Source organism: Mesorhizobium sp. P2_E10 (assembly GCF_056404235.1).
Genome location: NZ_JBFUEK010000007.1, coordinates 54,045 through 108,464, shown reverse-complemented (window position 1 = coordinate 108,464; position 54,420 = coordinate 54,045). Strand labels below are relative to the sequence as shown.

59 protein-coding genes and 1 pseudogene are annotated in these 54,420 nt (G+C 62.2%); 25 read left to right on the top strand and 35 right to left on the bottom strand.

Annotation, left to right across the window (positions count from 1 at the left end):
* Positions 1–51: 51 nt before the first annotated feature.
* A complete protein-coding gene (locus AC1D0N_RS19840; protein ID WP_477246817.1) occupies positions 52–504 on the bottom strand; it encodes a hypothetical protein in 453 nt (150 codons plus the stop codon).
* A gap of 117 nt (positions 505–621) precedes the next feature.
* Between AC1D0N_RS19840 and AC1D0N_RS19835 the strand changes: the two genes are divergently transcribed.
* Positions 622–1,242, top strand: a complete 621-nt coding sequence (locus AC1D0N_RS19835; RefSeq protein WP_477246815.1) for a hypothetical protein — start codon at positions 622–624, stop codon at positions 1,240–1,242.
* Complete coding sequence (locus tag AC1D0N_RS19830; RefSeq protein WP_477246813.1) at positions 1,239–1,496, top strand: hypothetical protein; 258 nt, start codon at positions 1,239–1,241, stop codon at positions 1,494–1,496. The genes AC1D0N_RS19835 and AC1D0N_RS19830 overlap by 4 nt, the downstream gene beginning before the upstream one ends.
* Before the next feature lie 58 nt (positions 1,497–1,554).
* Here AC1D0N_RS19830 and AC1D0N_RS19825 read toward each other — a convergent pair whose 3' ends face one another.
* Complete coding sequence (locus tag AC1D0N_RS19825) at positions 1,555–2,106, bottom strand: hypothetical protein (RefSeq protein ID WP_477246812.1); 552 nt, start codon at positions 2,104–2,106, stop codon at positions 1,555–1,557.
* Here AC1D0N_RS19825 and AC1D0N_RS19820 point away from each other — a divergent pair.
* On the top strand, positions 2,105–2,605 hold the full coding sequence (locus tag AC1D0N_RS19820; protein WP_477246810.1) for a DUF4238 domain-containing protein: 501 nt from the start codon (positions 2,105–2,107) through the stop codon (positions 2,603–2,605). The genes AC1D0N_RS19825 and AC1D0N_RS19820 overlap by 2 nt on opposite strands.
* On the top strand, positions 2,553–3,140 hold the full coding sequence (locus tag AC1D0N_RS19815) for a hypothetical protein (RefSeq protein ID WP_477246808.1): 588 nt from the start codon (positions 2,553–2,555) through the stop codon (positions 3,138–3,140). The genes AC1D0N_RS19820 and AC1D0N_RS19815 overlap by 53 nt, the downstream gene beginning before the upstream one ends.
* Positions 3,141–3,529: 389 nt before the next feature.
* Here AC1D0N_RS19815 and AC1D0N_RS19810 read toward each other — a convergent pair whose 3' ends face one another.
* On the bottom strand, positions 3,530–3,799 hold the full coding sequence (locus AC1D0N_RS19810; RefSeq protein ID WP_477246807.1) for a phage baseplate assembly protein V: 270 nt from the start codon (positions 3,797–3,799) through the stop codon (positions 3,530–3,532).
* A 249-nt stretch (positions 3,800–4,048) separates the two neighbouring features.
* Between AC1D0N_RS19810 and AC1D0N_RS19805 the strand changes: the two genes are divergently transcribed.
* The 7 genes from AC1D0N_RS19805 to AC1D0N_RS19775 all read left to right on the top strand — a co-directional run bounded on the left by AC1D0N_RS19805 (position 4,049) and on the right by AC1D0N_RS19775 (position 11,586).
* Positions 4,049–5,278 carry a septal ring lytic transglycosylase RlpA family protein gene (locus AC1D0N_RS19805; RefSeq protein WP_477246805.1) on the top strand — a complete coding sequence of 410 codons (1,230 nt, stop codon included), beginning with the start codon at positions 4,049–4,051 and terminating at the stop codon, positions 5,276–5,278.
* Positions 5,279–5,380: 102 nt separating this feature from the next.
* Positions 5,381–6,547: a D-alanyl-D-alanine carboxypeptidase family protein gene (locus AC1D0N_RS19800; protein ID WP_477246803.1), complete on the top strand. Its 1,167-nt coding sequence runs from the start codon at positions 5,381–5,383 to the stop codon at positions 6,545–6,547.
* Positions 6,548–6,618: 71 nt separating this feature from the next.
* Positions 6,619–7,293, top strand: a complete 675-nt coding sequence (tmk, locus tag AC1D0N_RS19795) for a dTMP kinase (protein ID WP_477247192.1) — start codon at positions 6,619–6,621, stop codon at positions 7,291–7,293.
* Entirely contained in the window at positions 7,290–8,345 is a 1,056-nt protein-coding gene (locus AC1D0N_RS19790; protein ID WP_477246801.1) for a DNA polymerase III subunit delta', read from the top strand. Before tmk ends, AC1D0N_RS19790 begins: the two co-directional genes overlap by 4 nt.
* Positions 8,346–8,425: 80 nt before the next feature.
* Entirely contained in the window at positions 8,426–9,976 is a 1,551-nt protein-coding gene (gene metG / locus AC1D0N_RS19785) for a methionine--tRNA ligase (protein ID WP_477246799.1), read from the top strand.
* Entirely contained in the window at positions 9,976–10,764 is a 789-nt protein-coding gene (locus AC1D0N_RS19780; protein ID WP_477246797.1) for a TatD family hydrolase, read from the top strand. The genes metG and AC1D0N_RS19780 overlap by 1 nt, the downstream gene beginning before the upstream one ends.
* Before the next feature lie 3 nt (positions 10,765–10,767).
* On the top strand, positions 10,768–11,586 hold the full coding sequence (locus AC1D0N_RS19775) for an MBL fold metallo-hydrolase (RefSeq protein WP_477246796.1): 819 nt from the start codon (positions 10,768–10,770) through the stop codon (positions 11,584–11,586).
* A 13-nt stretch (positions 11,587–11,599) separates the two neighbouring features.
* Here the strand turns inward: AC1D0N_RS19775 and AC1D0N_RS19770 are convergent, their stop codons facing one another.
* Positions 11,600–12,361 (bottom strand): GNAT family N-acetyltransferase, encoded by a 762-nt coding sequence (locus AC1D0N_RS19770; RefSeq protein WP_477246794.1) that lies wholly within the window; start codon positions 12,359–12,361, stop codon positions 11,600–11,602.
* 249 nt (positions 12,362–12,610) lie between these two features.
* Here AC1D0N_RS19770 and AC1D0N_RS19765 point away from each other — a divergent pair, with 249 nt between their 5' ends.
* Positions 12,611–13,522 carry an arginase family protein gene (locus tag AC1D0N_RS19765; protein ID WP_477246792.1) on the top strand — a complete coding sequence of 304 codons (912 nt, stop codon included), beginning with the start codon at positions 12,611–12,613 and terminating at the stop codon, positions 13,520–13,522.
* Positions 13,523–13,603: 81 nt separating this feature from the next.
* Positions 13,604–13,996: a GFA family protein gene (locus AC1D0N_RS19760; RefSeq protein ID WP_477246790.1), complete on the top strand. Its 393-nt coding sequence runs from the start codon at positions 13,604–13,606 to the stop codon at positions 13,994–13,996.
* Positions 13,997–14,029: 33 nt separating this feature from the next.
* On the opposite strand, the gene AC1D0N_RS19755 is transcribed toward AC1D0N_RS19760, so the two are convergent.
* Positions 14,030–15,544 (bottom strand): winged helix-turn-helix domain-containing tetratricopeptide repeat protein, encoded by a 1,515-nt coding sequence (locus tag AC1D0N_RS19755; protein ID WP_477246788.1) that lies wholly within the window; start codon positions 15,542–15,544, stop codon positions 14,030–14,032.
* Positions 15,545–15,686: 142 nt separating this feature from the next.
* On the opposite strand from AC1D0N_RS19755, the gene AC1D0N_RS19750 reads away from it, so the two are divergent.
* The gene (locus tag AC1D0N_RS19750; protein WP_477246786.1) at positions 15,687–15,941 is read left to right on the top strand and encodes a DUF1127 domain-containing protein; all 255 of its coding nucleotides are present in this window, start codon (positions 15,687–15,689) and stop codon (positions 15,939–15,941) included.
* Positions 15,942–15,992: 51 nt separating this feature from the next.
* Here the strand turns inward: AC1D0N_RS19750 and AC1D0N_RS19745 are convergent, their stop codons facing one another.
* Positions 15,993–16,865, bottom strand: coding sequence for an aldose 1-epimerase family protein (locus tag AC1D0N_RS19745; RefSeq protein WP_477247190.1), 873 nt, complete (start codon positions 16,863–16,865; stop codon positions 15,993–15,995).
* A gap of 192 nt (positions 16,866–17,057) precedes the next feature.
* Between AC1D0N_RS19745 and AC1D0N_RS19740 the strand changes: the two genes are divergently transcribed.
* On the top strand, positions 17,058–18,242 hold the full coding sequence (locus AC1D0N_RS19740) for an amino acid aminotransferase (RefSeq protein WP_477246784.1): 1,185 nt from the start codon (positions 17,058–17,060) through the stop codon (positions 18,240–18,242).
* Between the two features lie 89 nt (positions 18,243–18,331).
* Positions 18,332–19,156, top strand: a complete 825-nt coding sequence (gene mazG / locus AC1D0N_RS19735) for a nucleoside triphosphate pyrophosphohydrolase (RefSeq protein WP_477246782.1) — start codon at positions 18,332–18,334, stop codon at positions 19,154–19,156.
* A gap of 6 nt (positions 19,157–19,162) precedes the next feature.
* Here mazG and hflX read toward each other — a convergent pair whose 3' ends face one another.
* From hflX to dusB, 8 genes are all read right to left on the bottom strand, one after another.
* Complete coding sequence (gene hflX, locus AC1D0N_RS19730) at positions 19,163–20,551, bottom strand: GTPase HflX (protein WP_477246780.1); 1,389 nt, start codon at positions 20,549–20,551, stop codon at positions 19,163–19,165.
* Positions 20,552–20,797, bottom strand: a complete 246-nt coding sequence (gene hfq / locus AC1D0N_RS19725) for an RNA chaperone Hfq (RefSeq protein ID WP_006202172.1) — start codon at positions 20,795–20,797, stop codon at positions 20,552–20,554. It lies immediately after the preceding gene.
* 145 nt (positions 20,798–20,942) lie between these two features.
* Positions 20,943–21,806: a D-amino-acid transaminase gene (locus AC1D0N_RS19720; protein ID WP_477246778.1), complete on the bottom strand. Its 864-nt coding sequence runs from the start codon at positions 21,804–21,806 to the stop codon at positions 20,943–20,945.
* 92 nt (positions 21,807–21,898) lie between these two features.
* Entirely contained in the window at positions 21,899–23,260 is a 1,362-nt protein-coding gene (gene ntrX, locus AC1D0N_RS19715; protein WP_477246777.1) for a nitrogen assimilation response regulator NtrX, read from the bottom strand.
* A complete protein-coding gene (locus AC1D0N_RS19710; protein ID WP_477246775.1) occupies positions 23,250–25,547 on the bottom strand; it encodes a sensor histidine kinase NtrY-like in 2,298 nt (765 codons plus the stop codon). Before AC1D0N_RS19710 ends, ntrX begins: the two co-directional genes overlap by 11 nt.
* A gap of 145 nt (positions 25,548–25,692) precedes the next feature.
* A complete protein-coding gene (ntrC, locus tag AC1D0N_RS19705) occupies positions 25,693–27,150 on the bottom strand; it encodes a nitrogen regulation protein NR(I) (RefSeq protein WP_477246773.1) in 1,458 nt (485 codons plus the stop codon).
* The gene (locus tag AC1D0N_RS19700) at positions 27,147–28,292 is read right to left on the bottom strand and encodes a two-component system sensor histidine kinase NtrB (protein ID WP_477246771.1); all 1,146 of its coding nucleotides are present in this window, start codon (positions 28,290–28,292) and stop codon (positions 27,147–27,149) included. The genes ntrC and AC1D0N_RS19700 overlap by 4 nt, the downstream gene beginning before the upstream one ends.
* Complete coding sequence (gene dusB / locus AC1D0N_RS19695) at positions 28,289–29,317, bottom strand: tRNA dihydrouridine synthase DusB (protein WP_477246769.1); 1,029 nt, start codon at positions 29,315–29,317, stop codon at positions 28,289–28,291. Before dusB ends, AC1D0N_RS19700 begins: the two co-directional genes overlap by 4 nt.
* A 139-nt stretch (positions 29,318–29,456) precedes the next feature.
* Between dusB and AC1D0N_RS19690 the strand changes: the two genes are divergently transcribed.
* Positions 29,457–30,683 (top strand): bifunctional 2-C-methyl-D-erythritol 4-phosphate cytidylyltransferase/2-C-methyl-D-erythritol 2,4-cyclodiphosphate synthase, encoded by a 1,227-nt coding sequence (locus tag AC1D0N_RS19690; protein WP_477246767.1) that lies wholly within the window; start codon positions 29,457–29,459, stop codon positions 30,681–30,683.
* Positions 30,680–31,168 carry a CinA family protein gene (locus AC1D0N_RS19685; RefSeq protein WP_477246765.1) on the top strand — a complete coding sequence of 163 codons (489 nt, stop codon included), beginning with the start codon at positions 30,680–30,682 and terminating at the stop codon, positions 31,166–31,168. The genes AC1D0N_RS19690 and AC1D0N_RS19685 overlap by 4 nt, the downstream gene beginning before the upstream one ends.
* Here AC1D0N_RS19685 and AC1D0N_RS19680 read toward each other — a convergent pair.
* The 12 genes from AC1D0N_RS19680 to eno form a co-directional block, all read right to left on the bottom strand.
* On the bottom strand, positions 31,165–31,617 hold the full coding sequence (locus AC1D0N_RS19680; RefSeq protein ID WP_477246763.1) for a type II toxin-antitoxin system RatA family toxin: 453 nt from the start codon (positions 31,615–31,617) through the stop codon (positions 31,165–31,167). The two genes, AC1D0N_RS19685 and AC1D0N_RS19680, sit on opposite strands and share 4 nt — an antisense overlap.
* Positions 31,618–31,629: 12 nt before the next feature.
* Positions 31,630–32,595: a lipoyl synthase gene (gene lipA / locus AC1D0N_RS19675; RefSeq protein WP_477246761.1), complete on the bottom strand. Its 966-nt coding sequence runs from the start codon at positions 32,593–32,595 to the stop codon at positions 31,630–31,632.
* Between the two features lie 137 nt (positions 32,596–32,732).
* Entirely contained in the window at positions 32,733–32,990 is a 258-nt protein-coding gene (locus tag AC1D0N_RS19670) for a GlsB/YeaQ/YmgE family stress response membrane protein (RefSeq protein ID WP_477246759.1), read from the bottom strand.
* Between the two features lie 101 nt (positions 32,991–33,091).
* Complete coding sequence (lpdA, locus tag AC1D0N_RS19665) at positions 33,092–34,537, bottom strand: dihydrolipoyl dehydrogenase (RefSeq protein ID WP_477246757.1); 1,446 nt, start codon at positions 34,535–34,537, stop codon at positions 33,092–33,094.
* A 25-nt stretch (positions 34,538–34,562) separates the two neighbouring features.
* Entirely contained in the window at positions 34,563–35,201 is a 639-nt protein-coding gene (locus tag AC1D0N_RS19660; RefSeq protein WP_477246756.1) for an SGNH/GDSL hydrolase family protein, read from the bottom strand.
* On the bottom strand, positions 35,198–35,578 hold the full coding sequence (locus tag AC1D0N_RS19655) for a hypothetical protein (protein ID WP_477246754.1): 381 nt from the start codon (positions 35,576–35,578) through the stop codon (positions 35,198–35,200). The genes AC1D0N_RS19660 and AC1D0N_RS19655 overlap by 4 nt, the downstream gene beginning before the upstream one ends.
* A gap of 14 nt (positions 35,579–35,592) precedes the next feature.
* Complete coding sequence (locus tag AC1D0N_RS19650; RefSeq protein ID WP_477246752.1) at positions 35,593–36,963, bottom strand: pyruvate dehydrogenase complex dihydrolipoamide acetyltransferase; 1,371 nt, start codon at positions 36,961–36,963, stop codon at positions 35,593–35,595.
* 3 nt (positions 36,964–36,966) lie between these two features.
* Entirely contained in the window at positions 36,967–37,254 is a 288-nt protein-coding gene (locus AC1D0N_RS19645; protein ID WP_477246750.1) for a hypothetical protein, read from the bottom strand.
* A gap of 12 nt (positions 37,255–37,266) precedes the next feature.
* Positions 37,267–38,664, bottom strand: coding sequence for a pyruvate dehydrogenase complex E1 component subunit beta (locus tag AC1D0N_RS19640; protein WP_477246748.1), 1,398 nt, complete (start codon positions 38,662–38,664; stop codon positions 37,267–37,269).
* Positions 38,665–38,679: 15 nt separating this feature from the next.
* Entirely contained in the window at positions 38,680–39,711 is a 1,032-nt protein-coding gene (gene pdhA, locus AC1D0N_RS19635) for a pyruvate dehydrogenase (acetyl-transferring) E1 component subunit alpha (RefSeq protein ID WP_477246746.1), read from the bottom strand.
* Positions 39,712–39,906: 195 nt separating this feature from the next.
* Positions 39,907–40,230, bottom strand: coding sequence for an FtsB family cell division protein (locus tag AC1D0N_RS19630; protein WP_477246744.1), 324 nt, complete (start codon positions 40,228–40,230; stop codon positions 39,907–39,909).
* Positions 40,231–40,364: 134 nt separating this feature from the next.
* Positions 40,365–41,639, bottom strand: coding sequence for a phosphopyruvate hydratase (gene eno / locus AC1D0N_RS19625; RefSeq protein WP_477246741.1), 1,275 nt, complete (start codon positions 41,637–41,639; stop codon positions 40,365–40,367).
* Positions 41,640–41,847: 208 nt separating this feature from the next.
* Between eno and AC1D0N_RS19620 the strand changes: the two genes are divergently transcribed.
* Positions 41,848–41,970: a hypothetical protein gene (locus AC1D0N_RS19620; protein ID WP_477246739.1), complete on the top strand. Its 123-nt coding sequence runs from the start codon at positions 41,848–41,850 to the stop codon at positions 41,968–41,970.
* Between the two features lie 77 nt (positions 41,971–42,047).
* Here the strand turns inward: AC1D0N_RS19620 and AC1D0N_RS19615 are convergent, their stop codons facing one another.
* Positions 42,048–42,413: a PRC-barrel domain-containing protein gene (locus tag AC1D0N_RS19615; protein ID WP_477246737.1), complete on the bottom strand. Its 366-nt coding sequence runs from the start codon at positions 42,411–42,413 to the stop codon at positions 42,048–42,050.
* Between the two features lie 142 nt (positions 42,414–42,555).
* On the bottom strand, positions 42,556–42,759 hold the full coding sequence (locus AC1D0N_RS19610; protein WP_027045027.1) for a dodecin family protein: 204 nt from the start codon (positions 42,757–42,759) through the stop codon (positions 42,556–42,558).
* A 151-nt stretch (positions 42,760–42,910) separates the two neighbouring features.
* Between AC1D0N_RS19610 and AC1D0N_RS19605 the strand changes: the two genes are divergently transcribed.
* Positions 42,911–43,606, top strand: coding sequence for a hypothetical protein (locus AC1D0N_RS19605; protein WP_477246735.1), 696 nt, complete (start codon positions 42,911–42,913; stop codon positions 43,604–43,606).
* Positions 43,607–43,610: 4 nt separating this feature from the next.
* Here the strand turns inward: AC1D0N_RS19605 and kdsA are convergent, their stop codons facing one another.
* Both kdsA and AC1D0N_RS19595 read right to left on the bottom strand, forming a co-directional pair.
* On the bottom strand, positions 43,611–44,444 hold the full coding sequence (gene kdsA, locus AC1D0N_RS19600; protein WP_477246733.1) for a 3-deoxy-8-phosphooctulonate synthase: 834 nt from the start codon (positions 44,442–44,444) through the stop codon (positions 43,611–43,613).
* Positions 44,441–45,319, bottom strand: coding sequence for a VOC family protein (locus AC1D0N_RS19595; RefSeq protein ID WP_477246731.1), 879 nt, complete (start codon positions 45,317–45,319; stop codon positions 44,441–44,443). The genes kdsA and AC1D0N_RS19595 overlap by 4 nt, the downstream gene beginning before the upstream one ends.
* A gap of 148 nt (positions 45,320–45,467) precedes the next feature.
* Between AC1D0N_RS19595 and AC1D0N_RS19590 the strand changes: the two genes are divergently transcribed.
* Entirely contained in the window at positions 45,468–45,947 is a 480-nt protein-coding gene (locus tag AC1D0N_RS19590; RefSeq protein ID WP_477246729.1) for a glycosyltransferase, read from the top strand.
* Complete coding sequence (locus tag AC1D0N_RS19585; RefSeq protein ID WP_477246728.1) at positions 45,944–46,900, top strand: glycosyltransferase family 2 protein; 957 nt, start codon at positions 45,944–45,946, stop codon at positions 46,898–46,900. Before AC1D0N_RS19590 ends, AC1D0N_RS19585 begins: the two co-directional genes overlap by 4 nt.
* On the opposite strand, the gene AC1D0N_RS19580 is transcribed toward AC1D0N_RS19585, so the two are convergent.
* Positions 46,870–47,160 carry a Dabb family protein gene (locus AC1D0N_RS19580; RefSeq protein WP_477246726.1) on the bottom strand — a complete coding sequence of 97 codons (291 nt, stop codon included), beginning with the start codon at positions 47,158–47,160 and terminating at the stop codon, positions 46,870–46,872. The genes AC1D0N_RS19585 and AC1D0N_RS19580 overlap by 31 nt on opposite strands.
* Before the next feature lie 112 nt (positions 47,161–47,272).
* Positions 47,273–47,407 (bottom strand): hypothetical protein, encoded by a 135-nt coding sequence (locus AC1D0N_RS19575; protein WP_477246725.1) that lies wholly within the window; start codon positions 47,405–47,407, stop codon positions 47,273–47,275.
* A gap of 65 nt (positions 47,408–47,472) precedes the next feature.
* Between AC1D0N_RS19575 and AC1D0N_RS19570 the strand changes: the two are divergent.
* Positions 47,473–47,601 (top strand): annotated as a pseudogene (locus tag AC1D0N_RS19570) (DUF1365 domain-containing protein); the annotation flags it as partial.
* Positions 47,602–47,787: 186 nt separating this feature from the next.
* Complete coding sequence (locus tag AC1D0N_RS19565) at positions 47,788–49,059, top strand: class I SAM-dependent methyltransferase (RefSeq protein ID WP_477246724.1); 1,272 nt, start codon at positions 47,788–47,790, stop codon at positions 49,057–49,059.
* Between the two features lie 76 nt (positions 49,060–49,135).
* Here AC1D0N_RS19565 and AC1D0N_RS19560 read toward each other — a convergent pair whose 3' ends face one another.
* Positions 49,136–51,115 (bottom strand): bifunctional 2',3'-cyclic-nucleotide 2'-phosphodiesterase/3'-nucleotidase, encoded by a 1,980-nt coding sequence (locus AC1D0N_RS19560; protein WP_477246722.1) that lies wholly within the window; start codon positions 51,113–51,115, stop codon positions 49,136–49,138.
* 139 nt (positions 51,116–51,254) lie between these two features.
* The gene (locus tag AC1D0N_RS19555; RefSeq protein WP_477246720.1) at positions 51,255–52,520 is read right to left on the bottom strand and encodes an NAD(P)/FAD-dependent oxidoreductase; all 1,266 of its coding nucleotides are present in this window, start codon (positions 52,518–52,520) and stop codon (positions 51,255–51,257) included.
* Between the two features lie 175 nt (positions 52,521–52,695).
* Between AC1D0N_RS19555 and AC1D0N_RS19550 the strand changes: the two genes are divergently transcribed.
* The gene (locus AC1D0N_RS19550) at positions 52,696–53,346 is read left to right on the top strand and encodes a 5-formyltetrahydrofolate cyclo-ligase (protein WP_477246719.1); all 651 of its coding nucleotides are present in this window, start codon (positions 52,696–52,698) and stop codon (positions 53,344–53,346) included.
* Between the two features lie 560 nt (positions 53,347–53,906).
* On the opposite strand, the gene AC1D0N_RS19545 is transcribed toward AC1D0N_RS19550, so the two are convergent.
* Positions 53,907–54,380: an Lrp/AsnC family transcriptional regulator gene (locus AC1D0N_RS19545; RefSeq protein WP_010909317.1), complete on the bottom strand. Its 474-nt coding sequence runs from the start codon at positions 54,378–54,380 to the stop codon at positions 53,907–53,909.
* Positions 54,381–54,420 lie beyond the last annotated feature (40 nt).

Genomic DNA, 54,420 nt, shown 5'->3' with positions numbered 1-54,420 from the left:
CGCCTTTGCACCGACGCTTGGCCGACATGCGGGCTCGGGGCGTGTTGGTGGTCATTCTTCTTGCCAATCTGAGGCGCGATAATTCCAGGGCGCGGGTGCCCATTGGAAAACCTGGTTCTCCGGCACGACCATGCCGGTGCGCAAAAATGTCCACGTCCTGTTCGCTCGATCGAAGGTGGCACGGTGGGTCTGAACCTTTCCGATCATGTAGTTTGCGAGAACTTCTGTCCCCAAGGGTGGGAACTGGCCCTCGGTCGTTCGTCTCCATTGCACCAGACGCATCCGGACCCCCGGGGCACCGTGATTCAGAAAATCAACGCCGGCCTCTTCGAGCGCCCGCTGAACGTTCAGCACATTTTCCGACCGACCGGAGATTGCGCTATTTCCAGACGCCTCCATGTTACGGATTGTGTTGATGCTTATGCCCGTTATCTGGGCCACATCGCGTTGCTCTAAGTCCGCCAAGGCGCGGGCTGCTCGTAGTTGGTTTCCAGTCGTCAGCATTTTCAGACTCCATCGCTCAGTTATTGGTTACCGTAACCAACTATGTGTTGACAAGTGCTAAATGGCAATTATGGTTGCCGATGCAAGATATCTGGTGATCGTAACCAATTAGGAGATTTGGAAATGCCGAACACATCTGTTCGGGCTGCCGCCGAAGGCATGCCCAATGTCAACCGCCGTCGCCTGCTCAACCTGACCGGGGGCGGGCTCGCCTTCGCCGCAACCGCAATGGCCGCGAAGTCATCTGTCGCGGCACCTACCAGCCTGGTTGTCGAACTAGAAACCGCCTTCTATGCCGAATGGGCAGCGCTCCGCTCTTTGGAGCCGGTGCTGAATGCGGCCGAGCGACGCTATATGGAGATCAGAGCCAGGCGGCCTGTCATGGGTGAAATGACACCGGAGGAAGTCGAAAGGCTCCGCAATACGACTGTCGCCGACCTCGCAAAGCTGCCGCCAAGCCGTGCCAGTGTCGAACATGCCGAAGCCCTTCGTGCCTATAACAAGGCCGACGCTGCTGCTCGCCGCAAGACGGGCTTTGGCAAGCTCGATAAAGCATACGCGAAGGCCACGCACCGCACTTGCGACGCGGCCAACGCGCTTCTTCGCTATCCGGCCGCGACGCTTGACGACCTCGCCGCCAAGGTGCGGGTCCATCGCGTCTGGGAATATGACGGACAGGACTTCAACTTCATCATGGACGACATAGCGCGTGTCGCTGGGAAAGGGGGTGACGCATGAACGCCGCTGCGCCTGTCGCGTCGGACCGGGGCCTAATCACCGAAGCTGATATCGATCGTGGCTATGACGCATGCGCAATAGTCCGCGTTTGCGAACTGGCGATGGAGACAATCCCCGGGCTGGGCCAAGACGCTCTTGTCAACGAAGCCGTTGGCGACATCGTGAGGTTGTTGCGGATGGTGGGACAAATGACCGGGGCATCGCTCAATGCCCTGGAGCTGGCAAAAACGAGACAGGCAGATACCAAAGCCTGATCGATTGCTCTTCGGAGACTTGAAAGCCCGCTGCCTCACGGTGGCGGGCCTTTTTCATTTAGCTGCGGCTTACTGCGACTGTTTTGACTGGTCCCCACATGCCGCCTGTAAAGCTGTCAGAATCTGCGATCTGCAAGACGTTTGGCAGGTCTCTTTGATATTTTTCTCTGAACCAACCTTCGTATTCGATCTGAATCGGAAACTCAGCCTGCGCCCTCCAAAAGCTTTGGCGCGGATCTCTGTGGGTTAGACCAAAAGAGCATGACGTCCGAGCACCGTTCTGCAGGAGACGGATCACGCTGGAAGGCTCGAAACAAGCCAACCACCGGCCCTTGTTCTCGTCGTTGGCTCCGGCGCCAAGCGCCGCCTCCAGCGCTGTCTGATCGCTAATGAGGAGCTTGATGTTCTTTGCCGGGATCGATCCAGAGTTAAGGATGACTAGGTTGTACGCGATCCCCTCGTTGCCGCCGTGGTGCGTCTCAACCATTGCCGTCACGATCGGCCGAAACTGACGGTACCAAAAGAAGATGGAAAAACCTAAGGCCACCGCCGAGACGATCAGTGCGACAGTTGCGACTGCAAGGTTAAGCAAGTCTGGGTTTACGTCCATGGTCCGCCTCTCCCTCCATCATCCCCGGACTTTGGACAATCGCAGGAATGAACTGGCACCGCAATTGGCACCGGACCGGACGGCAAGGCGCTGCCTCACGGTGGCGGGCTTTTTGTTCGCCTGCTACTACCGTGATATGGCCAAGAACAATTTGCCAGCCGACCATCATTTCGTGCCGCAGTTTCTTCTTCGAAACTTCGTTGACGATGCTGGCACTTTGCACGTCTTTGATCGACGAACGCCTGCTCGAGGCGTGTTCAACAATCCCCCTGGTAAGGTTTTCTTTGAACGCCAGCTTTACACCTCGATTGAAAAAGACCTGTCTAAAAACGTCGACCTTGAGCTCGCTTTTGCCCATCTGGAGGGCATTGTCGCGCCGCTGATAACGCGCATCTTGGACATGGCGAAACAACCGAGGGGTCGCACTGCATTCAAACGAACGTCAGTTGCTTGCGATCTATACCTACTACCAGTGGAAGCGGGTGCCGGACAATTTTAGGCAGTTTTCCAGCCTCGCAACGTTCCGGATGGATGGCGAGAAGAGGCTTCGTGAGTACGAGGCTCTCTATCGCCCCTTGGATGACCACGAAAGAGAGTATTTCGGCAAGGATGAGACCTGGCGCCGGATGCTCCAAAACGTCCGTAGCGACGTGATCGCCAGAGGAAACTTGTCCATTGTCGCGACAATCGAGGCAATGAACCTCAACATCGTGACAATCTCGAATCCGAAGAAGGCGTTCATCATATCGAGCTTTCCCGTTTACAAACTCAATCATCCCGGCAAAGCCGCGCTTTCGGACCCGACTGTCGAGATGTGGTTTCCCATCTCCTCAGACGTTTCTCTCTTGTGGACAGGAAGAGGTGGGGGAACGATTTTTCGATCGGTTTCTGACGGGGCTGCGGTGCGATATCAAAATCAAGCAGCCGCAGCAAAGAGCAATTTGATCGCTTCCAGGTCTGCGGCGCTGACGCGGTCACTTGCCTCATATGCCGGCGTGAAAAAAGGCACAGAAGGCAGCCAGAACAGCCGGTGAACGTGTTGCTACGCTTTTTGCAACGCAACGCTACGGTATTGGACGGGAAGGGGAGGGACAAACGGTTCTCTGATGCCCGCAAACCGTTGACAGACAAGGCTTTGGCATCACGCTACGGGATAGAGAGGGACGGCAGCAACCGAATTTCAAGACCGGTGCCTTAAACCGCTCGGCCATCCCTCCAAGGCTTCGTTGGCTTTTCCGGTTTTGCAGCGACCTTTCTTTGATCTCTGTACCCGTTTGCTACTGAATGGCCTTTGGTGCCTTGGCCTTTACCGCGCGCCGGATTGCAGCGTCAACCTGTTCTGCATTCCTGGCATGAGATACGGAAGAGATCCAGCGCAATGCCGATCGAGGAACGGCCGTGATGTGCATGCCGCATGCTCGGTCTATCGCCGGTCGAGCGCCGAAAATCCACATCCGATCCAGACTGGTCGCATTGGGTCGCCGGCGGCGTACATTATCCAGACCTGCGATTGCTTGGGAGGAAGCGCGACTGCTTGGGTGGCAAGCTCGGCGACTGACAGGCAGGCGGCAGCCCAACTGCCCTGGTCTGCGCCTATGTCGGGCCTACGCACCTTTATGCGGAACAACGCGTCGGGATCCTGGTCGTCAACGACGATGGCTGGGTAGAGCCCGTACATTTTCTGCGGCGGCATTGGCGCGTCTCCGTCATGTCGCACATCAACACATCGCGAAATGGAAAGCCATCATCAACCGGCAGGCCGGGCAGGGTGCCACAATCTCGCCCGGTTTCGGACATAATCGGTTAATACGCTGATAAACAATTCCTGCGCACAAAGGGATTGGGGATCAGGGCGTTACGACATTTGTCGGATAAGTGCTCTGGCGTCTTTGGACGCGCAAATGCAGCGCCCGTGTCGAGACTGTAGGGGACGTCAGAAAAAATGCAGACCACGGCGCGCCCGCGTCTTCGTCGCGCTTCCACTTTCGTGCTGTTCGCGGCGTCGGCTGCCTTGCTGGCCGCTTGCGCATCGCCGCCGCAGCCGAAAGCCATGGTCGACAGGAAACCCCGCTCCAAGGAATATTTTGCCGAGACCGAGTATGGCGTGAAAGCCAGCCCGCGCGTCCAATACATGCGGCGCGGCGGAGGCCGCGACCAGTTGGGCAAGCCCTATCAGGTGCGCGGCAAGTGGTACTATCCCAGGGAAGACAAGCACTACGCCAAGATTGGTCTGGCCTCCTGGTATGGTGACGCATTCCATGGCCGGCTGACCGCCAATGGCGAAGTCTACGACATGACGCATCTGACGGCGGCGCATCCGACCATGCCGCTGCCGAGCTATGCCCGCGTCACCAACACCGAGACCGGAAGTTCGGTCATCGTGCGCGTCAACGACCGCGGCCCCTACCATGAGGGACGCATCATCGATGTCTCGGAACGCGCCGCCGAAATGCTCGACTATGCCAAGGTCGGCACGGCCAGGGTCAAAGTGGAATATATTGGCCGCGCGCCGCTCGACGGCGATGACGACCAGTATCTGATGGCTTCCTACCACCCCGGCAACCGGGCACCCGATCCGTCCGACGGTCTGCCGACCGGCGTCATGGTCGCCATGAACGGCCCGTCGCCGAGCCTGCCCGTAGGCGCGACGACCGTGGCGTTTCCTGGCGAATTGACGAACACCGGACAGGCGTTTGAGGCGCAGCCAGCCCTCTCGGCGCAGACGCCGGCGTTCAGTGAAGTGACGCTGCCTGATTTCGGGCCGATCGTGCCGGAGCGTCCGGACATCAACATGCCGCGCCAATCGCCATTTGCGGTGGCGTCACTGGGGTATGCGGACGAGCGCGTGCATCGCGCCTCCGACGTCTTTGCCGCGCTTGACGGCGACGGCATGTCGCCCGCCGACGTCCTGCAGTCGTGGAAGCGGCAAGCCTCGCCAGCCACTTCGGCGACGGACTATGTCGCGGCGGGTTCGTTCGAGGATGCCGCGGAGGCGAAGCGCGTGGCGGCTGAGCTTGCCGGCTTCGGCAAGACCGAAATCCAGCGCTCCGAGCTCGATGGCAAGGACTGGTATTCGGTCAATCTCTATCCCGACGGCCACCGCAGCCTGGACGAGATGCTGCAGGCGGCGTGGTCGCATGGCGCGCCTGACGCGCTCGTGGTGCGCAACTGATCCGAAAGGCCGCCGGTTTCCCGATCGGCGGTTGATCCGCCGGGAAAAAGCCTGATAGCCTTGCAAAGCTGGCGCCACGCCGGCTAACGGGTCGAATCTCTCATGCGATTTCGCTTATCTCAGCCTCTCGCCGGGCTCCTGGGTCTTGGTCTTCTGCTGCTTTCGCTGGTCCCTGCGGACGCGCAGCTTTTCGAGACCAAGGCGGCACAAGCCTTCATGATCGACGCCGAAACCGGCACGGTGCTGTTTGCCAAGGATGCCGACAAATTGATGCCGCCGGCGTCGATGGCCAAGCTGATGACCATGGAAGTGGTTTTCAACGCCATCAAGTCCGGGCGCATGGGGCTCGAGGATACATTCGTGGTCTCAGAGAATGCCTGGCGCAAGGGCGGCGCGCCGTCCGGAACATCGACGATGTTCGCAAAACTCAAATCCTCGATCCGGGTCGAGGACCTGATCCAGGGTATCACCGTCCAGGCCGCCAATGATGGCTGCATGGTGCTGGCTGAAGGCATGGCCGGATCGGAAGAGAATTTCGCGGCGCAGATGACCGAGCGCGCCCGCCAGATCGGCCTGCAGAAATCGACCTTCGTCAATTCGACCGGCCTGCCGGCCGATGGCCAGCAGACGACCGTGCGCGAGCTTGCGCAACTCGCTTTGCATCTCTGGCGCGATTATCCGGACCTCTACCGCTACTATGGCCAGGCGGATTTCACCTGGAACAAGATCGCGCAGAGGAACCGCAACCCGTTGCTGGCGATGGGTATCGGCGCCGACGGGCTGGCGGTCGGCATGAGCGAGGCGTCAGGCTTCGGCATCGTCGGCTCCGTCAGCCACGATGGCAAGCGGGTGATCGCGGCAATGAGCGGGCTGGCGAGCGACCGCGAGCGCTCCGAGGAAGCGCGAAAGCTGCTCGACTGGGGCATTCGCTCCTTCGAGAAGACCGAGATTTTCGCCAAGGACGAAGTGGTCGGCGAGGCCCAGGTTTTCGGCGGCGCCAAGTCCGGCGTGGCGCTGAAGGCCAAGGGGCCGGTCGACATCTTCCTGCCAATCACCAATCGCGACAAGCTGACGGCGAAGATCGTCTACAGCGGGCCGGTCGCTGCACCAATAGAGGAGGGGCAACCGGTTGGTGCGCTGCGCGTCTGGATCGGCGACACGCTGAGCCAGGAGACGCCGCTTTTTGCCGCCGAGTCGGTTGGCGTTGGCACGCTGCCGCAACGGGCGCTGGATGCCGCCAAGGAACTGGCCGTCGGCTGGCTGCGTTAGCAGCGTTCTGGTGGACCTTCCCTCCAACCGGGACTAATACGGTTGCCGCAAGCATGGACAAAGGTTTTCGATTGGCGCGCGGATTTTTCATTACCTTCGAAGGCGGCGAAGGAGCAGGCAAGTCGACGCAGATCGAGCGGCTGGCCAGGAAAATGCGCGCCAAGAAATACGACGTCCTCGTCACCCGCGAACCAGGGGGATCGCCGGGCGCCGAGGCGGTCAGGCATGTCCTGCTTTCCGGCGCTGCCGAACCTTTCGGGCCCAAGATGGAGGCGCTGCTTTTCGCTGCCGCCCGTTCCGACCATGTCGAGCAGGTCATCCGGCCGGCGGTCGAGCGCGGTTCGGTCGTGCTTTGCGATCGCTTCCTGGATTCCTCGCGCGTCTACCAGGGCGTCACCGGCAATCTCGATCCGGCATTTATGGATGCACTGGAACAGGTCGCCATCAACGGCATGGTGCCCGACATGACGCTGATCTTCGACATCGATCCGACCGAGGGCCTGCGGCGCGCCACCGCAAGGCGCGGCGCGGACGACGGTCCGGACCGTTTCGAGAAGGAAACGCTCGCCATCCACCAGCGCCGCCGCGAAGCCTTTCTGGCGATCGCCGCAGCGGAACCGGAACGCTGCATCGTCATCGATGCGTCCGCCGATCCCGACACGGTGGAAAATGTCGTCACATCAGCCGTGTTCGCAGCGCTCGAGACAATAACGCCGGCGCACAACAGACAGGCGGCGCCGGCATGATCTTCGAACGCATCGCCCCTGAACAGCATGACACGCTGGACGGCGTGCCGGAGCCGTCGGAAACGCCGCGTCTGGTCGGGCATCTGCAGGTTGCCAACATGCTCGCCGCCGCCTATCGCTCGGGCAAGCTGCCGCACGCGCTGATCTTTGCCGGGCCGGTCGGCATCGGAAAGGCGACGTTTGCCTTTCACCTGGCGCACCACCTTTTGAAGCATCCGGCCTTCGAATATGCGCCCGAGACCTTTGCCGTTCCCGATCCGGCCTCATCGCTGTTTCGCCAGATCGCCATCGGCGCGCATCCTTCCGTGCTGCATCTGACGCGTCCGGCGAACGACAAGACCAAGAGCTACAAGACGGTCGTCACCGTCGATGAGATCCGCAAGGTCAGCCGCTTCCTGTCGCTGACCTCGCATGACGGCAGCTACCGCGTCGTGATCGTCGACCCAGCCGACGACATGAATACCAATGCTGCCAATGCCTTGCTGAAGAATCTTGAGGAGCCGCCGGCACGCACTCTGTTCATCCTCATCGTCCATGCGCCGGGCAGTCTGCTGCCGACGATCCGGTCGCGGTGCCAGATGGTGCGCCTGACGCCGCTGGGCGCCGAGGATTTGATGACCGTGCTGGAAAGTGTCGAACCGCCACCGCCTAGGGATCCGGCGGCGCGCGCCGCACTGGCCGAGCGGGCAGGGGGCAGCGCCCGCAATGCCATCCTGCTGACGCAATATGGCGGGCTGGAGATCGCCGGCACCCTCGACGCCCTGGTGGCGGCGAGAAAGAGCGATGTCGCCGGCGCCTATCGGCTTGCGGAAGCAGTCGCGGGTCGCGACCAGGCGATCCAGTTCGACATCTTCAACCGCCGGGCGCTCGATCTGCTTTCGGCCAGCGCCAGCGAGGCTGCACTTGCCGGCGATCTGGCGCGGGCAAAAACGCTGTCGGATACTTGGCACGAGGCGCTCAACGCTATATCTGAAACCGATACCTACAATCTCGACAAGAAGCAGCACGCCTTGACCATGATCGACCGCCTGAATTCTGCGATGCGAATGTGACGGTTTCCCGGGATGGCAATCGCCGTCTCGATGCGATATCCACCGCCACACCTTCATTCAGACATTCATGACGGCCATTCATGTCACGCGAAAAATACTATCTGACGACACCGATTTTCTATCCCAACGGCAAGCCGCATATCGGCCACGCCTATACGGTCATTGCGACCGATGCGCTGGCCCGCTTCCAGCGCCTTGACGGCAAGGACGTGTTCTTCCTCACCGGCACCGACGAACACGGCCTCAAGATGCAGCAGACGGCTGAGAAGGAAGGCATCACGCCGCTGGCGTTGGCCGACCGCAATTCGGCGATCTTCCGTTCGATGACCGAGACCGTCGGCGGCTCGAATGATGAGTACATCCGCACGACTGAACCCCGCCACTACGCGTCCTGCCAGGCGATCTGGAAGGCGATGGCCGCCAATGGCGACATCTATCTCGACCGTTACAGCGGCTGGTATTCGGTGCGGCAGGAAGCCTATTTCGACGAGAGCGAAACCACGCTCGGCGATGACGGTGTGCGCCGCGAGCCGCTTGGCTCGCCGGTCGAGTGGAACGAGGAAGAAAGCTACTTCTTCCGGCTTTCCGCCTATCAGGATAAATTGCTGGCGCTTTATGAGAACCAGCCCGACTTCGTCGGCCCGTCCGAGCGCCGCAATGAGGTGCTCAGCTTCGTCAAGTCAGGGCTGAAGGATCTTTCGATCTCGCGCACGACCTTCAAATGGGGTGTGCCGGTGCCCGGCGACGACAAGCATGTGATGTATGTCTGGGTCGATGCCTTGACCAACTACATCACCGCCGCCGGCTACCCTGACACCAAGTCCGGGCAATGGCGCTACTGGCCGGCCACCCACATCATCGGCAAGGACATCGTCCGCTTCCACGCTGTCTACTGGCCGGCTTTTCTGATGTCAGCAGGCATCGAGCTGCCGAAGCGTGTCTTCGCCCACGGCTTCCTGTTCAACCGCGGCGAGAAGATGTCGAAATCGGTCGGCAACGTCGTCGATCCGTTTACCATGGTAGAGCACTACGGCCTCGACCAGGTGCGTTATTTCTTCCTGCGCGAGGTGCCGTTCGGCCAGGACGGCAGCTACAGCCATGATGCGATCGTCAACCGCACCAATGCCGACCTCGCCAATGGTCTCGGCAATCTGGCGCAACGCTCGCTGTCGATGATCGCCAAGAACTGCGGCGGCGTGGTGCCGCAGCGTGGCGAACTGACTGATGCCGACAGCGCCATCCTCGATCAGGCGGTGGACGCGCTCGGCACAGCGCGCAAGACGATGTCGGAGCAGGGCATCCATTTGGCGCTGGCGGCGATCTTCAACGTGGTGGCGGAAGCCGATCGCTACTTCGCCTCGCAGGCACCCTGGGCGCTGAAGAAGACCGACCCGGCGCGCATGGAAACGGTGCTGTGGACGACCGCCGAGCTCGTGCGGCGCGTGGCGCTGCTGTGCCAACCCTACATTCCGGGGTCGGCGGCGAAGCTGCTAGACCTGCTGGCGGTGCCGGCCGACACGCGCCAGTTCGCGCATGTCCATGCCGACTTTGCGCTGGTGCCAGGCACGGCATTGCCGGCGCCGGAAGGCGTCTTTCCGCGTTACGTCGAAAAGCCGGACGCGAACGCCTGATGCTGGTCGACAGTCACTGCCATCTCGACTTTCCTGACTTCGCCGAAGAGCGGGCGGCCATCGTCGCCCGCGCTTTGGCCGCCGGAATCGGCCGCATGGTGACGATCTCGACACGCGTGAAGCGGTTTCCACAAGTGCTTGAGATCGCTGAAACTTTCGACGAAGTCTATTGCTCTGTCGGCACTCATCCGCACAACGCCGCTGAAGAGCTGGATGTCACGGTCGAGGAGCTTGTGCGGCTGTCCACGCACCCGAAAGTGGTTGCGATCGGCGAGGCCGGGCTCGATTACTTCTACGACAAAGCGCCGCGCGATGCGCAGGCGCGGGGCTTTCGCAAGCACATCGCCGCCGCCCGCCAGACCGGCCTGCCGCTGGTCATCCATTCGCGCGATGCCGATGACGACATGGCCGCGATCCTCGAGGGCGAAACAGGGAAGGGCGCCTTCCCCTTCATTCTGCATTGTTTTTCCTCCGGCCGCCGCTTGGCGGAAGTCGGTGTGGCGCTGGGCGGCTATGTCTCCTTCTCCGGCATCCTGACCTTCAAGAACTCGGCCGAGCTGCGCGCCATCGCCGCCGATGTGCCGCATGACCGGCTGCTGGTCGAAACCGACGCGCCGTATCTGGCGCCGATGCCGTTTCGCGGCAAGCGCAACGAGCCTGCCTACGTCGCCAACACCGCCAAGGTGCTGGCCGAGGCGATCGGCGTCAGCGAGGCCGAGATTGCCACCATCACCACCGACAATGTCTTCCGCCTTTTCCGGAAAATGCCGGATATGCGGAGCGCCTGACGCATGAGCGACCGGCTGCGCCTTACCATTCTCGGCTGCGGCTCGTCGCCTGGCACGCCGCGCATCACCGGCGACTGGGGCAATTGCGATCCGGCCAATCCACGCAATCGCCGTATGCGCACCGCGGCACTGGTTGAGCGCATCGCGGCGAAAGGCGGCAGAACCACGGTCGTCATCGACACCGGACCGGATTTCCGCGAACAGATGCTCTTGGCGTCGGTCAAGCGCATCGACGCGGTCATCTACACGCATCCGCATGCCGACCACATCCATGGCATAGACGATCTGCGCGGCTACGTGCTCGAGCAGCGCCACCTGATCGACGTCCACGCCGACCAGCCGACGATGCAGCGCCTGCGGCAAGCGTTCGGCTATTGCTTCGAGACGCCGCCGGGCAGCTCCTATCCGCCGATCGTGCGGGCGCATCTCATCGACCACACCAGGCCGGTCGTGATCGAAGGCGAGGGCGGTGCCCTCACCCTCGAGCCGCTGCCACAGATCCACGGCGATATCATATCGCTGGGTTTTCGCATTGGCGGGCTGGCTTATTGCCCCGATATCAGCGACTTCCCGGATGCCACTGCCGAGCGTCTGCGTGGGCTGGACGTGCTGGTCATCGACGCGCTGCAGTACAACACGCATCCCAGCCATCTGTCGCTCGGCCAGGCGCTTGGCTGGATCGAAAAACTGGCGCCGAAGAGTGCCGTGCTGACGCATATGCACGTGCCGCTCGACTATGCCACGGTGATGGCCGAGACGCCTGACAATGTCGAGCCGGCCTATGACGGCATGACGATCGAAATACCTTATGAGTCAGTGTGATACGAATAGCGCTTCATGAGGACTTTCGGCTCGTTGGTCCGAATATCAGCAGCGTCCCAATCCGCTCATATCCCATGCGGGGATAGAGCAGCGCCCCAGCGTGCGTCGCCATCAGCACCGAGCACCGCGACCCACGGGCCTGGTCGTCGTGCAACATTTTGGACATCAGTGCCTGACCAATGCCGCGGCGCCGGTGCGAAGGTTCGACATACATGGCCTCGCACCAGGTGGCGCCGACGGCATCGACGCTGCGCACGCGCCCGACAATGGCGTCGCCATCAACCGCCACATATTGGCGGAACGGCGCACCGTCGCCGAGCAGATCGTCGGCTATCGGCCGTCTGCGTATGATCTTTCCCAGTTGCGCCGCGCGCTCGGCTGTGCGCACGCGTTCGATCGAAACCACAGCCGGCGGGCTCGGTATCCGGCGCAGCGACTGGACGAAAAAGCCTTCCGTCCGCAGCAGCCGGTAGCCGAGAGCCTTGTATGCGGTTCGCACCGGCTGATCCGGCTCATCGTTCGCGATCACCACGGAAATAGCGAAGCCCGACCGCGCATGCTGCCTCACAATTGTATCGGCTGCCTCGGCGGCGACGTCATGGACGACCCATTCTTCGCCACGGTAGTCGCGCGCATTCTTGCGTGGCGCATCGCGCATCAGCCACAATGGCCCGACGCGGCTGGCCTGGTAAGGAAAGGTGCGGCTTTTGCCGATGCTGTAGCCGTGCACGAACACCCCAATCGCCGCTTCGATCTCACGCTTTGCTGTCGTCATTCGTGCAGCGTAGCCTCGGCCATCCGCTCAAGGCAACACGCATCGATCGTGCCAAGCCTATGAAAATCCGCAGCAATTCCCATCCACCGGTCAATGCATCAGTTCCATAATCTATCTTATGCGACTTTCTGATGTGAGGACGGCTGGACGAGAAATTGCGATCAGACCCTTTAAATCCAACATCAGAGCGAACAAGGTTGCGGCTCTTTCGCCTTTCTCCTTCCGAACTCTGCAGCCAGGAACTCCGACATGCCTCCGCATCCCAGCTTCCTCGATTTCCCCGAACATCTGTCCGGCGGCGTGCAACCGCGCATCGTGCTGTTCGGCGCGCCGCATGGCAGCACTTATCCCGGCGCCGATCCCCAGGGTTTTGCCGGCGCTGCGGCCGCCATCCGCGCCGCCAGCCAGGCTGATGCACAGTTCCTCGACAGTTGGGACTTCGACCTTGGCGGCCCGCTCTTCGAGGGCCGTGAGCCCTGCTGCGTCGATGCCGGCGATCTGCCGACGTCGGTCCTAGACAATGCCGGAAACCGCAAGCTGATCGAGGAGAAGACGCGCGCCATCCTCGCCGCTGGCGCCGCACCGCTGATGATCGGGGGCGATGATTCCGTGCCCATCCCCTTCATCGCTGGCTTTGCCGATCATGGCCCAATCTGGATCTTGCAGATCGATGCCCATATCGACTGGCGCGACGAGCGTTTTGGCGAGCCCTTGGGCTATTCCAGTACCATGCGCCGGGCGAGCGAGATGCCCCATGTCGCCGGCATCGTGCAGGCGGGTATCCGCGGGGTTGGCAGTGCCCGGTCCCTGGAGGTCGAGACCGCCAGGCGTTGGGGCGCACACCTCGTCACCGCGCAGGAGATAAATACGAAGGGTATCGAAGCCGCCCTCAAGTACATACCTGAGGGCGCGCGCGTGGTCGTGACCCTCGATTGCGACGGGCTCGATCCCAGCGTGATGCCGGGCGTCGCCGGTCGCACGCCCGGCGGGCTGACCTATCAACAGGCGATCGGACTGATCGAGGGAGTGAGCCTGCGTGGGCGCCTTGCCGGCTTCGATCTCATCGAATTCCAAACGCTTGCTGAAATAGACGGCATTACGGCGCTCACCGCCGCGCGAATTCTCGTCAATGTGATCGGGCGCATCGTCAGGCAAGCTTGAACCCTGCCGGAGCGGTCGTTTGCAATGACAGTGCCGTTCGTCGTAGCCATCAGGCCGTTTGATTTCAGAGGAGACGGGAGCATGGAACGGTTCACCGGCGGTTGCCTGTGCGGCAACGTCCGACTTGTGGCGTCTGGCACCCCGTACCGGGTCGGCATTTGTCACTGTCTCGACTGCCGCAAGCATCATGGCGCCCTCTTCTACGCTGCGGCGGTGTTCCCTCAGGATGCGGTGACGATCGAGGGCGAAACCCGCGACTATCTCGGCCGGTTTTTCTGTCCCCGTTGCGGCTCGTCCGTTTTCGCACGCAGCGCCGACGAAATCGAAGTGCATCTGGGATCCCTGGATACCCCAAACCAATTGATGCCAACCTACGAAAGCTGGACCGTCCGTCGCGAGTCCTGGCTGCCGCCGTTTCCGCTTACGAGACGATACGAGCGCGGTCGTGACGCCACGGGCCGCTCTGAGGATTAGCCCGCCCGGACAGCGCCTTCGTACGCCGGCGCGTCAATCCGGCAGGCCAGCCTTGTGGAAGCCATCAACGAAATGCTCAAGCATAGCGTCGTCACGGAATGGCTCCGTCATAACCCAGTGGCGGGTTGTGAAATGCGGGTTGCTGACGAGGAACATCTCAACCTCTGCGCGCGCCTCGTCGAGCCGGCCGAGTTGCGCAAGGCTTGCCGCCAGGAAACGGCGTGAGCTGGTACGATAGGTCTCGTCCCTGCGCAGTGTCTCAACAGCGGCTTCGTAATCGCGCGCCGCATATTGCGCCGCGCCAAGCGTCAGATAGTACCAGCTTGCCGGAAACGGGTTCAGCCGGAACGCCTTGCGAATCTGCTCGAGCCCCTCCTCCACCCGCCCGCCCAGGATCGTGATGTCGGACAATGTCGCCCAGGCGTCGGCCTCGTTGGGGTCGAGCTCGAAGGCCTTGGCGAACTCCGCATCCGCCTCGGCGAAGCGGCGTTCATAGGCCAGCAGGTTGCCCAGCACCCAATGGCAGCCGGCATCGTTGGGGTCGATCGCCACGGCTTTGCGCGCCAGTTCCAGGGCAAGGCTGCGGTTGGGTTCAATGGGTTCGCCCCAATGCACCCATCCCATCCAGTGGTTCATGGCGAGCCAGCGATAGGCTTCGGCGTAATCAGGATCGAGCGAAACCGCGCGCGTCAGCATCAGATGCGCTTCCCGCGCCGTCTGCGGCGAATCATCGATCAGCTTGCGCGCCCGCACGCAGAGGTCGTAGGCCTCGAGATTGTTGGGCCGGTTGCGCGGCGGCGGTGCCCGCAGCCGGCCAAGCAACGCCTCCACGATCTTGGCCGTCACCTCGTCCTGAACGGCAAAGATATCTTCCAGGCTACGATCGAAGCGTTCCGCCCATAGGTGCTCGCCGCTCTTCGCGTCGACCAGCTGGGCGTTGATGCGCACGCGCCCCGCGGCGCGTCTTGCGCTCCCCTCCAGCAGATAGCGCACACCAAGATCCTCAGCGATCTCACGCACGTCCATCGCCTTTCCCTTGTAGGCAAAGGTCGAGTTGCGCGCGATGACGAACAGGCCGGTGATCCTCGACAGGTCGGTGATCAGGTCTTCGGTCAATCCATCCGCGAAGGCCCCCTGCTCCGGATCGTTGCTGAAATTGACGAAGGGCAGCACGGCTATCGATGGTTTGTCGGGCAGCGGCAAAGGTTTTGGCTTCACGCCAGCGAGCTGTTCGACGGCCCCGGTAAAGCGATAGCCGACGCGCGGAACCGTGGAGATCCATTCGCCTTCGGCGGGCGGACCCAGCAGCTTGCGCAGCTGCGCGATCTGGACGGTGAGGTTGCCTTCCTCGACGGCCGTGCCCGGCCACGCCGCATCCATCAACTCGGCCTTGCCAAGGATTTCACCCGGCCGTCCGACGAGCGCCGCAAGCAGCCTCAGCCCGCGGTAGCCAACGGCAACGGGAACATTGTCCCGAAGCAGCGTTCCCGCAACCGGATCAAGCACGAACGGACCAAAGGCAAAGCGCGATCCCTGCATAAGGCGCATCTATAGCCGGTTTGGAACTTTTGAGAACTATTTGGGAGGGCTTAAGTACCGCGCCGTCCGTATCCGGCAGAATTCAGCCTCATTCAGGTCGAGGGCCCCAGACTTCAACAGAATGGGTCCCTCAAACCATATGGAGGTTGCCATGACCAATACTCTTGTGCCGGCCCCGTGTCAGGCAGCGCGCCCGGGAATGCCAGCGGCGCGGGCGTCGCGTCGGCACCTGACGACCCTGCGAAGCCTTATCGCGACCTGGCGCGATAGGAGCTGGCGCGAGCGGATACACTTTCGCTGGCAACTCAGGCAAATGGCGAACGACAATCCGCATCTGATCGACGATATCGGGCTGACGAAGCGGCAGGTCGAGGCAGAGATCGCCAAGCGCTTCTGGCAAGCATAAGGCGAATGCTGCAACCACACGCGAGCGCCCCGACCGCGCTGTGTACCGCGTCTATCGCAGATGGATTTGATACCTCAGCACGTGCTTCTCGGCCGGCGCAATCAGCATAATGCCCGGCTTGCTGGTGAACTCGCCGTCGAAATCCGTCGGGCTCGCAGTACCATGCCAGGGTTCGATGCACAGGAACGGCGCACCCCCCGGCTTGGACCAGATGCCGAGTTCCTGAAATCCCTGCCACGAGACCTCAATCGCCGGACCCCGGTCGGCGGCGTAGCGCACGCTGCTGCTGGCCGGTCGATCCATGATGACGGCATCCTCGTCAAACAGCAGTTCGGACAGCGCGAGAACCTTGCCTTCAACAGGCGTGGGCTGTGGCGCTGCCAGCAGCAAGCCGTCTTTCAGCCGGCGGATCGGCGCATGCTCGGCATTGGCAAAGTCCAGCCGGTAAGCTTCCTTGGGCAGATCCGGCAGCAATGGCCAGTTGAATGCCGGATGCGCCCCGGTCGACGCCGGCAGCGGCTCGTCGCCGGTGTTGGTGATGTCGAAGGTCACGCCAAGTTGTTGGCGTTCAAGCGTGTAGGTCACAGCAAGGCGAAAGGCGAACGGATAGCGTGTGCGGCTATCGGCGTCATCGGTGAGAACGAGCGTACAGGACCGAGGCCCCCTCTCCGCCCATTCAAACCGCTTGTCACGCGCAAATCCGTGCTGCGTCATCGGATAGACTTGGCCTTTGTGGCGCAGTTGATCTCCCTTCAGCCGTCCGACGATCGGAAACAGCACCGGCGAATGGCGCCGCCAGGCCGGACCCGCCTGCCAAAGGAACTCTAACCCATCAGTGTTTCGCAGCGAAACCAGTTCGGCGCCCTGCGCGACTATGGTCGCCGTGATGCCGTCGGCCTCAAGCGTTTGACTGTCCTGTGACACTTTCCCTCGCACGGCAGATCTGTTGGTTGGTGTGGCCGGCAGGTTAGCAAAAGCCTCAAGGGACTCAAACAGTACAGATAGTCTGCTGCAGTTCGGAAGCGACTCGTCTGGAACGTTCAGCTGGCGCACACGAAAGCACTGGCGAAGCACGGCCGATTTGCGTATCACTCCGCCGCCAACGGAACCACGCCGATGTTCGAAGACCTTCAGCCTGCCCCCACGGACAAGATCCTTGCCCTGATCGGCCTCTATCGCGCCGATCCACGCCCCGGCAAGGTCGACCTCGGCGTTGGCGTCTACAAGGATCGCGACGGCAAGACGCCGGTCATGCGCGCCGTGCGCGAGGCCGAAAAGCGCTTGCTGCAAAGCCAGGACACCAAGACCTATCTCGGCCTTGCCGGCGACACCGCTTTCAACACGGTGATGGCGAAGCTGGCCTTTGGCCCCGCGGCCGACCTGACGCGCATTCGCGCCGCGCAGGCGCCGGGCGGCTCCGGCGCGTTGCGGCTGGTGGCCGAATTGCTGAAGCGCACGCGCTCCGATGCCACGATCTGGCTGTCGGACCCGACATGGCCGAACCACATGCCGGTGATGCGTGCCGCTGGCCTGCAGATCCGCGAGTATCCCTATTTTGACGCCGCCACCGGTGCCGTGCGCTTCGCCGACATGCTGGCTGCGCTACGCACCGCAAAGAGCGGCGACGTCGTGCTGCTGCACGGTTGCTGCCACAACCCGACTGGCGCCAATCTCGACATCACGCAGTGGGCCGAGATCGCCGATCTCTTGGTCGAGCGCGGCCTGCTGCCCTTTGTCGACATTGCCTATCAGGGCTTTGGCGAGGGCCTCGATGCCGACGCCGCCGGGTTGCGCCTGCTGGCCGCAAAAGTTCCGGAAATGGTCGTTGCCTCGAGCTGCTCGAAGAACTTTGCCGTCTATCGCGACCGCGTCGGCGCGGCGATGGTGCTGGCCAAGGACGCCGCGCAAGCCGACGTGGCGATGAGCCAGATGCTGTCGGCGGCGCGCGCCATGTATTCGATGCCGCCGGACCACGGCGCTGCCGCGGTGCGCATCGTGCTTGAAGACGACACGCTGCGCGCCGACTGGGAAGCGGAGCTGGAAGACATGCGCCTGCGCATGCTCAGGCTTCGCGTGGCGTTCGCTGAGGCGCTGCGGCGGCAGTCCAATTCCGATCGCTTCGATTTCGTCGCCAGCCACCGCGGCATGTTTTCCCGGCTTGGCCTCAGCGAGGCGCAGGTCGAGCGGCTGCGTGCCGAACATGGCGTCTACATGGTCGGCGACAGCCGCATCAACGTCGCCGGCCTGCCGGAGGACGGCATGGATGACCTGGCCAAGGCGATCGTCTCCGTCCTCGACTGACACGGCTCGTCCTGCTCAACTGTGGACAATGCGCCCTCGCCGGCTGACGGCATTGGCCGCGCGACCGGGTGCAGGATAGCATCCGGCCGATGAAACCTTCGCAAGACATTTCCCGGCTGATCGAGATCATGGCGGCGTTGCGGGCGCCGAAGACCGGCTGTCCGTGGGACATCGAGCAGGATTTCTCGACCATCGCCCCCTACACGATCGAGGAAGCCTATGAGGTGGCGGACGCGATCGCGCGCGGCGATCTCGACGACCTGCGCGACGAGCTCGGTGACCTGCTGCTGCAGGTCGTCTATCACGCGCAAATGGCGCAGGAGGTCGGCGAATTCGCCTTCGGCGATGTCGTCCAGGCCATCACCACAAAGATGATCCGGCGCCATCCGCATGTCTTCGGCGACGAAGAGGCGCGCAGCGCCGGCATGGCCAAGGGCATGTGGGAAAGGATCAAGGGCGAAGAAAGGGCCGAAAAGCGAAGCGCCCGCCTCGCCCGTGGGCTCGATCCCGAGGACAACGGCAAGGGTTTTCTCGACAGTGTGCCGGTCGCCCTGCCCGCGCTGACCCGCGCGCTCAAACTTCAGGAAAAGGCGGCCCGCGTCGGCTTTGACTGGAGCGAGGCGGCACCGATCCTCGACAAGATCGAGGAGGAAATCGGTGAATTGCGCGAGGCGCTGGCCAAGGGCGACACCGCCTCGATCAAGGACGAATTCGGCGACATGCTGTTTGCGGTCGTCAATCTCGGCCGCCACCTCAAGCTCGATTCCGAAGCGGCGCTCAGCGGCACCAATGAAAAATTCCGCTCGCGCTTCAACTATGTCGAGCGCGCGCTGGAAAGCTCCGGCAGCACGCTGGAAAAGGCGACTCTGGACGAAATGGAAGCACTCTGGCAGCAAGCCAAGAGCGCTAAATAAAAGCCGCTAACCGTTGTTTTTACGGTGCAAACGGCTTTCGATCTCTTGTTTGGCGCTGTGCGTGGCCATGAGCGAGATGGTTGTGCTGCCATCCTCGTTGTCGGCGCGCGATACGATGTCGCCATTGCGGTAGAGCCAGTCGACAAGCCCGAACTGCGCCGGTTTGATCGTCACGGTCAACTCCTCCAGTTCGCCCGACATCCGTGTCTCGATGATCGCCTTCAGCGCATCGATGCCCTCACCGGTAACCGCCGATATGGCGACCGGCGGCGCCTTGCCGTCAGCACCGTCGGCAAGCAGCCTCGCCCGGTTGCCTTCGTCGAGCCGGTCGATCTTGTTCCAGACTTCGATGACGCGCTTGGCGTCGCCGGCATCGACACCGAGATCGGCCAGGATGCGCTCGACATCCTCCGCCTGCGCGGCGGTGTCGGGATCGGAGATGTCGCGCAGATGGATGACGAGGTCGGCCTCGACCACCTCTTCCAGCGTTGCCCGGAAGGCGGCGACCAGATGCGTCGGCAGATCCGAGATGAAACCGACCGTGTCCGAAAGGATGATCGGCGTGCCATGCGGCAGGCGCACCCGGCGCAGCGTCGGATCTAGCGTGGCGAACAGCATATCCTCCGCCAGCACGTCTGCTCCGGTCACCTTGTTGAACAGCGTCGACTTGCCGGCATTGGTGTAGCCGACAATCGCCACCACCGGGAACGGCACCTTCCTGCGCTTGGCGCGGTGCAGGTCACGCGTGCGCCGCACCGTTTCCAGCTCGTGCTTCAGCTTAATGATCTTCTCCTGCAACTGCCGCCGGTCGGACTCGATCTGCGTTTCGCCGGGGCCGCCGAGGAAGCCGGCGCCACCGCGCTGGCGTTCCAGGTGGGTCCAGCTGCGTACGAGCCGGCCCTTCTGGTAGTTGAGATGCGCAAGCTCGACCTGCAGCGTGCCTTCCTTGGTCCGCGCGCGCTCTCCGAATATCTCGAGGATCAGCCCGGTGCGGTCCAACACCTTGGCGTTCATCTCTTTTTCGAGATTGCGCTGCTGCACCGGCGTCAGCGGATGGTCGACGATGACCACTTCCGCGTGCCCCTCTTTGACGATCTCGGCGAACTCCGCGACTTTGCCGCTGCCGAGCAAGGTCGCCGGGCGTGGATCGTTGACGGTCACCACCGCCGTGTGGATCAGATCGAGGTTGATGGCGCGCGCAAGGCCGACCGCTTCGTCATGGCGGGCCTCGGCCGAACGCGTCAGCCGTGGACGGTTCGTCTCGTCGTCATTGCGCTGGTGGCGGGTAAGGACGGGCACAATGACAACGGCCCGGGTCGGGCCCTTGGCTTCCGTCCCGGGATGATGCGTTGGTTTTCCGCGAACTGTAGCGTCCGCGTCTTTCTCACGTGCCAATCAGGCGCCCTGGCTTTCCTCGCCATCGAACATCTGAACCGGCTGGCTCGGCATGATCGTGGAAATGGCGTGCTTGTAGACGAGCTGAGAATGACCGTCACGCCGCAGCAGGACACAGAAATTGTCGAACGAAGTGACCACGCCGGTCAGCTTGACGCCGTTGATCAGGAAGATGGTGAGTGGGTTCTTGCTCTTGCGAACTGAGTTCAGGAACAGGTCCTGAAGGTTTTGCGATCGTTCCGCCATTGTTCTTGTCTTTCGCCGATCCCCTTCGGTTTGCAGCCCAGTGCGCCAAACTAAACGGCACATGTCAAGCGCGCAAACCCCCTCTTGCCGTCAGTAACGACAAGCAGAACGAGATATATTGATGTGCATTCCACCTGTGCGGTTATCAGGCTGGACTTTTTTCCGCAATGTCAAAAAAGGCCTGCCGCAACGAAAGTGTCACAGAACCGGGATGTCCGTTGGCGACCGGATCGCCATCGATGGCCACGACAGGCATGGCAATTGTCGTCGCTGAACTGATGAAAGCCTCGCGCGCGGCCTTGGCCTCAGTGACCGAAAAACCCCGCTCCTCGATCTTTAAGCCGAGCTTGGCTGCCACCTCGAACAGCGTCGTGCGGGTGATGCCGCGCAGGATGCCATGCTCGGCTGGCCTGGTGACCAGAACACCATCCCGCGTGACGATCCAAGCGTTCGATGAGCCGCCTTCCTTGACGTTGCCGTCGGTGTCGACAAACCACGCTTCTTGGGCGCCGGCTTCCTTGGCCTTCTGCTTGGCCAATACATTGGGCAGCAGTCCAACCGTCTTGATGTCGACCCTGTCCCACCGGTTCTCGAGCACGGTGATGACGGCGATGCCGGTCTCGGCTCGCTTTGCTCCAGCCGCCGGATCGGCCTTCCTGGCGGTCACCACCAGGGACGGCTTGGTGTCCGCCGCCGGGAAAACAAAGTCCCGGCTAGCGACGCCGCGCGTCACCTGGACATAAACCAGGCCGTTGGTGACGTGGTTGCGGTTGACCACTTCGCGCAGGATGAGCGGCAGCACACCTTGGGTGACCGGCCAGGCAATCGACAATTCGGTCAGCGAGCGGTTCAGCCGTGCGAGATGGCGCGGCATGTCGACGATGAAGCCGCGTGCCACCTCGCAGACCTCGTAGACGCCGTCGGCGAACTGATAGCCACGGTCTTCGATATGCACGGCAGCGTCGGCATGGGCGACGTAGCGCCCGTTCACATAGGCAATGCGCGGCATTCAGAAACCCTCGAGAATAGACCCGGCTGTCTTTAGGCGATTCCGCCGCCGCCGTAACCGACAATTGCGTGGGCCACGGCGAGCTGGGCCGATCAGACGCCCAGCGACTTCAACTTGCGGTGAAGTGCGGAACGCTCCATGCCGATGAACTCAGCCGTCTTCGAGATGTTGCCGCCAAAACGGTTGATTTGGGCGATCAGATAGTCCTTCTCGAACTGTTCGCGCGCTTCGCGCAGCGGCAACGCCATGATGTGCTGATCGGACTGGTTTGGCGTGCGCGGCATGACATCGCCGATTTCTGCCGGCAAAAGGTCGGCGGTGATCGGCGCATCGACATCGTCGCCACGCGCCAGGATCATCAGCCGCTCGACATTGTTGCGCAGCTGGCGGACGTTGCCGGGCCAGTTGTGCGCCTGCAGCACCGCCAGCGCATCATCGCCGATGCGACGAGGCCGGATGCCGGCCTGGCGCGCAATCTGCTTCATGAAATTGTCGACCAGATAGGGGATGTCCTCGCGCCGCTCGGCCAGCCCCGGCACCATGACCGGAACCACCGCCAGGCGATGATAGAGATCCTCGCGGAAACGGCCGTCGGCGATCATCGCCTCCAGGTTCTGCGAGGTCGACGAAATGATGCGGACATCGACCTTGACCCGCTTGGTCCCGCCTACCCGCTCGAATTGCTGCTCGACCAGCACGCGCAGGATCTTGTTCTGCGTCTCGCGCGGCATGTCGGCCACTTCGTCGATATAGAGGATACCGCGATGCGCTTCTTCCAGCGCCCCGACCTTGCGCTCGACACCGTTGGATTCGGTGCCGAACAGCTCGATTTCCATGCGCTCGGGCGTGATGTTGGCGGCACTCAGCGTCACGAACGGTGCGCCCTTGCGCGCCGACAGCGTGTGGATGGCACGCGCCGCCAGTTCCTTGCCCGAACCGGAGGGGCCGATGATCATGACGCGGCTGTTGGTCGGCGCGACGCGCTCGATGGTCTGCCGCAACTGGCTCATCGCCGACGACATGCCGATCAGGTCGAAGGTTTCGCCGCTGCGCTGCTTGAGATCCGAAACCTCGCGTCTCAATTTGGAGGTCTCGAGCGCGCGTTCGGCAATCAGGATCAGCCTGTCGGCCTTGAACGGTTTCTCGATGAAATCGTAGGCGCCACGGCGAATGGCCGACACCGCCGTTTCGATGTTGCCATGGCCGGAGATCATCACCACCGGCAAGGTCGGGTGCATGGTTTTGATCTCGTCAAGCAATGCCAGGCCGTCGAGACGCGAGCCCTGCAGCCAGATGTCGAGGAAAATCAACCGTGGCGCCCGGTCGGCGATCGCCGCCAGCGCGCTGTCGGCATCGAATGCCGTGCGGGTTTCATGACCTTCGTCGCTCAGAATGCCCGCGACGAGTTCACGGATGTCTTCCTCGTCATCGACGATGAGAATATCAGACGCCATTACCGACCTTTTCAGTTTCTCTTTCGTGTTCCGCCCTGCCCTCGCCACGCGACGGCGCGGCAGCAGTGGCGGCGGCGGCGGGCGGCAGGATGATGCTGATCATCGCGCCGCGCCCTTCGTGGAAATCCTTTGGAGCGTCATGCAGTTCGAGCCGTCCGCCATGGTCCTCCACGATCTTCTTGACGATTGCCAGACCGAGCCCGGTGCCCTTCTCGCGTGTCGTCATATAGGGCTCGAGCAGCCGTTGGCGATTCTCGCGCGGCAAACCTTTGCCATTGTCGATGACATCGATTCTGATTGCGCCATTCTGGCGCCCGGCTTGAATCCGGATTATGCCGTGCGGGCGGTCATTTTGATCAAGTCCGTCAATGGCCTCGGCGGCGTTCTTGATGACGTTGCCGAAAGCCTGCGCCATCAGGCGGCTGTCGAACGTGCCCTTCAGCGGCTCGTTGCCGAAGACGCGTTCGAAAGCGATGTCGGCACGGCTCACCTCGACCAGGAACGAAGCCTCACGCAACGATTCGCGCAAGTCGATAGCCTTCATCTCGGGCTTCGGCATGCGGGCAAAAGCCGAGAATTCGTCGACCATGCGACCGATGTCCTCGACCTGCCGGATGATCGTGTCGGTGCACTGGTCGAAAATTTCGCGGTCCTCGGTGATGACCTTGCCGAAGCGGCGTTTGATGCGCTCGGCCGAAAGCTGGATCGGCGTCAGCGGGTTCTTGATCTCGTGGGCAATGCGCCGCGCCACGTCGGCCCAGGCCGACGAACGCTGTGCCTGCACCAGGTCGGTGATGTCGTCGACCGTCACCACATAGGATTTTTCTTCCGACCCGTCGTCGCCGGCCTCGATGGTGATCTGCACGTTGAAGGTCCGCTCGGCACCGGCGCGATAGAAGGTCACCTGCTCGCGGTAGACCGGCTTGCCCGACTTGCGGCCGATCTCGAAGACGCGGCCGACATGCGGCAGCACCGCGGAAAGGTTCTGCCCGAGCGCTCCGGTTGCCGATATGGCCAGCATCGTCTCGGCCGATTTGTTGACGATGGTGACGATGCCGTAAGGGTCGACGCCGATGACGCCGGCGGTAACGCCGGCAAGCACCGCTTCCGAAAAGCGCCGGCGCTCGTCGATCAAATCCTTGGCGGAGAGGATCTCGTTGCGCTGCGATTTCAGCTCCAGCAGCATCTTGTTGAACGTATCGCCGAGCGATGCGACATCGCCGTCGGAAGGTCGAACGGCGACGGCGACGTCGAGATTGCCGGTCGCAACCTCGTCAGCCGCACCGATCAGCTGGCGGATTGGCCGCACCAGGCGGTCGGCGACCGCAATGCCGGTCCAGATGGCCGACAGGATGATGATCAGCGTCAAGGACAGATAGGGAAGCGCAAACGCCACCTGTGACGTGCGGCGATTTTCTTCCAGGCCGCGATATTCTGCGGTGTTGGACTGGACGATCTGCCGCGCCTTGATGACTTCGGGATCGACGAGGCGAATGGTGTAGAGATAGAGCCCTTCGATCTCGCGCAACTTGACGATGGCGCCCATGATGTTGCGGGTCTTTGGTTCGATCAGCACCGGCTTGCCGTCGGCAGCGCTGGCTACGGCACCTTCCGGCGGCTCGGGCATGGCGAAATCCGTGTCGGTCTTGGCGCTCATGACGAACGAGCCGTCAGGCTTGATCAGCGCCGCATGGGCCAATGTTCGTCCGACGGCTTCCTTGTTCATGAGGTCGAGAAAGCCAGTCCTATCGAGGCCGTAGAGCGTGCGCGACGCATCGAGGTCATAGGCCATCGACAGTGTCGTACCCTGCAGATTGCGGGCGTTTTCCTGCACATAGGCATCGGCGATCGACAGCGACGAATTGACGATCGTCTTGGTGCGGATCTCGAACCAGCGGTCGAGGCCGATATCGAGCGTGATCGAGGCGATGATGGCCACCATGATGGCGGGAATGGCAGCGACCAGCGCAAACATCGCCACGATGCGCACATGCAACCGCGACGCCGCCTTGCCGTGCCGGCGCGCCATCGCGATGCGATGCACCTCGCGGCCAACCAGCGCGATCAGGAACAGGACGAAGGTGGCATTGAGCGCAATAAGCGCCAGCGTCGTCTTCTCGTCCGGTGTGATCGGCGTGGCGCCGACGAGAATGGCAAACGAGATCGCGGCCGTAATCAGCGCACCGGCAATTGCAACCACGCCGGGCAACGCAAGCAGCCGGCGCCCATCCCTTGCGCCGGGTTCGCTGAAAAGCGGTTCGTTCAGTGTCGGAGCCTGCGGAGCCATGTCGCCGTCTGGAGCCATTGATTGCGTCGGATGTATGCAACGCATTGTGGCGATTATGCAACAAGTGTGACCGAGACGGAAATCTTTCGGCGCTCGATCCCCGGAAAAACGGCGGGCCTACACCCTTTCGTCCGGATTTGTGATTTCAAGACCTCGACGATTTGTAGACGTTGACGCCGAGCTCGCGAATCTTCTTGCGCAGCGTATTGCGGTTCAAGCCCAGCAGTTCCGCGGCCTTGATCTGGTTGCCGCGCGTTGCCGTCATCGAGGCCAGCACCAGCGGATATTCGACCTCGGACAGAATGCGCTGGTAGAGGCCGGCAGGCGGCAATTCGCCGGCAAATGACGTAAAATAGCGCTGCAGGAAATGCTCCACCGCCTGGCCGATGGACAGGTCGTCCGGAATGAGGTTGCCGCCGCCCGGAACCACCGGCCTCTCGCCGGTCTTCAGTTCGGCTTCGATGATCTCGGCCGAAATCTCGTCCTGGGAGTAGAGGGCGGCAAGCCGGCGAACCAGGTTTTCCAGTTCGCGCACATTGCCGGGCCACGGATAGCGCTTCATCAGCTCGATGCCGCCAGTGGAAATGCGCTTGGTCTGCAGGCCTTCCATGGCGCCAAGCTTAAAGAAGTGGCGCACCAGATCCGGAACGTCCTCGGACCGCTCGCGCAACGCCGGCAGCCTGAGCGGCACGACGTTCAGGCGATAGAAAAGGTCCTCGCGAAACAGCCCCTGGTTGATCAGCGTGCGCAAATCCTTGTTGGTGGCGGCAACGATGCGCACATCCGTCTTGATCGGCGTGCGTCCGCCGACCGTGGTGTATTCGCCTTGCTGCAGCACGCGCAGAAGCCGCGTCTGCGCTTCCATCGGCATGTCGCCGATCTCGTCGAGGAACAGCGTGCCGCCTTCAGCCTGTTCGAAACGGCCGGTGGAGCGGTTCTGCGCGCCGGTGAAGGCGCCCTTCTCATGGCCGAACAGTTCCGATTCGATCAGATCGCGCGGGATTGCCGCCATGTTGATCGCGACGAACGGGCCGCCACGGCGGCGGCCATATTCGTGCAATGCACGGGCCACCAGTTCCTTGCCGGTACCCGATTCGCCTGAGATCATCACCGTCAGGTCGGTCTGCATCATGCGCGCCAGCATGCGGTAGATGTCCTGCATGGCCGCCGAGCGGCCGACCAGCGGCATCGTTTCCGGCTGCTCGGCCGGCCCGGTGTCGATCTTCGGTCGCCGCGGCTCGGAAAGTGCCCGGTTGACGATGTTGAGCAGCTCGGTCAGGTCGAACGGCTTCGGCAGATATTCGTAAGCGCCGGTTTCAGAAGCGCGAATCGCGGTCATGAAGGTGTTTTGCGCACTCATGACGATAACCGGCAGTTCCGGCCGTGCCTTCTTGATGCGCGGCAGCATGTCGAAAGCGTTCTCGTCCGGCATGACCACGTCAGTGATCACCAGATCGCCCTCGCCCGCAGCCACCCAGCGCCAAAGCGTCGAGGCGTTGGAGGTCACGCGCACCTCATGGCCGACGCGCGACAGCGCCTGATTGAGCACGGTGCGGATGGCCGCGTCGTCGTCGGCGACGAGAATATTGCCGCGAACCGTCATTTGCGGTCTCCTTCGCCTTCATCATCGGCAGTGTCGTAGGGTGTTTCTTTCCAGGCCGGCATCAGGATGCGGAAGGTGGTTCCGCGCGGCGTCGAATCGCATTCGATGATGCCGCCATGTTCGCCGACGATTTTTGCCACCAGCGCCAGGCCGAGGCCTGAACCATTCGGCTTGGTGGTGATGAAGGGGTCGAACAGGATCGGCAGGATGTCCTCGGAAACTCCGGAACCATTGTCGCGCACGCAGAATTCCAGCGGCAGCGAGACGCGATCCTGCGTCCCCGGCACTGAAACACGGATGCCCGGCCGAAAAGCGGTCGACAGGATAATCTCGCCGTGCGGATCGCTGCCGATCGCCTCGGCGGCGTTCTTGACCAGGTTGAGGAACACCTGGATCAGCTGGTCGCGGTTGGCGAACACCGGAGGCAATGATGGATCATAGTCCTCCAATATCTTGATTCGTTTGGCAAAACCGTTCTTGGCAAGCGCCTTCACGTGGTCGAGCACGACATGGATGTTGACCGGGTAGCGGTCGATCGGCCGCTCGTCGGTAAACACCTCCATGCGATCGACCAGCGAGACGATGCGGTCGGTCTCGTCGGTGATCAGCCGCGTCAGTGCGCGGTCTTCGTCGGAAGCCGAGAGTTCGAGCAGCTGGGCAGCACCGCGTATGCCCGACAGCGGGTTCTTGATCTCGTGGGCAAGCATGGCGGCAAGGCCAGTGACCGAGCGCGCCGCACCGCGATGCGTCATTTGCCGGTCGATCTTGTCGGCCATCGACCGCTCCTGGAACATCACCACGACCGAGCCTGGGAATTCCGGCACCGGCGCCACATAGAGGTCGACGACCTTTTCGATGCCGAGACGGGGCGACGACACATCAACGCGGTACTCGTTGACCGGCGCGCGGCGCTCGCGCACCTGGTCGACCAGCGTCAACAGCGGGCTGCCGAAGGGAATGAGTTTTGGCAGCGTGTTGCGGGCGAGCATGGTCGCACTCGAGCGAAAAAAGTCTTCGGCGTCGGCATTGGCGTAGGTGATGAACCCCTCCGTATCCACCATGATCACCGGTCGGCGGATGGTGTTGAGCACGATGTGGGCGGCTTTCGCCATGTCGGTGCCCTGTGTAACGGTGGCGCTCATGCCGCGCTCCGCAGGTTCATCGCACCGGCAGCGCTTGAAAACACATCGCGCAGCTCAGCGATCACACGGGCGGGTTCGAACGAGGTCAGGATCGCCTTGCGCCGGTCGTCAGCAACGCCGGCGGCGTTGCGGTCGAGGTACCAGCCGAGGTGCTTGCGTGCCTGGCGCAGGCCGCTTTCGACGCCGTAAAGGGTCAGCATGTCCTCGTAGTGGGAGGCGATGTAGTCGGCCAAGGCTGCCGGGCTTTCCGGGATGCCGGAGGCTGGATTGCCCGCTGCGGCCGCAGCGATTCTGCCGGCCGTCCATGGCGCGCCGTAATGGGCGCGGCCGATCATCACCGCATCGGCGCCCGACTGGTCAAGGATATCGGCGGCCTCCGCCGGCGAGCCGACATCGCCATTGGCGACAACCGGGATCGACACGGCGTTCTTGATGCGGGCGATGGCGCGCCAGTCCGCCTTGCCTTGATAGAACTGGCAACGCGTGCGGCCATGCACCGTCACCATCCTGACGCCGGCTTGTTCGGCGCGGCGCGCCAGCATAGGTGCATTGAGCGCACTTTCATCCCAGCCGAGCCGCATCTTGACCGTGACCGGCACCTCGACGGCACCAACCACGGCCTCGATCAGCGACAATGCGTGGTCGAGATCGCGCATCAGCGCCGAACCGGCATAGCCGCCCGTCACCTTCTTGGCCGGGCAGCCCATGTTGATGTCGATGATGTCGGCGCCCTCACCGGCGGCGATTCGCGCGCCTTCGGCCATATGCGCGGCCTCGCGGCCGGCAAGCTGGACCATGTGTACCGGCAGGCCGGAGTGACGGATGCGCAGGTCGCAACCTGCCCTGCCCTTGGCAAGCTCACCGCTGGCCACCATTTCGGATACGACCAGGCCCGCACCGTGCGCATGGGCGCGCTGCCGGAAGGGTTCGTCGGTAATCCCCGACATCGGCGCGAGAAAGACGCGATTGCGGATTTTCACGCCGCCCACGTCCAGCGGCGAAGCCAATTTGGTCACATCAGGCATGCACAAAAACCAAGCATGTTCAATTGCTGCACATTCTCTAGCCAGAATGCTGGCAATGTGCAACGCGGAATGACGCCACATCAAGACGCATTCGGGAAAATGCTGGCCTTCGACGATAGCCGCGACTAAGGCACTCACAATGACAGATGCAAGCGAAAAACAAGTGGCTGCGGGCGACAAGGTTGGCGTGGTTATCGTCGCCGCCGGCCGTGGTGCGCGTGCCGGCCAGGCCGATGGCCCGAAGCAGTACCAGAGCATCGGCGGCAGCGCTGTCATTGCGCGCACGCTGGATATGTTTCTTTCGCACCCGAGAACCGGTCCCGTCATCGTCGCCATTCATGCCGACGACCGCGCGCTCTTCCGCCGCGCGGCTGGCGCAAATGCCGACCGGGTCACAGCCGTGATCGGCGGCGAATCGAGGCAGGCCTCGGTCCGGCTTGGCCTGCTTGCGCTGCGGGAACATGCGCCGAGCCGGGTTCTCGTTCATGACGCCGTGCGTCCCTTCGTGGACGCCGGCCTGATAGACCGCACGATTGAGGCCATCGGCGAGCGCCAGGGCGCGCTGCCGGCTCTGCCCGTCGCCGACACGCTGAAGCGCGAGTCGGCCGCCGGCATGATCGAAGAGACGGTTTCCAGAAACGGGCTTCATGCCGCGCAGACGCCGCAGGGCTTTCCTTTCTGGCCGATCCTGGCTGCGCACGAAAAGGCCCATCATTTGGGCAAGACGGATTTCACCGACGACGCCGCGATCGCCGAATGGGCGCATATTCCGGTAAAAATCGTCCAGGGATCACCGGACAATGTCAAACTGACCTGGGCAAGGGACATCGCGATGGCGGATCAGCGGCTTTCCGGCGAACATCAGCGTTTTCCCGACATCCGCACTGGCAACGGCTATGACGTGCACGCGTTTGAGCCCGGCGACCATGTCACTTTGTGCGGCATTGCCATCCCGCACGGCAAGAAACTGTCGGGACATTCGGACGCCGATGTCGGCCTGCATGCCTTGACCGACGCGCTGCTCGCCACCTGTGGCGCCGGCGACATCGGCACGCATTTCCCGCCCTCCGATCCGCAATGGAAGGGCGCGGCTTCAAAAATCTTCGTGGAGCACGCGGCGAAGCTGGTGCGCGGGCGCGGCGGGCGGATCGCCAATGCCGACATCACGCTGATCTGCGAGGCGCCGCGCGTTGGCCCGCATCGCGAGGCGATGACGCAAGCCCTTTCGGCGATGCTGGGAATTTCCAGCGACCGCATCTCGATCAAGGCGACAACCAACGAAAAACTCGGCTTTGTCGGCCGCGAGGAAGGCATAGCGGCTATCGCCACCGCCAGCGTCGTGTTTCCCGGCGAAGTCCCCGCATGAGCAACGCCGAGCTCGCCAACGCCCTGCTCCTGGCATGCCAGCAACGCGGCATCATGCTGGCAACGGCCGAAAGCTGCACCGGCGGCCTGATCATCGCCGCGCTGACCGACATCGCCGGCTCATCGGCCGCCGTCGATCGCGGTTTCATCACCTATTCCAACGAGGCCAAGATGGAGATGCTCGGCGTCTCCGCCGCTACACTCGACGCGCATGGCGCCGTCTCGCGCGAAACGGTGCTGGAGATGGCGGCCGGCGCGCTGGCGCATTCGCGCGCGAGCCTTTCTCTTGCCGTTACCGGCATAGCCGGCCCAGGCGGCGGTTCGGCCGACAAGCCGGTCGGCCTGGTCTGGTTCGGCCTGGCGCTCGCCGGCCAGCCGGTTGTCGCCGAGCGCCAGCTGTTTGGCCACAAGGGTCGCGAATTCATCCGCCACGAGACGGTGAGGCACGCGCTGCAACTCGGGCTGCGCGCGCTGGGCGCTAATTAGGCCGGCTTTCCATAAATGATGTCGGCGCGCTTCTCGAACGCCTCGGCGAACATGCGGAAGGCGCGGTCGAACATGGTTCCCATCACCGCGCCCAGAATGCGGCTCTTGAACTCGTAGTCGATGAAGAAACGGACGGTACAGCCGCCCTCGGCCGGCTCGAAGCGCCAGACATTGCTCAGATATTTGAACGGGCCATCGATGTATTTGACATCGATGGCGTTCTCATCCGGCTTCAACAGCACCTGCGTCGAGAACGTCTCGCGGATCGCCTTGTAGCCGATGGTCATGTCGGCAACGAGAATCGTCCGGCCGTCGCGCTCCTTGCGCGAACGAACCGTCAGCGCTTCGCAAAGCGGCAGAAATTGAGGATAGGTCTCGACATCCGCGACCAGCGCGAACATCTGCTCCGGCGTATGGGCGACGCGGCGAGTGGCTTCGAATTTAGGCATGAAACCAGCGTGTTAGGCTGATTTCTTGAGCAGCGCTTCACGCGCCGCGCGCAGCCTGGCGAAATCGTCGCCGGCGTGATGCGACGAACGCGTCAGCGGGCTCGACGCCACCAGCAGGAAACCCTTGGTCCGGCCGATCGTCTCGAAGGACTTGAATTCCTCCGGCGTGACGAAGCGGATCACCGGATGGTGCTTCTTCGATGGCTGCAGATACTGGCCGATGGTCATGAAGTCGACATTGGCCGAGCGCAGATCGTCCATCAATTGCAGGATCTCGTTCCGCTCTTCGCCGAGGCCAACCATGATGCCGGACTTGGTGAAGATCGACGGATCGAGCTCCTTGACCCGCTGCAGCAGCCTGATCGAGTGGAAGTAGCGCGCGCCCGGCCGCACGGTCAGATAGTTCGACGGCACCGTCTCGAGATTATGGTTGAAGACATCGGGTTTGGCCGCCACGACGATCTCCAGAGCGCCTTCCTTGCGCAGGAAGTCGGGCGTCAGGATTTCGATGGTCGTCAAAGGCGTCGCTGCCCGGATGGCGCGGATGACTTCGGCGAAATGCTGGGCACCGCCATCAGCTAGATCGTCGCGGTCGACGGAGGTGATGACGACATGGCTCAGCCCCATCTGCTTGACGGCGTGCGCGACACGCGCCGGCTCGTCGGCATCAAGTGCGGTCGGAATGCCGGTGGCGACGTTGCAGAAGGCGCAGGCGCGCGTGCAGATCTCGCCCATGATCATGAAGGTGGCGTGCTTCTTCTCCCAGCACTCGCCGATGTTGGGGCAGCCTGCTTCTTCGCACACCGTCACCAGCTTGTGCGACTTTACGATCTCGCGCGTCTCGGCATAGCCCTTCGACATTGGCGCCTTGACGCGGATCCAGTCGGGTTTGCGCAGCACATCCTGGTCGGGCTTGTGCGCCTTTTCAGGGTGCCGCAGGCGCGGCGCGTTGGCGATCGTGTCGAGGACAGTGACCATCTTGAACCTGGTTCGTTGGCGATCGCCTTTCGGGCTTTCGCTTTTCAAAGATCATCTAGGACTTTTCGGCACAAAGAAAAAGACCGTGGCAGCGCATGCCGCCACAGCCCTTTTCGCATACGTAGAATTGGTGCGGACTAACGGCGCACCATGCGTCCGACCGCGATCAGCAGGCAGGCGCCGATGAAGCCGGTGATCAGGAAAGCGAACCAGCCGACACCGAAGGGGCCGAAATGCAGCGCCTGCAGGATGGCATTGAGCACGATCGCGCCGACAATGCCGAGAACGATGTTCATCAGGATGCCGGTGTTGCTCTTCATGAACATCTCGGCGAACCACCCCGCCAGCCCTCCGATGATGATGGCTGCGACCCAGCCCACGCCATTCACGTCCATATGCTCTCTCCTCAGGTAACGGGTGAAAATGCATCCGGAAACGAATTACCTTGCCGTTAGGTTCCTTGGCTCCGGCGTGTGAGTCTCACGCCGCCAATTTATCATGCGTTGAGCGCGCGGCCATAGGCATCGAGCACGCTCTCCTTCATCATCTCTGACAGTGTCGGATGCGGGAAGATCGTGTGCATCAGCTCTTCCTCGGTGGTTTCGAGGTTCATCGCCACGACAAAACCCTGGATCAGCTCGGTCACTTCGGCGCCGACCATATGCGCGCCGAGCAGCTGACCCGTCTTCTTGTCAAAAATGGTCTTGATGAACCCCTGGTCCTCGCCGAGCGCGATCGCCTTGCCATTGGCGGCGAACTGGAAGCGGCCGACGCGGATGTCCTTACCCTCGGCCTTTGCCTTGGCTTCGGTCAGGCCGACGGAGGCGACCTGCGGGTTGCAATAGGTGCAGCCCGGGATCTTCAGCTTGTCGATGGCGTGCACGCCGGGGACATTGGCGATCTTTTCGACGCAGATCACGCCCTCATGCTCGGCCTTGTGGGCCAGCATCGGCGGTCCCGCGACATCGCCGATGGCGTAGATGCCGGGAACGTTGGTCTTGCCATAGCCGTCGACGACGACGCAGCCGCGATCGGTCTTCACGCCGAGCGTTTCCAGCCCGAGGCCCTCGATGTTGCCTTGCACGCCAACGGCCGAGATCATGCGGTCGGCGGTGATCTTCTCGACCTTGCCGTCCTTCATCTCGACATGCGCGGTGACCGAGTTGGCACCTTTCTCGACCTTGGTCACCTTGGCTTCGAGGATGATCTTCATGCCTTGCTTCTCGAACTGCTTCTGCGCGAACTTCGAAACCTCGGCGTCCTCGACCGGCATCACCGCCGGCAGAAGCTCGACCACCGTCACCTCGGCGCCCATGGTGCGATAGAACGAAGCGAATTCGATGCCGATGGCGCCCGAACCCATCACCAGCAGCGATTTCGGCATCTCCTTCGGCACCATCGCCTCAAAATAGGTCCAGATCAGCTTGCCGTCCGGCTCGATGCCGGGCAGCGCGCGCGGCCTGGCGCCAGTCGCCAGGATGATGTGCTTGGCGGTGTAGGTGCCCTCGCCCTTGACACCCTTCGGCACCGGCGGCTGCGGCTCCATCGGCTTCTTGACCGTCTTGGACACCACGATCTCGCCTGGTTTGGTGAGCTTTGCCTCGCCCCAGATCACGTCGACCTTGTTCTTCTTCATCAGGAAGGAAACACCGCCGTTCAGCCGCAGCGAAACCTTGCGCGAGCGGTCGACCACGGCAGCGGTGTCGACGCTGACCTTGCCGTCGAGCTTCAGCCCATAGTCCTTCAGGTGATTCGAATAATGCATGATCTCGGCCGAGCGCAGCAGCGCCTTGGTCGGGATGCAACCCCAGTTGAGGCAGATGCCGCCGAGATGCTCGCGCTCGACGATCGCCGTCTTGAAGCCGAGCTGGGCGGAACGCACCGCCGTGACATAGCCGCCGGGACCGGAGCCGATGATGATGACGTCGTAGGATTCAGCCACGGGTTTTCTCCCTGATTTTCTTTCTCTAGAGTTCCAGCATCACACGCACCAACGGCGCCAGCGCGTTGCCGATATTCCGCGTGTTTTCCGCATCGAGATGGACCCCATCGAGCGGCGTGGTCACGGCCACCGTGCCGGCGTCGAAAAAGCCGCAGCCGGCCTCTTCGGCAAGCGCGGAATATTGCGGCGCCAGCCGCTTCGAGGCTTCATCGCCGCCGGCAAACATTTCCTTGAATTCGGCATTGTCGGTGCGGCTGACCGCGGGCGGCGCGACGATGAGGATCTGCGGCGCGGCACAGCCGAACGGGTAGTCATGGCCGCGCACGATGTCGATCAGCCGCTGGATGCCTTGCTTGGCCGCGAGCGGATTGCCGTGGATCCAGGGCTTCATGTCGTTGGCGCCGAGCATAATGACGATCAGGTCGAGCGGCGCATGCGTCGTCAGCACAGTCGGCAACACTCTTGCGCCGTTGCGGTCGGCTCCCGCCAGATGATCGTCGAAAGCCGTGGTACGGCCGTTCAGGCCTTCGGCGATAATTTCGACATCGTCGCCCAATGCAGCCTGCAGCACGCTCGGCCAGCGGTCCTCCAGCGCATGGCGGCCAAGGCTCGCCGCGTCATAGCCCCATGTCAGCGAGTCGCCATAGCAAAGGATGGTTTTCATGCGCTTGCCTCTGCCTTGACCAGCCCGCGGCTTACCCGCCAGCGTACGAACAGCCATTGCACCACGATTGTCACCAGGCCCGGCACCACCGCCGCACTGCTGTCGGCGTAGAGGATCAAGGCGACCAGCAGGGCAATCAAGGCCGCGAAGACGATCAGCGACCACTTGCCCGTCCTTGCCACGGCCGCGACCGGATCGGTCATGAGCTGCGCCACGAAGAAGACAAAGGTGACAATGAAGGTCACCAGCACCGAAACCATGAAGACGAGGATGTATTCTTCCTGCGCATTGGTGATGACGGCCAGTTCCTGCGCTACCAGCCCGCCGGCCAGACCGGAAAGGATCAGGGCAAAAAGGCTGGTGACGAATTTCCGCACCGCCCTTTTCCTTCCTAGACCAGCATGCCCATCGGGTTTTCGATCAGCCGCTTGAAGGCGACCAGCAGTTCGGCGCCGAGCGCGCCGTCGACGGCGCGGTGATCGGTCGACAGCGTCACCGACATCACGGTGGCGACCTTGATCTCGCCATTCTTGACCACCGCACGCTGCTCGCCGGCACCCACCGCCAGTATCGTCGCATGCGGCGGGTTGATGACGGCGGCAAAGTCCTTGATGCCGAACATGCCGAGATTGGACACCGCCGTCGTGCCGCCCTGATACTCCTCAGGCTTCAGCTTGCGGCTGCGGGCACGGCTGGCCAGATCCTTCATCTCGTTGGAGATGGTGGACAGCGTCTTTTCGTCGGCGTGCCGGATGATCGGCGTGATCAGGCCGCCGGCGATCGACACGGCAACGCCGACATCGGCATGCTTGTGCTTGACCATGGCGCTGTCAGTCCATGAGGCATTGGCATCCGGCACCGCCTTCAGCGCCAGCGCCATCGCCTTGATCACCATGTCGTTGACCGACAGCTTGTAGGCAGGAACTTCGCCCTTTTCGGTCTTCTTCACCGGGGCCGCCGCGTTGAGCTGTGTGCGCAGCGCCAGCAGCGCGTCGAGCTCGCAGTCGAGCGTCAGGTAGAAATGCGGAATGGTGGTCTTGGCCTCGACCAGCCGCCGCGCGATGGTCTTGCGCATATTGTCATGCGGAACGAGATCGTAGGAGCCCTCGGCAAACAGTTTCAGCACCTGCTCGTCCGACATCGCCTTTGGCGCGGGTGCCGCAGCAGCCGGAGCGCCGGCAGGCGCCGCTTTCGCAGCCGGAGCCGCCTTGGCGCCACCACCGGCAATCGCCGCCTCGACATCGGCCTTGACGACACGGCCATGCGGGCCGGAGCCCGTCACTGCCGAGACATCGACACCGGCATCCTTGGCGATGCGACGGGCCAGTGGCGAGGCGAAGGAGCGCTCACCGCCTGCATGGCCGTTGGCAGCCGGAGCCGCCGCTGCCTTGGCCGGCGCAAGCGCAGCCGCAGCACCTTCCGGCTTCGGCGCTTCAGCCTTGGGAGCCTCAGCTTTCGGCGCTTCGGCCTTTGCTGGCGCAGCAGCGCCCCCGCTTTTCGCCGCCGCCCCTGCATCCTCGCCTTCAGCGGCAAGCACGGCGATCAGCGCATTGACCTTGACGCCTTCGGTGCCCGCCGGAACGACCAGCTTGGCGACAATGCCCTCATCGACGGCTTCGACTTCCATCGTCGCCTTGTCGGTCTCGATCTCGGCGATCACGTCGCCCGGCGAAACCTTGTCGCCCTCTTTGACGAGCCACTTGGAAAGATTGCCTTCTTCCATCGTTGGCGAGAGTGCCGGCATGGTAATGTTGATGGGCATCGCTCACTCCTGAATGAATTTGAACAGGCCGCGCATGACGGTCAGCGTGGCGACGATGAACACCGGTGGCAAGAACCCGAAATGGAAGCTGTTTTTGCTCATTTCGAGGCTCATCATGCCACCGGTCTGATCAAGTTGTGCGGAACCGGTTGCAACGATTGCCAGGACAAGCGAAGCGGCACCGCTGAGCATCAGCAAAACCGCATCGAACTTCCCGGTCATGCGGCGCACGAAAAAGGCCACGGCGACGGTGGGGACAATGACGGCGGCCAGAACCCAGAAGGACGGCATCGGCGCTGTATCCTAGCGATACGTGACGGCTTTGACGGCTTCGACGACCTCGCCGATATTCGGCAAGGCCAGCTTTTCGAGGTTGGCGGCATACGGCATCGGTACGTCCTTGCCGGCAATCGTGATCACCGGCGCGTCGAGGAAGTCGAAGGCGCGCTGCGACACCTGGTTGGCGATGTGGTCGCCGACCGAGCTCTGCGGATAGCCTTCTTCGACAACCACCAGGCGGTTGGTCTTCTTGACCGAGGCGATGATCGTGTCGAGATCGAGCGGACGGATGGTCCTGAGGTCGATGATCTCGACGTCGATGCCCATGGCGCGCAATTCGGCTTCCGCCTTGACCGCATAGGTCATACCGATGCCGAAGGAGACGATGGTGACGTCCTTGCCAGTCTTGTGGATACGCGCCTTGCCGATCGGCAGCACGAAATCGTCCATCTTCGGCACGTCGAAGGACTGGCCGTAGAGGATTTCGTTCTCGAGGAAGATGACCGGGTTCGGGTCGCGGATCGCAGCCTTCAGCAGGCCCTTGGCGTCAGCCGCTGTATAAGGCATCACCACCTTCAGCCCTGGGATATGGCTGTACCAGGCGGCGTAGCACTGCGAATGCTGGGCAGCGACGCGGGCCGCAGCACCGTTCGGTCCGCGGAAGACGATCGGCGCGCCCATCTGGCCGCCGGACATATAGAGCGTCTTGGCGGCGGAGTTGATGATCTGGTCGATCGCCTGCATGGCGAAGTTGAACGTCATGAACTCCACGATCGGCCTGAGACCTGCCATCGCAGCACCGACGCCGACGCCGGCAAAGCCGTGCTCGGTGATCGGCGTGTCGACGACGCGGCGTGGCCCGAACTCCTGCAGCAGCCCTTGCGTGATCTTGTAGGCGCCCTGGTACTCCGCGACCTCCTCGCCCATGACGAAGACGTCGCCATCGCGGCGCATTTCCTCGGCCATTGCATCGCGCAACGCCTCGCGCACCGTGGTCGAGACCATTTCGGTGCCGGCCGGAATGTCGGGATCGGCGGCAGCTTCTGTTTTCGGTGCTGCAGCAACGGGAGCCGCCTTGGCGGCCGGAGCAGCGTCTTCAGCCGCGGCCGGGGCTTCCGCCTTTGCCGGGGCTTCCGCTTTGGCGGGCGCCGCAGACTTGCCGGCATCGGCGGCACTTTCGCCCTCCTGCAGCAAGATGGCGATCACCGCGTTGACCTTGACGCCTTCGGTGCCGGCGGGAACCACGATCTTGCCGATCGTACCTTCATCGACGGCTTCGACTTCCATCGTCGCCTTGTCGGTCTCGATCTCGGCGATGACGTCGCCGGCGACGACCTTGTCGCCTTCGTTCTTCAACCACTTGGAAAGATTGCCCTCTTCCATGGTCGGCGAGAGAGCGGGCATGAGAATTTCGATCGGCATGTCCTTGCCCTCCCGTTACAATACGATGTCGGTCCAGAGCTCGGACGGATCCGGCTCTGCGTCGTTCTGGGCAAATTCGGCGGCGTCGGCGACGATGTCGCGGACCTCCTTGTCGATGGTCTTGAGGTCGTCCTCGCTGGCCCACTTCTTGTCGATCAGCCGCGCCTTGACCTGCTCGATCGGGTCATGCTCGGAGCGCATCTTCTGCACTTCCTCCTTGGAGCGGTACTTTGCCGGGTCGGACATCGAGTGGCCGCGATAGCGATAGGTCTGCATCTCGAGGATCAGCGGGCCGTTGCCGGCGCGACACCATTCGGTGGCTAGGTCGGCGGCGGCCTTGACCGCGCGCACATCCATGCCGTCGACCTGGATGCCGGGAATCTTGAACGAGGCGCCACGATGCGAGAAATCGGTCTCGGCCGACGAGCGCGACACCGAGGTGCCCATGGCGTAGCGGTTGTTCTCGATGATGAAGATCACCGGCAGCTTCCACAGCGAGGCCATGTTGAAGCTTTCATAGACTTGGCCCTGGTTGGCCGCGCCGTCGCCGAAATAGGTCAGCGACACATTGTTGTTGTCGCGGTAGCGGTTGGCGAAGGCCAGGCCCGTGCCGAGCGACACCTGTGCGCCGACAATGCCGTGGCCGCCGTAAAAATGCTTCTCCTTGGAGAACATGTGCATGGAGCCGCCCTTGCCGCGCGACAGGCCGCCACGGCGCCCGGTCAGCTCGGCCATGACGCCGCGTGGCGACAGTTCCATCGCCAGCATATGGCCGTGGTCGCGATAGGCGGTGATCATCTGGTCGCCGTCGATCAGCGCCATCTTCATGCCGGTGACGACCGCTTCCTGGCCGATATAGAGGTGGCAGAAGCCGCCGATGAAGCCCATGCCGTAAAGCTGGCCGGCCTTTTCCTCGAAGCGGCGGATGAGCAGCATGTGCCGGTAGGCGGCAAGCTCCTCGTCCTTGCTGAAATCAGCGGGCTTGGGGGCGGAAAGCCCCGAGGTTTTTGTGGATTTGGCAGGCGCTTTTCTGGCGGCGGTGGCCATGCATCACTCCCTGTTGGCGTCTCTTTGTGGACACTGGAGCAAAAAGAAATCTGCTCCGGGGGAGATCAGTTCTCCCCACCGATTTGAGTGAAGCTAACACGCGAGAAAGCGTTTCGCCATGCAGAAAAATGCATGGCTGTCATGCGTCTAAGCAATTAAAATCATTTGATATAACGGCGATTAACTGGAATCGAGTTATTTCGAGGAAGCCGGCAACATAATGGTGATTTCGTCGGCCTGGGACAGATTGAGCGCCTTGCGCGCCTGCTCATCGAGCATGTCTTTCTCCAGCGTCCCCTCATGCATCAGCTGCACGCGCCGCTCCAGATCGACCCGGCGCGCCTTGATGGCGTCGAGCTTGCCCTGCAGTTCGACGGTCTGCGCTTCCAGCTGGTATTTGGAGTAGATGCCGAACTCGCCATGATAGGCATGGAAGCCGAAATAGGCCAGGAACGCCACGCAGAGCGAGGGGATGATCAGCCGGCCGGTGTTTCTCTGCTTGTGCTGGCGTGTCCACATGGTCGCAATCCTTTGACCCCCTTTCTCGCCCGATTGTGCTTAATGGACGGTTACGGACGGAGGAATTTGGTGGGGGCAGAAACGAAAAAGGGCGGGAATGTTCCCGCCCTCGTCATTCCTGCTATTTCCAGGGATCAGCTTTTCACAACCGACTTGCCGGCATAGCGCGCCTGCTTGCCGAGCCCTTCCTCGATGCGAATGAGCTGGTTGTACTTGGCCATGCGGTCGGAGCGCGACAGCGAACCGGTCTTGATCTGCCCGCAATTGGTGGCGACGGCGAGATCGGCGATGGTCGAATCCTCGGTTTCGCCCGAACGATGCGACATGACAGCAGTGTAGCCGGCCTTGTGCGCGGTCTCGACGGCGTCGAGCGTCTCGGTCAGCGAGCCGATCTGGTTGACCTTGACCAGAATCGAATTGGCGACACCCATGCGGATGCCGTCGCGCAGCCGCGCCGTGTTGGTGACGAACAGATCGTCGCCGACCAGTTGGGTCTTCTTGCCGATCAGGTCGGTCAGATATTTCCAGCCTTCCCAGTCGTCCTCGGCCAGACCGTCCTCGATCGAGATGATCGGATAGTCGGCGGCGAGCTTGGCCAGGTACTTGGCCTGCGCCTTCGGATCGCGGCTCTTCTTTTCGCCTTCATAGACGTAGTTGCCGTCCTTGAAGAACTCGGTCGCGGCACAGTCGAGGCCGAGCGCGATCTCCTCGCCAGGCTTGAAGCCGGCCTTCTCAATCGATTCCATGATGAAATCGAGCGCCACCGGCGCGCTCTTCAGATTGGGGGCAAAGCCGCCTTCGTCGCCGACATTGGTGTTGTGGCCGGCGTCTTTCAGCTTCTTGCGCAGCGTGTGGAAAATTTCCGATCCCCATCGCACACCCTCGCGCAGCGTCGGCGCGCCGATCGGCATGATCATGAATTCCTGGAAGTCGATCGGATTGTCGGCATGCGCGCCGCCATTGATGATGTTCATCATCGGCACCGGCAGGATATGCGCCTTGGCACCGCCGACATAGCGATACAGCGGCAGGCCGGAGGCAACCGCCGCCGCCTTGGCCACCGCCAGCGAAACGCCGAGAATGGCGTTGGCGCCGAGCCGGCTCTTGTTGGGTGTGCCGTCGAGCTCGATCATCGTCTGGTCGATATGGATCTGGTTTTCGGCTTCCATGCCGCCGATCGCCTCGAACAGCTCGCCGTTGACGGCCTCGACAGCCCTCAGCACACCCTTGCCAAGATAGCGGGCGCCGCCGTCGCGAAGTTCAACGGCTTCATGCGCGCCGGTGGAGGCGCCGGACGGTACAGCCGCACGGCCCATCGAGCCGTCTTCGAGCACGACGTCGACCTCGACGGTCGGATTACCACGGCTATCCAGGATTTCACGCCCGACAATGTCGATGATGGCGGTCATTGCGATGTCCCCGATTGATCGATTGAAAGCGTCGCGCCCCTCTTAGCCAAAGCGTCGCAAAACGCAATCGGGCACTCACAAATATTGCCGTCACGTTTGCTCGACCGATTCACGAAGCGCAAATCGCTGTCATCATAAGTCATGCATGGCAGGCTGGTTTGTGGTCTAAGCTCGCAGCTGCGCGGGGCGAAACAGGAGGAGTTTCGCCATGTCCCAGTTGAGCGGTATCGTGAGTTTGTTCCTGATCGCGGCGGCATTCCTGACGTCGTGCGACAATCAGCAGTCGCCGCAGGGCGCCATGCAGCTATCAACCCTCCGGGCGGCTGAGTAGAGTTTCCCCGCACAGAGAAAGGCCCCCGGTTCAAACCGGGGGCCTTTTCGATTCCGGCTTTCGGTCAGTCCAACCACTCAATGCCAGTAAGGCGTGACCTTGTAGTAGTCATAGGAGGCGTCACGCGCGGTCTCGCCGTCGGCACCGGCGAGTTCGTTGATCGAATAGGCCGGCGCTGCCTTCAGCTGATCCTTGGAGAAGGGCACGACATAGCCGCCCTTGTCCTCGTCATAGTCGAGACTCGCCCACGGAATGGCATGGTATTTCTCGCCGATGCCAAGGAATCCGCCAAAGCCGATCACCGCGAACATGATGCCGTTCGACGTCTTGTCGAGCATGATGTCCTCGATAGCGCCAATGCTCTTGCCTTCAGTGTTGTAGACCGACGTGCCGATGACCCGCGAAGCGGCGATAGCTTCGGTGTGTCCTGTCTGGGTGGTCATGACGATGCTCCTCTTTGTCGTTGATCGTACTTTGACAATGAGGGGCGCGGGCGAAAGTTCCCGACTTTTTTAGAGCATGATCCCGAAAAGTGGTGACCGGTTTTCGGAAAAGATCATGCTCCAACAAGGAGTTGGCAGGCGCTCACTCCGCGAGGATGAACGTGACCTTCATGTTGACGCGGTAAGCGGCGATCTTGCCATCCTCGACGACGATCTTCTGGTCCTGGATCCAGGCGCCTTCGACGTTTTTCAGGGTCTTCGAGGCGCGCGCAATTCCCTTCTCGATGGCGTCCTGAAAGCTTTTCTTGGATGACGACGTGATCTCGGTGACGCGGGCGACAGACATGGGCTTCCTCCTGCCAAGACGCTTATTTTACGGGGCAAGCGTACAGCCGGCTTTTGCCGACCACAAGCCGGACAGCCCCGGCGGCCATTGTCACCCTGCAGCCCTGCGTGGCATTGAATAGCAGTCCGATCGTTTCATGGGGGGGGTGGCAATGACCGAACAGCCCGATAGGCATGAGACTGTCGCGGAACTGCCAGCGCCGGTGGTCGACGCCAATTCGGCCAACGCCTCCAGTGGCTATTTCTTTGCCGGCGCCATGGGGCTGATCGCGGTCCTGCTCCCCTGGTATTTCGAGCTGCCGCTCAATTTCGACGTCACTGACCGCGCATTCAATCCGCTCGTTTTCGTTCCGATCGTATTCGCCGTCATCGGTTTTTACGCGTTGCTGAGGGCGATCCGCGACACGCTGCGCGTTCGCAAATTCGGCACCACCACGCTGCAGGCCGGCCCCGCCAACCCGGGAACGCGCTTCGAAGGGCTGATCCGCTCAAGCCGCGACCTGGATCCCGCCGGAGACTACACCGTGCTGCTCCGATGCATCCGCACCTATCGCGTCGGGGGACCGATCGTGAATGCAACGGCCGGGACCAAATCCACCTACAAGGACGAACTCAAGTGGCAGGACAAGATCGTTGTGCCGCGCGGTTCGGTGCAATCGAGCGCCGGCATTCCTTTCGCCTTTGCCATCCCGGCCGACGCACTGCCGTCGGTGGGACCGCCGATTTTCGAACACCAGCATGGCAATGTGCGCTGGATTCTGACCGTCACAGCATCGATGCCTGGCGTGGACTACTATGCGGTCTTCGCGGTCACCATGAGAAGGCCCGGCGAGGACGACGACGACTGATGGCTTAGCGAGCTTTGGCCACGCGGTCGAACGCCATCAGCCTTTCAAGCAGCGCGGGAAGATCCTTCAGCGGCACCATGTTGGGGCCGTCAGAAGGGGCATTGTCTGGATCCTGATGGGTTTCGATGAAGACGCCGGCAACGCCGACCGCCACCGCCGCCCGCGCCAGCGTCTCGACAAAATGCCGATCGCCGCCGGTGGAACCGCCCTGCCCGCCGGGCTGCTGCACCGAATGCGTGGCATCGAAAATCACCGGCGCGCCGATCTCGGCCATGATCGGCAGCGCGCGCATGTCCGACACCAGCGTGTTGTAGCCGAAGGACGCGCCCCGCTCGGTGACCAGTACATTGGCATTGCCGGAATCGGTGACCTTGGCGACGACATTCTTCATGTCCCAGGGCGCCAAGAACTGGCCCTTCTTCACATTGACCACCTTGCCGGTCCTCGCCGCCGCGATCAGCAGGTCGGTCTGGCGGCTGAGAAAGGCCGGTATCTGCAAAATGTCGACATGCGGCGCGACGATTGCACACTGCTCCTCGGTGTGAACGTCGGTCAGGATCGGCAGCGAAAACGCTTTCCGCAATTCATCGAAGACCGGCAATGCCGCCTCGAGCCCGGCACCGCGCGTCCCGCCAAGTGACGTCCGGTTGGCCTTGTCGTAGCTGGTCTTGTAGACAAGCCCGATGCCAAGCTTCTCGGTCAGTTCCTTCAGCGCACCGGCCATGTCGAAAGCATGCTGGCGCGATTCGAGCTGGCAGGGCCCGGCGATCAGCGACAGCGGCGCGGTGTTGTCGAAGACGACCTTGCCGGCACTTACGGACGAATTTGGCTTGCTCATGCGATCTCCCGGAAAACGAAAACCGCGCCCTGTCCGGGCGCCGGCGGCACGACAATCTGATTGCCGCGTATGTCGTGTGCGATGGCGCCGGCTGCAAGCAGCTTTGCAACGACGCCGACGTTGCGGACCGAGTAGACGATTGCAGCAAAGCGCAGTTCTGACGGCGCGCCGGCCGAAATGCCGAAGCGCGCCGCAAAATCTGCCGGCTCGACCACAGTCAAGGTCGCATTCGACAGCTCAAAGGCCGTGTCGCTTCCCGCCTCGGTGCCCGCTGCGATCGAAATCAAGCGGCGTTGTTGCGAAGGAGCCTCGCTGACCGCCACGATTTCGACGATGCCGGTCACGCCATTGGCGTGGGCTTGCAGCGCGGTGCGGTCGATCTTCGGCGCATTGATCCGCTCGCAGGCGAACAGGAAGGCATCCGTCGCCTTGCTGCCAGCTGCGAAGGCCAGTTTGAACGATGCCGTTTCGCTTTTTCCCGAGGTATCGGTGAAGACCCGCGAAAAGCTCAGCTCGTCGCCAGCCGACAGGCCCGCGTCGACAAAGCGCGCGTGGTCCGCGTCGGCATTGGCGGTGCCCAGAACAATGGCGGAAATCCCCTCATTGCCGCAATTTTCGCGATAGAGACGATCGCGGGTGACAAAGACGTTGCCCCCGGCAATGGCCTTCGCCGCTGCCTGTTCATTGCCGACCGCGAGCGGTTCGAGATAGGTGCCATCGGCGAGGAAAACACAGCAGTTTTCCGTCCCGAAAGGATGGATGCCGGTCGGCGCAACGACGAAGCCGAGCGAGGTGAGCCGGGCTCGCGCCACATCGAGGCTCTGCGTAGGCAGCACCAGATGATCGAGCGGGCCGGCTTCTATGGTTCGGATCATGCAGGCGCGATGTGCATCATTCCGCAAACCGGTTCAAGACTTGATCGCAATCCCGGCCGCCGGCGACGGCGCTATTACTCCCAGAAATGGCCCTGATTTTCGCTTCTGCCGCCAAGGGATTTGACGTAGGGCATCCCCCGCGCGGGGGATGAACACACCGCTGTGGTCGGGGTTTCAGGAAGAATTGCGGCTCAAGGGCAAACCCTATGACCTCACCCGCTGGCTGGAACGGGCAGCCTTGCGGTCCGCCGACCGGGTCGTCGCGCTGACGGACGGATATGGCAGGAACGCGGACACCGAGATGGGACTGGATCGTGGTCGGGTGACGGTGATTGCCAACGCGGTCGGCGCCCGTTCCGGGCTGGCGCGCACCTGGCGCCTCGCCTCCCGCAATGGCACCGTCGCCATCGTCTTCGGCCTGATCGACGGCGCGCGCTTTTGCTACATTTTGCTTGCCTGCGACTACGTCGCCTATGCCCGATTTTCTCCAGGCCGTGTCGCGCTCGACCGCGTCATGGCGGCCTGGGCCGCCGAGGGCGGTACGATGTTCGATTTCACCATCGGTGATGAGGCGTTCAAGGCCGGGTTTGGCTGCACCCGCACAAGCATGTATGAGTTTGCCCTGTGACAGTGTTGCCAACCTCCTTTCCCACCGCAGCCGAGGGCTTCCCGAGGCCCCGGCTGGCCGTCGTGGTTCCGGCGAGGGATCGGCGGGAAAGCCTGCCCCGCACGCTGGCGTCGGTTCTGTCCAGTCCCAGGGCGGACATCGAACTGATCGTCGTCGACGACGGTTCGCTGGACGGCACCGAAAGCTATCTGGCTTCGCTCGATGATCCGCGCCTGGCCTGGCGGCGCCTACCGGTCCCGGGCGGCGCCAACCGGGCGCGCAACCAAGGGGCTGCGCTGAGCAGCGCGCCGCTCATTGCCTTTCTCGATTCCGACGATGCCTTCGTCCCCGGACGCATGGACAGGCTGATCGCCTTCTTCGATGCCAATCCCGACATCGCCTGCACCATCGACGGCTTCAGCGACGTTGCGGATGAATATCGACGTCTGCATAAAATGCCGGGCCGCACACCCGACGGAGAACGGCTACGGCAGCTCTTGTTCTGCCATTGCATCCCCCTGACCAACTCGACCGTCACCGTCCGCCGGACCGCCTTTGCATCGGTCGGCGGATACGATCCGGATCTCAATCGCCATCAGGACCGCGAGTTCCTGATAAGGCTAAGCAAGCAGCATCGCATCGCCTTCGGCAATGCGGCCGATGTCCTGAAATACCGGGAAGCCAACTCGATGTCGCGCGCTCATGCCGGTTACATCGAAGGGCTGGATGATTTTGTCGCCCGCTGCCCGGATTATCAGACGGCCGCCTACCGCTCCATTCTCAGCTACCTGACGGTTCGCGGTGTCGTGAAGGCGGTGGCTCAGGGTCATTTCGGCATTGCCCTGGCGGAGATGAGAGCCTGGCGCAAGGCCGGCAACCTGCCCGGAGGACTTGGCGTGCTGCCCGGCTATTTCGCGGGGCGTCGGCAAAGGCAGGCGCTCAGTCAGGCCGCCGACACCACATCGGCCGAATAACGCAATTCACGCAGTGGTTTGACCTTGCTGGTCGTCTCGGCATAGAGCGGGTGGGCCTTGTAGGCGGCAAGGGCCGCGTCATCCCTGAACTCGGCATAGACAACCACGTCGATCGCGTCCGAAAGCGGATCGACCTTGGTGTTGAGCGTCACTTCGAAGAGGCTGGAATGCGGGATGTTGCCCAGCGCCATCAAGCCCGTACGCACGGCTTCGACATCCTCTGTGCGTCGCGCGCTGAAGAAAACGATGTGCCGGATCAACCCAGCCCTCCTCGATCGGTTTGCCGCGTGTTTTGTGTCAACAAAACCGTCGCGTCAACGGGCAACGATGTCGCGCCCGGCGACCTCAAAAAGCGAGCTGTCGAGTGAAAAACTAGACCACGCCGGTGACATAGCGCACGACGCGCGACATCTCCCTGACTGTGGTGTCGAGATAGCGGCCCTGATTGTAGAGGCCGTCCCAGATCAGGAAGAAGGTGATGGCGGAGATGACGATAACATAACGCATGGCTAAAACTATCGCATGGTGGCGGCGGCTGCCATAGCGATTTTCAACGCCGGCCAGCGCCTGGCATTCCACAGGCGGAAAGGGGCGAAGCGCTGCTGTCGGCGACCTTTGCCGGCCAGGCCCAACCGCTTGGCACAGCCCGGCTCGCAGCTTGCCTCTTGAAGTTCCCGTTAATGACGTGGAAGATTGTGGCGGGAATTCACTGGGAAGCGCTGAAGCTCTGGTCAAAAGGGCGCGCGTTTTCGTTCGAGCCCGCCCGCTCCCGAACCGGCCAGCAACCCGGGATCAGGCGGCGGAGGCCGAACCTGGCGAATGAACTGCGAGAGGGTGTGGAAGCCGGTGGATTTTGTGCCGGCCCCGCAGAAGTGCAGGGACGTGAAATGGCATACAAGGAACACAAGGGCGCAGCATTGGGCGGCATGGCGTTGAGCGATGCGGTCAAGCTCGACGAATTCAATTTCGCCGAGATCGTCAAAGGCCTGCCGGCCAAGGCGCGCATGGTGCTGTCGGCGGCGATGAACCTGCCGCGCGGCTCGCTCAAGGTGAGAATGCCAGACGGTCGCGCCGTTCTCGTCGGCGGCAAAGGTCCCGGTCCGGACGCCGAACTGGTGCTCAAGAACTGGCGCTTGCCTGGCCGCGCCTTTACCGGCGGCACCATCGGCGTTGCCGAATCCTACATGGATGGCGACTGGGAGAGCCCTGACGTCACCAGTTTCCTGGAACTTTTCGTCATCAACTCGGCCATCGGCGAACGTGTCGCGGGCGGCGCCAGCTGGCTCATCAACACCGTCCAGCGCATCCGCCACTGGTTCAACGAAAACACCCGCACCGGCTCGCAACGCAACATTTCGGCGCATTACGATCTTGGCAACGCCTTCTATAAGGAATGGCTCGACCCAAGCATGACCTATTCGTCGGCGCTTTATGCGACCGGCGCCAACGATCTGGAAAGCGCTCAGGCCGCCAAATATCGCGCGCTGGCCAAGGATACCGGCATCGGCAAAAAGGATCATGTGCTGGAGATCGGCTGCGGCTGGGGCGGCTTTGCCGAATTTGCCGCGCGCGAAATCGGCTGCCGGGTGACAGGATTGACGATCAGCCGCGAACAGCACGATTTCGCCAAGGCCCGCATCCAGAAGGCAGGCCTTGCCGACAAGGTCGACATCAAGCTGCAGGACTATCGCGACGAGACCGGCACCTATGACCGCATCGCCTCGATCGAGATGTTCGAGGCGGTCGGCGAAAAATACTGGCCGGTGTTCTTCGCCAAGATGAAGGCTTGTCTCAGGCCCGGCGGCACTGCCGGCCTGCAGATCATCACCATCAACGAAGCCGCCTACGACACCTACCGCGCCCGACCGGATTTCATCCAGCGCTATGTTTTCCCCGGCGGCATGCTGCCGACGCCGTCGATCCTGAAATCGCTCGGCGCAGATCACGGCCTTGCCCATCTGCGCGAGCGCGTGTTCCCCGACGACTATGCGCGCACGCTCGCCGAATGGCGCCAGCGCTTCTGGGCGTCCTGGGAAAAGATCGTTCCGCTCGGTTTCGACGACCGCTTCAAGAAACTCTGGGAGTTCTACCTGCACTATTGCGAAGCCGGCTTCAGGGCGAGCTACATCGACGTCCGTCAGGTGGTCTACAAGGCGTAAGGGCAGCCTCAACGAAATCCCGGCAAGGCGGCCTGCGCCGCCTCGCCCCTTTGCGCAAGTGTCGCGAGACCTATTTTCAGAGGATGATGCGGTACTTCGCAAACCCCGCTTCGCCCTCGCCCGCCGGTTCGATCTTCAGCGACGTCACCTGCGCGATGAAATCCTTGGCCTTGGCGCCGGTCTCGAACACGACACTGGCTCCTGGCAATGGCGCAAACGACCAGTTGCCGTCCGCCGACGGATTGATGGTGCCCTCGCTGATGATGTAGCGGACGATCACATCACGGTTGGTGTCGGGCGCCTCATAGATGATCTTCGAGGCATTGATGTCAGGGAAATTGCCGCCGCCACCGGCGCGGTAATTGTTGGTGGCGACGACAAATTTCCCTGCGGGATCGATTGGTTTTCCGTCGAACATCAGGTCGACGATGCGGTTTGAGCCAGCATTCGCCAGCCCGCCCTTGGCATCGTATTTGGGTGCCTGTGACAGGTCGATCCTGTAACTGACGCCATCGATGACGTCGAAATTGTAGGACGGGAAATCGGTGTTGATGAGCGCCTGGTCGGCTTTGCCAGGCTCGATTCGGTTGAAGATACCGGCCGACATTTCCAGCCATTCCTTGACCTGGGCGCCGGTGATTTCGACGGCGCGCACCGTGTTCGGATAGAGATAGAGGTCGGCGACATTTTTGATCGCGATGTCGCCCACCGGCACGTCGGTATAGTAGTCGGCCCCATTGCGGCCGCCCGCCTTGAAGGGAGCCGCCGCCGAAAGCAGCGGCACATCCTTCCACTGCGTATTCCTAAGGATGTCCTTGAGATACCAGGTCTGCGCCTGGCTGACGATCTGCACCGACGGATCGTCGGCGACCAGCGCAAAATAGGAATAGAGCGGCGCCGAAGTCTTGCCGACGGGCCGGCGCACATAGGCAAGCGTCGCCTCGTGGTCTTTTTTCAAAACATCGACAATGCGCTTGTCGTCTTCGACCGTCGGCTTGTTCGCCTTGTCGATCCGCTCGTAGATCGGCCGCGCCTCGGAGGTCGCCGAAACGACCTTCCATTTCGAGCCGTCGCGCTCCAGCATCAGGTCAATCAGGCCCATATGCGAGCCCCAGAAGCCGCCCATGGCGGCAGGCTTGCCTTGCAGCGTGCCCTTTTGCGTATCGACGGCCTCGAGCGACTGAAAGTCCTTCTTGCCGGGGAAGACCAGATGCTGGTGGCCGGTGAAGACCGCGTCGATGCCCTCGACGCCGGCGACGAAGAACGAGGCGTTCTCCATCATGTCGCCCTGCTTGATGTCGATGCCGGAATGCGAGAGCGCAATGACGATGTCGGCGCCCGCCTCCTTCATCTCAGGCACCCAGGCCTTGGCCGCTTCGACGATGTCGCGCGTCTTGACGTTGCCCTCCAGGTTCTTCAGGTCCCACACCATGACCTGCGGCGGCACGAAGCCGATGATGCCTATTTTGATCGGCTGCTCGGCGCCCGACCCGTCCTTGATCTTCTTGTCGAGGATGACATAGGGCTTGAGGTAGAGCCTGTCGTCGCGCGGGTTCGCCGCAAGCTCGGTGCCGCGGATCAGGTTTGCACAGACGAACGGGAAATTGGCGCCGGCCAACACCTTATCCAGAAACGACAGGCCGTAGTTGAACTCGTGGTTGCCGAGCGTCGAGCATTCATAGCCGAGCAGGTTCATGCCCTTCATGATCGGATGCAGGTCGCCGTCCTTCATCCCCTTTTCATAGGCGATGTAGTCGCCCATCGGATTGCCTTGCAGAAGGTCGCCATTGTCGATCAGCATCGCGTTGGTGGCTTCCTTGCGCACCGCCGCAATCAGCGACGCCGTCCGCGACAGCCCCATCGTGTCGTTTGGTTTGTCGGCGTAGTAATCGTAAGGCAGCACATTCACATGGATGTCGGTCGTTTCCATGATCCTGAGATGCGCCTGGTTGGCTTGCGCGCGAGCGGAGAACGGGTGGAGCATGATCAGCGCGCCTGCAGCAGTGGCGCCGGCGAGAAAGCCGCGGCGGGACACGGGGTGGAGCAGTTGGGGCATTGTTTCTTCCTACTTCGACAAGTGACAAGCCCAGACCCCGAAGCAGAAGCTTCGCGCCGAAATCCGGCCATGTCCACCGCGAAGTCAATTGATCAGGAAAAGGTGACGGGCGGATGAAACACCCTCCCGGAGCGAAACGTCAGCCCCTGTCGTCATTGCCCTGCGTGATCAGCCGCGCGCTGCGCTGGCCCGTCAGATAGATCCATAGCCAGCTTAACGAGACCGCGAGCCGGTTGCGGAAACCGATCAGAAAATAGATGTGCGCAATTCCCCACAGCCACCAGGCGAGCCAGCCGGTGAGCTTGATCCAGCCGAAATCGATCGCGGCGGCGCGTTTGCCGATCGTCGCCAGATCGCCGGCATGGCTGTAGTGGAAAGGACGCGCGGTCCTGTCACCGTCAAGCCTGGCCTTGATGGTAGCCGCAACATGCCGGCCCTCCTGCTTGGCGGAAGGCGCCACACCGGGTACCGGCCGTCCATCGGACCGCAGTACGAGGGCGGCGTCGCCGATGACAAAAATCTCCGGGCTGCCAGGCACGCTGAGGTCAGGCTCGACGAGCACCCTGCCCGCGCGGTCTGCCTTCGCTCCAAGCCATTCGGCGGCGGGCGAAGCGGCAACGCCGGCTGCCCAGAGGATCGTTCGGGCCGCCAGTTGCCTGTCACCAAAGACCACGCCTTCGGCGTCGCAGCGCGTCACGGCCCGGCCGAGCTCGATCGTCACGCCCAGCCGCTCGAGCGCCTTTCCAGCGTAATCGGAGAGTTTTGGCGCGAAATTGGCAAGAATGCGGTCACCGGCCTCGATCAGCACCACGCGCGTTTGCCGCGTATCGATGTTGCGGAACTCGCCGCGTAGCGTGTCATGCGCCAGTTCGATGATGGTGCCGGCAAGCTCCACACCGGTCGGCCCGCCACCGACAATCGCAATGGTCAGAAGCGCTTGGCGTTTGGCAGGGTCGGTTTCGCGCTCGGCCTGCTCGAACGCCAGCAGAATGCGTCGCCGAATGGTGGTGGCGTCCTCCAGCGTCTTTAGCCCCGGCGCGAAAGGCTCCCATTCGTCATGGCCGAAATAGGCGTGGCGGGCTCCGGTGGCCAGCACCAGCGTGTCGTAGGCGACGGCACTGCCGTCATCGAGCAGCACGCGCTTGCCGGCGCGGTCGACGCCACTGACATTGGCGAGCAGCGTTGTCACGTCCTTGCGCTTGCGCAACAGGTGCCGGATCGGCCAGGCGACCTCCGAGGTCGCCAGCGCCGTCGTCGCCACCTGGTAGAGCAGCGGCTGGAACAGGTGATGGTTGCGCTTGTCGATCATGGTGATGCGCACCGGCGCGCCAGCAAGCGCACGGGTGAATTCGAGACCGCCGAAACCTGCGCCGACAACGACGACATGATGGCTGGCTTCGTTCATCTCATTCACCTCAGGAGAGCAAGATCATCAAGCGTGATCTAGGTATTTTTGTGCACCGCAACAATATCCGGACCTGGAACGACTGCCCGGAGTCGCCGTTCGATGTCGTGAACGCACATGCCGCACACCAAGGCCGGGGTATAGCGTTGCCGAAACAGCATGCCGAGGATGAAGCATGGCCAACGATCATGACGACGAAGGTCCGGCGCAGTATGCTTCGCCACCCTGCTTCATGCATGAACTCGATCCGGAGTTTCGGATGCCCTTGAGCGACTGGACCGACGTGAAACGCTGGCGCAAGGCCGAGCGCGAGCGGCTGATCGCGGCCCGTCTCGCCGTTTCCGCCGACGCGCGGGCAGCGATGTCGCAGCGCATCGCCGAAGGTCTTGACGCCGTCATCGGCGACATCGCCGGCCGCATGGTCAGCCTCTATTGGCCATTTCGCGGCGAGCCGGACCTGCGGCCCTGGATGGCTTCCATCAACGAACGTGGCGGCCGCACCGCGCTGCCTGTGGTCATCGAGAAAGGCCAACCGCTAGTCTTTCGCGCCTACGTGCCCGGCGACCGGCTGGAAAAGGGCGTCTGGAACATCCCGATCCCGGCGCAAGGCGACCCGGTGTTGCCCGATATCGTCATTTCGCCGATCGTCGGCATCGATCCCGGTCACTACCGACTGGGCTATGGCGGCGGCTTCTTCGATCGCACGCTGGCCGCGATGCCGTTCAAGCCGCTGGTCATCGGCGTTGGCTACGAACTGCAGCGCATCGCGACCATCTATCCGCAGCCGCACGACATCCCGATGGATCGGATCGTCACCGAGGCCTAAGCGCAAATGTCACGTGACAAAAATCCGACTTGGTCGATAAATAATCTTTGAGCGGACCATGCTGCGGCGGACCGTTTCGACATGCGCTGTGGGCGGATCCAACAGTGTCCGGTCGCTCATTAGATCGGCTGCTTCACAACGGATGTTAATATGATCGGACGAACTATAGCGGCTGCCCTTGCGATAGCGTTTTGCTTTTCGCCTTCGCATGCGCAACCACGGCATCGTTTGCCGAGCGGCTATAAATGGGGCCGCTGCCTGCTTGTTGTTGACGGTCAGACCCGCATATCCGGAAAATGCTCCTATCAAATCGAGACGGGCGGAGATTTTAATATCCAGGGGCCTCGGCAAGTTTTTGCAGGTATCGACTATCCCGATACGCATAGTGGGGCTGGTGAAAGGTCCGAAGATTACTGGGCGGTTGTCTACAAGGAAGGTGATGTTTGGAGCGGCTATGCGAACTCGGACATTTCCGAAACTCACGGTGACGAACGTTGGGAGGCACTTCGCCGCGAAGGCGCATGTTATCTAGGGAAGGACGTCCGGGTGTGCCTTTGGCGCTAAGCCATTTCCGGCTTCATGCCCATCGCCGTGCGATCGACGATCTCACGCAAGGCGAATGACGAATTGATCTTCGTCACATGAGGCATGGCCGACAGCCACTCCTTGTGGATGCGCTCATAGTCGACGAGATCCTTGGCCGCGATGCGCAGGATATAGTCGTATTCGCCCGACATCAGATGGCAGGACAGCACGTTGGGACAACGCTTGATTGCCGCCTCGAAATCCGACAGCGTCTTCTCGAACTGCCCCGACAGCGATATATGCACGATCGCTGTCATCTGGTGCCCAAGGGCGGCATTGGAAAGCCGGGCGTGATAGCCGCGGATGGTTCCGGATTTCTCCAGATTGTCCAGCCGCCGCGAACAGGCCGACTGAGACAGGCCGACCTTCTCGGCAAGGGCCGCATTGGGGATCCGGCCATCCTTCTGCAAAGTCTCGAGAATGGCGATATCAATCCTGTCGAGCGGCATTTTTCGTGATTCCTGCGATTATTCGGCCATTTTGCGCAAC

Excerpts from the sequence above, each read along its gene's own strand:
- AC1D0N_RS19840 (WP_477246817.1), bottom strand. The coding sequence starts at position 504 with ATGCTGACGACTGGAAACCAACTACGAGCAGCCCGCGCCTTGGCGGAC.
- AC1D0N_RS19830 (WP_477246813.1), top strand. The coding sequence starts at position 1,239 with ATGAACGCCGCTGCGCCTGTCGCGTCGGACCGGGGCCTAATCACCGAA.
- AC1D0N_RS19820 (WP_477246810.1), top strand. The coding sequence starts at position 2,105 with ATGGTCCGCCTCTCCCTCCATCATCCCCGGACTTTGGACAATCGCAGG.
- AC1D0N_RS19825 (WP_477246812.1), bottom strand. The coding sequence starts at position 2,106 with ATGGACGTAAACCCAGACTTGCTTAACCTTGCAGTCGCAACTGTCGCA.
- AC1D0N_RS19810 (WP_477246807.1), bottom strand. The coding sequence starts at position 3,799 with ATGCCGCCGCAGAAAATGTACGGGCTCTACCCAGCCATCGTCGTTGAC.
- AC1D0N_RS19805 (WP_477246805.1), top strand. The coding sequence starts at position 4,049 with ATGCAGACCACGGCGCGCCCGCGTCTTCGTCGCGCTTCCACTTTCGTG.
- AC1D0N_RS19800 (WP_477246803.1), top strand. The coding sequence starts at position 5,381 with ATGCGATTTCGCTTATCTCAGCCTCTCGCCGGGCTCCTGGGTCTTGGT.
- AC1D0N_RS19790 (WP_477246801.1), top strand. The coding sequence starts at position 7,290 with ATGATCTTCGAACGCATCGCCCCTGAACAGCATGACACGCTGGACGGC.
- metG (WP_477246799.1), top strand. The coding sequence starts at position 8,426 with ATGTCACGCGAAAAATACTATCTGACGACACCGATTTTCTATCCCAAC.
- AC1D0N_RS19780 (WP_477246797.1), top strand. The coding sequence starts at position 9,976 with ATGCTGGTCGACAGTCACTGCCATCTCGACTTTCCTGACTTCGCCGAA.
- AC1D0N_RS19775 (WP_477246796.1), top strand. The coding sequence starts at position 10,768 with ATGAGCGACCGGCTGCGCCTTACCATTCTCGGCTGCGGCTCGTCGCCT.
- AC1D0N_RS19770 (WP_477246794.1), bottom strand. The coding sequence starts at position 12,361 with ATGACGACAGCAAAGCGTGAGATCGAAGCGGCGATTGGGGTGTTCGTG.
- AC1D0N_RS19765 (WP_477246792.1), top strand. The coding sequence starts at position 12,611 with ATGCCTCCGCATCCCAGCTTCCTCGATTTCCCCGAACATCTGTCCGGC.
- AC1D0N_RS19760 (WP_477246790.1), top strand. The coding sequence starts at position 13,604 with ATGGAACGGTTCACCGGCGGTTGCCTGTGCGGCAACGTCCGACTTGTG.
- AC1D0N_RS19755 (WP_477246788.1), bottom strand. The coding sequence starts at position 15,544 with ATGCGCCTTATGCAGGGATCGCGCTTTGCCTTTGGTCCGTTCGTGCTT.
- AC1D0N_RS19750 (WP_477246786.1), top strand. The coding sequence starts at position 15,687 with ATGACCAATACTCTTGTGCCGGCCCCGTGTCAGGCAGCGCGCCCGGGA.
- AC1D0N_RS19740 (WP_477246784.1), top strand. The coding sequence starts at position 17,058 with ATGTTCGAAGACCTTCAGCCTGCCCCCACGGACAAGATCCTTGCCCTG.
- mazG (WP_477246782.1), top strand. The coding sequence starts at position 18,332 with ATGAAACCTTCGCAAGACATTTCCCGGCTGATCGAGATCATGGCGGCG.
- hfq (WP_006202172.1), bottom strand. The coding sequence starts at position 20,797 with ATGGCGGAACGATCGCAAAACCTTCAGGACCTGTTCCTGAACTCAGTT.
- AC1D0N_RS19720 (WP_477246778.1), bottom strand. The coding sequence starts at position 21,806 with ATGCCGCGCATTGCCTATGTGAACGGGCGCTACGTCGCCCATGCCGAC.
- ntrX (WP_477246777.1), bottom strand. The coding sequence starts at position 23,260 with ATGGCGTCTGATATTCTCATCGTCGATGACGAGGAAGACATCCGTGAA.
- AC1D0N_RS19710 (WP_477246775.1), bottom strand. The coding sequence starts at position 25,547 with ATGGCTCCGCAGGCTCCGACACTGAACGAACCGCTTTTCAGCGAACCC.
- ntrC (WP_477246773.1), bottom strand. The coding sequence starts at position 27,150 with ATGACGGTTCGCGGCAATATTCTCGTCGCCGACGACGACGCGGCCATC.
- AC1D0N_RS19700 (WP_477246771.1), bottom strand. The coding sequence starts at position 28,292 with ATGAGCGCCACCGTTACACAGGGCACCGACATGGCGAAAGCCGCCCAC.
- dusB (WP_477246769.1), bottom strand. The coding sequence starts at position 29,317 with ATGCCTGATGTGACCAAATTGGCTTCGCCGCTGGACGTGGGCGGCGTG.
- AC1D0N_RS19690 (WP_477246767.1), top strand. The coding sequence starts at position 29,457 with ATGACAGATGCAAGCGAAAAACAAGTGGCTGCGGGCGACAAGGTTGGC.
- AC1D0N_RS19685 (WP_477246765.1), top strand. The coding sequence starts at position 30,680 with ATGAGCAACGCCGAGCTCGCCAACGCCCTGCTCCTGGCATGCCAGCAA.
- AC1D0N_RS19680 (WP_477246763.1), bottom strand. The coding sequence starts at position 31,617 with ATGCCTAAATTCGAAGCCACTCGCCGCGTCGCCCATACGCCGGAGCAG.
- lipA (WP_477246761.1), bottom strand. The coding sequence starts at position 32,595 with ATGGTCACTGTCCTCGACACGATCGCCAACGCGCCGCGCCTGCGGCAC.
- AC1D0N_RS19670 (WP_477246759.1), bottom strand. The coding sequence starts at position 32,990 with ATGGACGTGAATGGCGTGGGCTGGGTCGCAGCCATCATCATCGGAGGG.
- AC1D0N_RS19660 (WP_477246756.1), bottom strand. The coding sequence starts at position 35,201 with ATGAAAACCATCCTTTGCTATGGCGACTCGCTGACATGGGGCTATGAC.
- AC1D0N_RS19650 (WP_477246752.1), bottom strand. The coding sequence starts at position 36,963 with ATGCCCATCAACATTACCATGCCGGCACTCTCGCCAACGATGGAAGAA.
- AC1D0N_RS19645 (WP_477246750.1), bottom strand. The coding sequence starts at position 37,254 with ATGCCGTCCTTCTGGGTTCTGGCCGCCGTCATTGTCCCCACCGTCGCC.
- AC1D0N_RS19640 (WP_477246748.1), bottom strand. The coding sequence starts at position 38,664 with ATGCCGATCGAAATTCTCATGCCCGCTCTCTCGCCGACCATGGAAGAG.
- pdhA (WP_477246746.1), bottom strand. The coding sequence starts at position 39,711 with ATGGCCACCGCCGCCAGAAAAGCGCCTGCCAAATCCACAAAAACCTCG.
- AC1D0N_RS19630 (WP_477246744.1), bottom strand. The coding sequence starts at position 40,230 with ATGTGGACACGCCAGCACAAGCAGAGAAACACCGGCCGGCTGATCATC.
- eno (WP_477246741.1), bottom strand. The coding sequence starts at position 41,639 with ATGACCGCCATCATCGACATTGTCGGGCGTGAAATCCTGGATAGCCGT.
- AC1D0N_RS19620 (WP_477246739.1), top strand. The coding sequence starts at position 41,848 with ATGTCCCAGTTGAGCGGTATCGTGAGTTTGTTCCTGATCGCGGCGGCA.
- AC1D0N_RS19615 (WP_477246737.1), bottom strand. The coding sequence starts at position 42,413 with ATGACCACCCAGACAGGACACACCGAAGCTATCGCCGCTTCGCGGGTC.
- AC1D0N_RS19610 (WP_027045027.1), bottom strand. The coding sequence starts at position 42,759 with ATGTCTGTCGCCCGCGTCACCGAGATCACGTCGTCATCCAAGAAAAGC.
- AC1D0N_RS19605 (WP_477246735.1), top strand. The coding sequence starts at position 42,911 with ATGACCGAACAGCCCGATAGGCATGAGACTGTCGCGGAACTGCCAGCG.
- kdsA (WP_477246733.1), bottom strand. The coding sequence starts at position 44,444 with ATGAGCAAGCCAAATTCGTCCGTAAGTGCCGGCAAGGTCGTCTTCGAC.
- AC1D0N_RS19595 (WP_477246731.1), bottom strand. The coding sequence starts at position 45,319 with ATGATCCGAACCATAGAAGCCGGCCCGCTCGATCATCTGGTGCTGCCT.
- AC1D0N_RS19590 (WP_477246729.1), top strand. The coding sequence starts at position 45,468 with ATGAACACACCGCTGTGGTCGGGGTTTCAGGAAGAATTGCGGCTCAAG.
- AC1D0N_RS19575 (WP_477246725.1), bottom strand. The coding sequence starts at position 47,407 with ATGCGTTATGTTATCGTCATCTCCGCCATCACCTTCTTCCTGATCTGG.
- AC1D0N_RS19565 (WP_477246724.1), top strand. The coding sequence starts at position 47,788 with ATGGCATACAAGGAACACAAGGGCGCAGCATTGGGCGGCATGGCGTTG.
- AC1D0N_RS19560 (WP_477246722.1), bottom strand. The coding sequence starts at position 51,115 with ATGCCCCAACTGCTCCACCCCGTGTCCCGCCGCGGCTTTCTCGCCGGC.
- AC1D0N_RS19555 (WP_477246720.1), bottom strand. The coding sequence starts at position 52,520 with ATGAACGAAGCCAGCCATCATGTCGTCGTTGTCGGCGCAGGTTTCGGC.
- AC1D0N_RS19550 (WP_477246719.1), top strand. The coding sequence starts at position 52,696 with ATGGCCAACGATCATGACGACGAAGGTCCGGCGCAGTATGCTTCGCCA.
- AC1D0N_RS19545 (WP_010909317.1), bottom strand. The coding sequence starts at position 54,380 with ATGCCGCTCGACAGGATTGATATCGCCATTCTCGAGACTTTGCAGAAG.